Source organism: Thalassococcus sp., assembly GCF_982780845.1.
The window spans coordinates 56,946-113,477 of record NZ_CEYADA010000003.1; the positions used below are offsets into that span (position 1 = coordinate 56,946).

A 56,532-nucleotide genomic window follows, 5' to 3' on the forward strand; every position below is an offset into this window, starting at 1 on the left:
AGGATACCAGCGACCGCGTCGCCCTTCACAAATTTCGACGCACCATCCATCGCACCGTAGAAATCCGCCTCTTCGGCGACGTCTGACCGTCGCTTGCGGGCCTCATCAGGTGTCAAAATTCCGGCGTTCAAATCGGCATCGATGGCCATCTGTTTGCCGGGCATCGCATCCAGTGTGAAACGGGCAGAGACTTCGGACACACGGCCCGCGCCCTTGGTGATCACCACAAGGTTGATGATCACAAGGATCGCGAACACCACGATCCCGACGGCAAAGTTGCCCGCGATAACAAAGTTACCGAAAGCCTCAATCACCTTGCCCGCAGCAGCAGACCCGGTGTGCCCTTCGGTCAGAACGATCCGCGTCGATGCCACGTTCAGGGCAAGTCGCAAGGTCGTTGCGATCAGCAACACACTGGGAAAACTGGAAAAATCCAATGGCCGAAAAGAATGCATCGCCACCATCAGGACCAGCAGCGACAGCATGATGTTGAAGACAAAGAACATGTCCAACAGCGCCACCGGCAGGGGTAGAACCATCATGGCCACAATCGCCAAAAGCCCCAGCGGAAGCAGTGCTCCGCCGAACTTTTCGCCGCGTGTCATACCCTCTGCGGCAATCATTGCGTGTACCTCGGCCAAATTTGCCAAACCATAAGGCCCATCTCCTTGGGGCAATCAGTCGAGGTAGGTTTGCAAAAACTATGCCAGTCGCAGGCGTATCAGCCTCGCGCGCGCAGGGCGTGCGGGCATCTCACGTGGCACGATCTTTGCCCCTCTTGGTCGTGAAACCGAAATCCCGCGAACGAGGACCAGATCTTGCCCTTTCCACGCTTCCGCAAAACAACCGCCCTAACCTTCTGCGGGGCCGCCTTGATGGTTCAGGCCTGCACCACCACTCAGGCCGTCAAAGCCCTGCCGCCAGAACCGGACGAACGCACCGCCGCCATCGCGCAGATCAAGGACGACATTAACGCCCTGAACAGCAAGGCCCTGATGCCCGTGATCGAGGCGCCATCCGTCTTCCCTGTCCGGATCACCGGTCACGGGTTTTCACAGATTTCCGGCCAGCCCGGCGGCACGCTGAATGAAAAGCGCCTGATGGCCATTCGCGCGGCGCGGCTCGAAGCCCTGCGTGACCTGACAGAACAAATCCACGGTATCCGCCTGACGTCCGAGACATCGCTACGTGATGCCACCATGACAGACGACCGCATCCGTGCCATCGTCCAAGGCGAAATTCGCGGGGCACGCACCGTGCGTATCACGCCCAAGGACGCCGACAGCTTTGAGGTGGTCTTGTCGCTGGATGCCGATACGGTGCGCTACATCCTCCGCGCAGCCAAACTCGGGGTCTGATCCATGGCCCCTGCCCGCACAGCCCAAGTCGCCCTACGCATTGCAGCTTTGGCTCTGATCGTCATCTGGGCAGGTTTCATCCGCAGTGCGGAGGCCGCTGAGACCGAAGGCGTTTGGGTAAATGCAACCGGCCATGCCTTTGTGTCAGGGGCCGCCGATAAAGACACTGCGCGCACGCGTGCGTTGGGCGATGCGCTGATATCAGCGGCGCTGGCTGGCGGATCAACCCTGCGCGGGCACAGCGCGATGCGCATGGGCCGGATCACGGCCGATCTGATGATCCTGCGTCCGGCTGGCAAAATACTGAAATACGAAATGCAAGGGGCGCGGCTGCACAAGGGGCTTTGGACAGTTAACGTGCGCGCACTTGTTGGCCCGATTCCGAAATCAGCCTGCGCTGGTCGCCGCCAGCTTGTCTTGACGGCCTATGAACCCAAGATCACCGTCCGCCCCGAAGCACCGGCTTGGACCGCTCCGCTGGCAAACGATGTGGCTCTGACGATCTTTGATGTGCTTGATGATCATTCCAGCACTACGATTGACCGGATCGCCCCCGCACAGGTCCGTCAGACATCGGCGACAGGGTCGGATATGGACTACATGTCGCTGACACGTGGCACGCACGCAGGGAAGCAGCCCGGCGATCATGGGCTGCGTACGGAAATCAAGGTTGATGTGATCCGTGGTGCGACCAGCCGCCTGATCCAGATGACAACCGAACTACACTTCAGTGAACCGAACGGGTTTCTGGGGCGCAAACAACTTGTCCGCACTGCGCGCTATCCGCAAGGCGGCGCGATCGAGGTTATCACAGGCCGAACACGCAGCGCGCTTGAACATGAACTGACTAAAAACATTCGCGCTGATCTGACCTCATTGCTGGATCAGCTGTCTTGCGTTCCACCATCCGCGCGCATCGAAAGCGATGGCAAAACGCTGAGCGTCCCCATCGGCAGCCGCCACGGCCTTAGCCGCGCGAGCCTTGCCTTTGTGGACGACCCGAACGACAGCTTTGGCCTTTTGGAAATCTCTTCGCTGAAATCCGGACGCGCCATTCTGCGGTCCATCGATCCGACGCGCAAAGCGTCCGACTTTGAAGGTCGTCAGGTCTATTTCGTCGAGGCCGGATTATGACCCGCTTTGGCACCATATTTGTTGCGACAGCCGCCCTGTTTCTATCTGCTGCCGCTGCCGCAAATCCGCAGGACGGATTGAACGGAACCGAGGTCACAGACCTTATTCTGGCGGCTTTGGACGAAGCGGGCCTGTCCGGACAACCACAGGTTTCCGAACACCGTCACTTCCCCGCCTGTGGAACCAACCCCGATGTCATGCCAAAGGGCAATGACTGGCGGACCGTAACGCTGCACTGCAACACCGAAACATCATGGCAGCGCAGCATCCGTCTGCCCGGAATGACCGTCGCGCCAGCAGACCAGCATAGCAGGGACGTGACAGGCCCGATGATCACCGCCGTGGCCCTTACTGAAAGCTTGCAACGCGGAACAGTTTTGCAGCGGCAGCATTTGGCACTGGCCGAAACAAGCGCCGCAACAAGCGACACTTTGTTCATCAAGCCGGACACACTTATTGGCCGAAAACTGCGAATTAATCTTGGTGCGGGCAACATTATTCAGCCCCGGCATCTGGAAATGAGCTGGATGATCGAAAAAGGCACACCAGTTGCAATAACATCCAGCATACCGGGACTGGCTGTCGAAATGGCCGGTTTGGCAATGGAATCAGGGCAGTATGGAGACATCATCGAGGTACAAAACAAAGGGTCCGGACGGGTCATCAAGGCCATCGTTCACGACCGAAATAAAGTACGCGTACGACCTAACATGAATTGAACTCGAGACGTTGATTGACACACCAAAAGACGTACGCGGACGGTACTAGGAGTTAAAACAATGGTTGATTCTATCAACACGTCCCTCTCAGCGCGTGCGCGGTTACAGCAGGTTAAAGCCGATGCTACAGACCGCGCGGGCATTTCCCCCGCCGGTGCGGGTGCAGGCTCGGTTTTACCGGCAGGTGACGCAGATAGCGTCACTTTGAGCCAAGCAGCCTCTTTGCAAGTGGGTGAAACCCTTGCAGCGAAAGGCCCTCCGTTCGATCTCGAACTGGTGGCCAAGATCAAAGAGGCAATCGAAGCCGGACGTTATCCGGTGGACGCGCAAGCCATCACCGATAGCCTTTTCGAGGGCTATACGGACATGATCAGCTAAGAATAAAAACGGGAAAACCAAGAGTGACCTATCTTCCTCTATTCCATCTTGCAGCAGCAAGTGGCTTCGTAATTGCAGTCGCGACCATTACATATCTCGCACTACGCGTGCGTGCATTGTCGGCCCAGCCGGTTGGCCTACGCGACGAAGACATGGAAGAGCTAAGCACTCTGATCATGAAGAAGCTTGAAGAACGCCCCGACACGGGTCTTGCCGCGACAGCGACAAAACTCGATCAGATCCGGGTCGACTTCGACTGGCTCATTGGCGAACGCCTCATTGAACAAGCGATCACGCTTGCGCAAAGTGGCCAACCGTCAAAAGAGATCAGCCGCGCCACAGGCATCAGCGCGGAGGAAGTTCAGGCGATCCGTCGGTTCCGCCGGCACTAAGGATTAGCTGACATCCGGACATGAAATGGGGCGCGTTTCTTCGGGAACGCGCTTGCACCATTCCAGAAACAAGGCGCGGCCGTTCAGCTGCGCCTTTGTTTTGTCTTCCACAGACAATTCCATTCCCAATGCGTCCCGCAGGACAGCGGCGCCCTGAACCTCGAAAGCGGCAGCCACGCTGCACCACGCAAGAGCGGCGACAGGCTTGGCGGGTTCGCGCACTTCGTTCTCGGTGCGGCACATGCCCAGAAAGGACGCAGGATGCCCCTGCTCGGCTGCCGCTTCTAGTTCTTCCAGCAGACGCTTGGCAACGGCGGCACGCTGTTTGGCGGGCAGCTGGCGGGACAGATATTTGGTCAGATCGATCGCGCGGTTCTCACCGCCGAAACGGGCACGCCAGGCCCAGAACAAGGCCTCAGTTTCATCCTGCGGCGTGCCATGCCCGAGGGCCGTCAGAACCGCTAGATTCATCTGGGCGCTTGAATCGTTGCGATGGGCCAGATCCGAAAACAACACCACCGCCGTCGCCGCATCGCCATCGCGTGCCGCCGACAGGGCCTTTTCGAATTTTGCGTTGTTGTCCATGGCCTGCGCCGCCACTAGGGATGGAACCGCAAGGGCGACCAGTAACGCGATAGATTTTTTCATTTTCCAGCCATCATCACCAGTTGCAGATACAGCAACCTGCGAAGACGTCCGCCCGGTTGCGTTTCATAGACAACGATCCGCTGGCGCTGGTTTTGCGTCGTCTCGGTCCGCACGGCGATATTATCGGGTAGAAAAACGCCATAGTCAGCCAACAACTGTTTCGGGCTGCGTGTCAGCGCGGCACGGAAATCCTTGTCAATCCAGCCTCTTGCAAGTGCTCTGCCAAGTATGTCCGGAAGGTGTTTTTCGACCTTTTTGGTGTCCTGAAGATGCACCTGCTGGCGGACCAGCTGAAAATCACCGGATCTCGGTTGCTGTGATGACGCAGCCGATTTGGCCGACGCACCCGTCAGGCGGCGTACAGCTGGAACCAATGCATTTTTCAGTTCATTTTTCATGGATCTATCAATCGGCCAGATTAGGAAAATGCCGAGTTTGCGCCTCTTCCCCAATTACAACGTCAGGCGGGACATGATGTTTAACACTCATCTTTTGATGATTGTGGCATGACGGTTGCACAGGTGACCGGAACTCAGAAAAAAGCTAGAATTCCCGTATGGTTGCCAAGATCATCAAATCCCCGAATTTTCTGGCTACCCTGCCCGCAATCGTGGTTCTGGGGGCGTTTTCCTATGGGGCTTTCACAGCGCTGTCTCTGCCAGACATGGACCCGCTGGGCACCTTTGAGGAAGAAGAAACCGAGGTCGTCGTAGAAGAGCCCCCCAAGGTTCGCCGCGAATACATCGCGATCCAGCATTCGGTCAAAGCCACCATTCCCCACCTCGGGGCCACCGTGAACATCTACATCGGCGTAGCGATCCCGGACATGGTACTGCACAAAACGGCAGACATGTTCAAAGACGATCCCACAGACTTTATCGCCCCCCTGTCGCAGATCGTGATGGATTTGTCCGAAACCGAGGCCGGAGAAAGCTGGCAAACGCTGCGTCAGGCGCTTCCAGAACCGTTCAAGGAAAGCATCAATCAGCAATTCATGGATATGGGGCTTGATCCGCCGGTGATCGAAGTGCTGATCAACAGGTTCATGATTGGCGGCTAAGCCAGTTGGCAAACCCTTTGCATGGTGTCTTTCAGTGAAGAAGGAACGTACCATGCCGCAAACACATCTCCCCTCAGACACAGCAGATATCTATGCAGCGGATCCCGCGTTTATCGGGATCGAGACTGTCTACTGCGACGACGAAGGCACGCCCGCTTATCACGAACGCCGTAGCCTTCTGGACCTGTTGATTGCTTTTGTGGGGGTCAACCGCTTTGTTGACGAAGACGCTGCCTAAGCGGTCACTGGCGTTTTTCAGAACGGCCCGTTTCGTATTTGTAGGCCGCGTATTTTACAACAAAACTAAAGCTTCCAAAAACCATCATAGCGAAGGCGATGGTGCCTGCGTCGGGCAACAATGCCGCCAGTTTCTGCGCCCCTTCCGGCTGGAAGTAAATCAGCGCGATCAGCGGAAACGCCATCATGATAAACAGGCGTATCCGCAAACAGGTGCGGCAGACACGCCCGCGTTTCATGCCTTGATGCTTTCGCGTTGGGTTTTCAGATAGACAACCTTTGCCTTGCGGTTGTTTGCGCCCACGGCGTTCTTTTCGACCAGGATCGAGCGCGCCTTTTCGACGGCCTCCAAAGCCGCCTTCAACGCAGCCAGCTTTTCAGTGCCCGCGTCATAGGACGCGCTGTTTTCCATCAGCAGCGCCATACAGGCGGACCGGATCGTCGTATCTAGCTGCGCGCACAGGGCAAGATCGGCACGTTCTGCCGCTTGCACGAGTTGGGCGGACAAGCCAAGCAGACGCTCGGCCTGCGCGACCTGATCCATGTGGTATACACAATTCTTCATTCAGACCGCTCCCCGACCTGATCGCCGATTGTCTGCCATGCAGACAGGATTTCACCGATCGCAAGTTTGGCTTGGCCCAGCTCGGCATCGCCTTCGTTGCGCCATGCCTTCAGGACATGAAAGCGAACGTATTCATAGACTTGGAACAGGTTGGTTGCCAAATCTCCGCCCTTTTCAAAATCCAGACTGGATTGAAGGATATAGATCGCTGTCAGGGACCGGTTAGCATGATCCCCGGACGTTGCGCGTTCTGCCTTTTGAAGCTGCTCCATGACACCAAGGGACCGTTCCAGTTCCCGCAAGGTTACGTGGATCACTTCATGAGGATCGTGAATCTCCGGCTCGCCAATCGCCGCCGCCTGCTTGTAGCGTGATCGAGCTAGTGCAATGTTCATATCGGCACCTCCCGTTTAGGGCTTGTCTGCTTCTGGCTTATAAAACGGCAGATTCCGGCAGAATCTTAATGCCTTGCACTATTAAGCTTATGCGGCAGCCTCGATCCGGCTGACGGACACAACCATACCGATTTCACCACCGGACAGAATTGCCACGCCAGTGACATCAGGCACCATGGACAGAACACCACGCAACGGACGCAAAAGCACCAGCTGCTGACCCAAAAGTTCGTCGACCGGGATCGCCATACGCGACGCGTTGTTGCGGACGATCACATAAAGCTGCTGGCCACTGCTGTGGACCTGCGTGCGCGCGCTGGACAATACACGGATCGGCACATAGTCGTTGTCGTCAACGACCAGCATCCGCCGGTTGCCTGCAGCCTTGATCGGAACAGTTTTGCTGCCCTGATGGATACGCTGGATCGATTCAATCGGCAGCACATAACGCACATCGCCGATCTTCACGACCATGCCTTCCAGCACGATGGTGTGCAGCGGAACTTCCAGCATCAGACGCACACCGCCGTTCGGCAGCGTCACAAAGCGCATGACACCCTTCCGGCGTGTCAGTTCGTGGCTGGCCGCCTTGAAGTCGTCGCTGAGAGCGCATTCCTTGCCGTTGTCGGTGATTTCGACACGAACGCGGTCTTCTTCGCGATCGATGGCCAAGAAGAACTTGGTTGGCGGCTCTTTCGCGCGCAGACGATCCGAGATCGCCAGCTTTAACAGGCCACGCACTTCTTCCAGTACCAACTGATCCAGCGAACATTCGCCGCCCACGTAGGAAAACTGTGCGCTAGACCCCAATTTGCGCGCCTCGGTGGACACAAAGGTCTGCATGGGGCGCAGGATCACTTCGGCAGGACGCGACCGCATGGATACGCTTTCTTCCTGCAACTGGGACAATTGCGAACTTAGCTGTGCTTCCGCTTCGTTGATGGCCTGAATTTCGGTCAGGTATTCCTCGAACACGCCACGCAGAACGCCACGGGCACGCAGCGGCAGCTCCGGCAGGCCGGCTTCGGCCATTTTGGTCTGCACTTCGTACAACAGATCCCGCGTCGATGCTTTGTGCAGCATTGCGCCGATCATCGACTGTGCCGCCGAAATCTCGCCCACCGCTTCCAGAAGCTTGAGGTTTTCCGTCATCGCGCCTGATGCGAAAATCTGCGCGTCTTCCGCAGAGGCCGCCGTTTCCGCCGCAGCGACGGGTGTTGCCTCTTCAACCACCTCCAGCGCCATCTTCAGCGTCAGTTTCTTGCCGGACGGGTCAAGGTGCGACACCGCTTCGGCAACGATGTCTTCTGTCATCGGGGCCGCGATCAGGAAGTCGAAGATCGTCTTGTCATCCACAAAAACGGTCACGTTGGTGATCATCTTTGCCTTGCCCGAACTGATCCAGTCGAGGAAGTTTTCAGCCAGTTTATCGTCTTCGTTCAGGTCGCAGGTCAGAATGAAGAAATGCAGGCCGTTGTCGATACACGACTGGGCCGACTTCACACTTTCCGGCGAAAGAACACGGTGGAACTCTTTGGGAAGTCCCAGCTTTTGTTCGATCGACCGCGCAGTCACAACGCCGCTTGCAAGGAAGCTGACGTTGGCCGCTTCTTCAAACAGCGCTTCGATCTTAGCGATATCCGGCGTGTCGCCCTGCGTCAGGGCGTCAAACACCAGTTCCATCGTATCGACGAAACCACGCGCCATCTGGATCAGAATGACGTCCGGGCTTTGCGACGACACACGTGTCCGCGCAAACAGGTCGACCAGCGCCATCGTCAACTGCGACGCCGTTTCGATTTCGTAATACGCACAAGCGTTGAACGCGCGGCGCATCAGCTGTTCGAATTCAGGGAACCATGTCGAACCAGAGCCTTTGTGACCGCTGTCCAAACCGATCCGCAGATCGCGCAACGTGTCGAAGATGTGCTCGGAACACCAGTTTTTCAGACGCTGGCTCGGCAGCATCAGATCATCTGGCAGACCACCTTTGTCCAACACGCTTTCGACCGACGCCAGTTCTTCGTAGAACTTGAGTTCGACCGAGCGGAAATCCTTCAGCTTTTTGACATCGGCAAAATTCATCGCCGCTTCGGTGACGCGAATGAATTCGTAAGGTGTTACGATCTTTACGGCTTTGTCCGACAGGTCGTTGAATTCTTGCGCCTCGACCGTCTGACCGGCCTCCATGCGGGATGTGAACTGCTGCAGGTCTTCGAAAACCTCGCTCAGGTCATTGATCAGCGATTCCAGCGTATCGTTGCTTCCCGCCGGGGCGGCATCCGCAGCTTCGGCCTCGGGTTCGGGCTCGTCCCCTCCCAAATCAGCCGCCTTCAACTTTTGAAGGCTTTCAATCAGGCCGCTCAGGTCAGCCAGGGTGCCGCCTTCGCTTTTTTTAGCCTCAAAGGCCTGAAGGGTTTCCACCCACTCGGTCAGATCAAGCTGTTCACACGCGTAACAAAGGCTGGACGCCTTCGGGAACGCGCCTTCGGGCAATTCCTCGCCGTCCGCCACATCGCGGATCAAAGACAGGTCATCGATGGTCGAAACCACCATGTCCGTAAAGATTTTCAGATAGACAGGATCATCCAGCAACCGCGTCAGGCCGCTTCCGGCCTCTTCACCGCCTGCATCCTCTGACGCCGCTTCGGTCTTTTCAGGTTCCGGCGCGGGTTCTGGTTCGGGTTCCGGCTCTGGTGCGGGTTCCGGCTCCGCAAGCTCTTCTTCGCTGCGGTCGCCGTGATCATCGTCGAAAAAGTCGTCATCATCACGATCGCCCGACGGTTCAGGCAGATCATTAAGGCTGGCCATAGCCGCGAACATCGCGTCATTCGCCGCCGGAGCAGCCGCCGGGGCTTCTGCTTCCGCTTCACTTTCGTCGTCTGCTTCAGCGACAGGTTCAGGTGTCTCTTCTGCCTTTTCCTCCGCCGGCGCATCAGATGCTGCGGCTGCGGGCGGCTCTTCGCCTTTGCAGACCGCAATCACCGCGCGCAGACGGTCCATCAGGTGTTCGGACGGTTCGGGCGCGACATCAGCACGCGACACGGCTGTTTCGTCCAGCATGCCGCGTAAGATGTCACCGGATTCAATCAGAACATCGATGATTTCTTCGGTCAGTTCCGCGCCTTCGTCACGCACCAGACCAATCAGGTCTTCCGAAAGGTGCGCACGGCTTTCAACCGTGCTCAGACCAAGTACACGCGAGTTGCCCTTGAATGTGTGCACCGCGCGAAACAACGCACCAATGTGTTCTGCCTGGTCGCCATCCCCCGCCTGAAGGGCTTCCAAGGCCATCTCCATCGCATCCAGGGCTTGCGCCCCGTCATCCGCATAGAGTTCCCAAATTTCGTCCATTTCGTCAGACATTGACGCCTCGCTTTAGTTCTTGCGGGAAGATCGGATTACGCAGCGACGAGGGATCTCATCACGCTGCGCAACTCGTCGCCGGTTTTTTCTTCTAGATCGTGCGACACCGTGCCGGACGGTTTGGCCACAACGCCGTCTGCGCCCAGTTCACGTGCCTTGGCTGCCAGCGGCGAACCGGACACGGTCACCGACGACAACATGCAGATCTTGGCGCGGGTTTTCAGCTTGGCGTGGCGCAGAAATTCGAGACCGTCCATGACCGGCATCTCGATATCAAGCAGGATCAGATCCAGATCAGGAAGATCGGATAACTTATCCAGCGCTTCTTGCCCGTTTGCTGCCTGTGCGACCATTTTGAAATCGGGCAACGAATTGAGAAAGCTGGAAATGTAGAGCCGCATCATCGCCGCGTCGTCTACGACCATTACTTTGTAAGCCATTAGGAACTCCGTAGTTTATAAGTGTCCGTTACGCGGGGAAGATGGCACCCCGCGCACAGAGTGTTTCACCGATCAAAAAGGCCCATATCCGCGGGAATCTTTGTCGACAGAGTTCGCCAGACCGTTACGCTTTGCTCCGCCAACAGATGATCCGTTCATCATCTTCTGGATCTGGGCCAGCATCTCGGGGCTCATTTGGTCGAAGTTCGGCATACCGGCCATGCCACCGCGACGAGGACGCAATTTGAACCGTTTGATCTCTTCGTTCATCTGGTTCATCGCGGACGTCATCTGCGATGCCGTTGCTGCCAGTTCGTCGGCCTGCTGGCTGGTGGCCAGGGTCGTCTTGGCAATCTCGCCGATGGCCTGAGAAATCTGGGCCACACCGCGGGATTGTTCGCTGCTGGCCTCGTCGATGGCTTCGACGATCTGTTTGACCTGCAGGATTTCGCTGTTGATCTTGGTGAAGGCTTCGCTGGTTTCATCCGCGATGCGCACACCCTGATTAACACGGTTCGATGCGTCTTCGATCAGATCCGACGTTTCACGCGCCGCTTTGGCCGACCGTCCCGCAAGGTTGCGAACCTCTTGGGCAACAACCGCGAACCCGCGACCGTGCTGACCGGCCCGCGCCGCCTCAACCGCTGCGTTCAAGGCAAGCAGGTTGGTCTGGAAGGCGATTTCGTCGATGACCTTGATGATCTTCGCAATGTCCTGAGACGATGTTTTGATGCCGTCCATCGAGACAACCATCGCCTTCATCTTTTCAGAACCGTTGGACGCCAGTTCAGCCGCGCTACCAACAAAGTGGTTGGCTTTCTGCGCCGCTTCCGCGTTTGCCTTGACCTGCGCGTCGGTTTCTTCTGCCGAAGCCGAAACTTCGTCTACCGAAGCAGAACCGATCTGCGAGTTTGTCGACAGCGACTGGGACACGTTGGACATCTGGTCAACGGTTGTGCCGACTTGATCCACCTGCTCGGCCATGGACGAGATGGTGTTGGACAGCGAGCTGAAGACGCGACCGAACGACTGCGCGATCTTGCCCCATTCGCCGTTGAACTTGGATGCGTCGAAGTCGAACGCAAGGTTGCCTTCAACGATCGCGTCGGAAATGTCGCCGATGTTCGTGTTCAGATCTTTTACGTTTTTGCGGAATTCATCGATAATGTTGTTGATGAAGACCTTCTTGCGCGGCAGACGCGGCATGTCGGCGTCAAAGTTGCCACGACCGAATTCTTCGAACACCGCCATCGCGCCTTTCTTGGTGTCGATGTGCGCCTGGACCATGTCGTTGACCATCTGGGCCGCGTCGGCGATTTCTTTGGCTTCAAACTTGGTTGGGTCGCACATGACATCGATGTCACCCTCTTCGTGGGCATCCGACATCTTCTGCATCTCGGACAACAGCAGGTTGAACTGCCCCATCTGGAAATCGACGCGTTTCTTGGCTGCGACTTCGGGCGTCGCATCATTCAGTTCGACCACAAAGGCTTCGATCTCGTTCGCGTCGTTGCGCAGGGGGACCGTGCGGAACCGCATAATGATGCCGTTCACGTTGATTTCCGAGTCTTTGTACGCACCGAGGTTTTTCAGAACCTGACGCTGGTGTTCTGCGTTTTTGTGGTAGCGATGGATCGACCCACCCACGACTTCCGAGACACGGAAGCTGGGCATCACTTCTTGCATGGTTTTCTCGGCAGCCGAGAAAACTTCGACGGTTTTGTTGTTCACATACCGGATGATGTGATCCGCATCCGCAATCAGGATACATGCATTGAGGTTGTCGTATGCCTGCGTGAACTCAGGCGAGTACCAACGATCAGCAGACGGTTTGCCCTGATCCGATTTCGGTTGTGTAGTCATATCATTATTCCTGTTTGACGCAGCCTTGGCGGCATTGGGGGAGGAAGCGACCTTAGCAACGGCTTCAACTTGCTCCGGGTTTAGTTGATTTGCGGGATTTCCCGCTCCCGCTGTCTGATCCTCCTCCCCCTTTGGCAAATCAGACTTGGGTTTTTTCCTGCTAGTGCCGCTTGTTCCGACGCGACGGGTCGGTTTCTTGGTCATGGCGGCTGCCTCATGTGAATTTTCCGTTTTTGCAGCCCCATCAGCGAATTCGTTTGTCGCGTGCGACGTTGAACGTCGGCACGGATCAGAGCGCGTTCTGGTGCAAACGCCGGTGCCCAAATGGTCCCGAAGACGCCCGCTAGATCACGCAACGCCGACACGGTTGTCCGGCCTTGGCTCTGCATCAGGCTGAAGGGAATTAGGAACAGACGCTGCATCATCGACCTCAGCTCAGATCCGGCATTTTCAGATCGGCATCAGACACAAGCGCATGCACATCCAGAAGGATCGCCAGCCGGTCTTCGATGCGGGCCAGCGCGCTGACCATGCTTTTGCCTTCGCCACCACCAAAGTTGCCGGTGCGGTCGATCTTGTCGGCGGGCACATCCAGAACTTCGCTGACGCGGTCCACGATCAGCCCGATGGGCGCATCATCCACTTCAAGCACGATAACTACGGTGCGCTCATCGTAGGGGCGCTCTTCGATACCGAAACGCAGGCGCACGTCCATCAACGGGATCACCTTGCCACGCAGGTTGATCACACCTTTGATGTAATGCGGCACATCCGGCACGCTCATGATGGTTTGCATTCCGACGATCTCGGTCACCATCCCGATGGAGACGCCATAAGATTCATCGCCGACCGCAAAGGTCAGATACATCGACTCGATCCCATCGGAGTCGACGATCGGCATTGCCGCCGCTTCTGTTTTTGCCTCGACTGCTTCTGTCTGGCTCATGGTTCAGTTCCTCTCAGCTTTGCGACAACGCAATTCCCCCTGTACGGGTGGAATGCGGTGCAGGTTTCGTGCCGACCGATCCGAGCAAGGTTTTGGAAATGTTGCTCAGTGGCACTTGCGCCTCAGAGGCGCCGTTTTCCCAGGCACGCGCAGGCATGCCGTAGACCTCGGATGTGGGTTCATCTTGTGTAAATGTACGACCGCCAGCCCTGCGAATGTTAAGAAGTCCCTCGGCTCCGTCGCGGCCCATACCCGTCAGGATAGCCGCCGAAAGGCTTGGACCGCAGGTCTCGGCAAGGGACTTGAACAGCACGTCGACCGAAGGTCGAGAGAAGCACACATGTTCGCCTTCGGTCAGGCGCACATACAAACCGCTGCGTTTTTTCTCGACGCTCATATGACGGTCGCCACCTGGTGCGATCAGGACCAGACCAGAGCGTAGCTGATCACCGTCCTCGGCTTCCTTCACTTCACATTTACAAAGCGTATTCAGACGTTTAGCGAATGCTGCGGTAAACCCTTCTGGCATGTGCTGAACAATGACGGTTGCGGGGCAATCCTCAGGGAAGACCGGCAAAAGCACTGTCAGCGCCTGCACGCCACCTGTGGATGATCCGATGGCGACGACCCAGTCATCCGCCACACCTTTGAACAACGGCGCAGGCGATGCCGCGACGGTGGCGCCACTTTTTGACACGCGGGCCATGCTGGCCGCACGCACCCTGCGCACAACGCTGCAAACATTGCCTGTTTCCGAGCGATCCCCCAAAGACAAAAGGCTTTTATCGATGACATCCACCGCGCCCGCCTCGAGCGCTTTGATCGTCATCGACGCGCCGCGTTGGGTGTGCGCCGAAATCACCAGTGTGCCCACCGGAGTTTTAGCCATGTAGTCTTTCAAAAGATCCAGACCGTTTTCACCCGGCATCTCAAGATCAAGGGTGATGACGTCGGGACGGTGCAATGACATCATGGCGCGCGCTTCGGCAGCACCTGCTGCTGCACCAACCACTTCAATGTCTTCGTCGGTGCTTAGAACGTTCGTCAAAAGCTGACGGAACATCGAGCTGTCATCGACGACCAGAACTTTGATCCGTTTTCTACGAAGGGTCATTCTGCCCTCCTGTGGATACCGGTGGCGACAGGTTCCCAGCGCGTATCAAGATCGCGAATGGACTCAGTCACCGAGGTGATCAGATAGCCGCCGGGTTCGGTGACTTCATAAATGGCCTCTAGGGTCGCCCGCTGATCATCGCGGTCGAAGTAATAGAGGATGTTCCGGCAGAACACGACCTGGAACGGATTGTTAAAGGGATAGGGCTGCGCCTTGAGGTTCATCCGGCGAAAGGTGCAACACGACTTCAAAATGTCCTTCACCGCGAACGTGTTCGGATTCAGGGCCGTGAAATACTTGTGAACCAAGCGACGCTCGGTCTTGTCTAGCTGCTTAAGTTGGTAGACGCCCTGCTCTGCTTGTTCGACCACAGGCCCGCTGATGTCGGTGCCCAGAATGTTCAACCGAGACAACGCCTCTGCGCCGAATTCCTCAGCGATCATAACGGCAACTGTATAGGCCTCATCCCCAGAAGACGCGGCTGCACTCCAGATGCGCATCTCGCGCTTTTTCTGGAGATAGGGCATGACGATCTTGCGGAACCTGTCCAGAACCTCGGGTTCACGAAAAAAATATGTGTGGTTGGTGGATGCCGCATGCATCACCGCCAATTGCACATCTTCTTTCTGCTCTTCCAAAAGCCCGTGGGCCAGATCGTTCAGATCTTTGTAGGAAAACGACTGGTTCACGCGCGCCAGTCGCTGACGCAGCACTGCACTTTTATGTTCAGGGAACGTAATTCCGCAGCGTGAACTAAGCCAATCCCGAATTGCATCATAGGCCGGCTGGTCGGTGACGATCATTTATCGCCCCCCACAGCAAGGCGTTCACAATCAAGCACGATCGCCACTTCCCCAGTTGCTAGCAATGCGCACCCCCAGCTGGCACGCACTTGTGCCAGCGCACCGGTGAGCGGTTTCATGACCACCTGCTGGCGGTCCAAGACTTCATCAACGGGCACTGCGATGTGCCCACGCGCTGTCGAAAAAACGATCGAGACCATGTCCGACAGCGGACGGATTTCTTTGCGGCAGTTCCGATAGAACGTCTCAAGTCGCCGAACAGGGATAAACTTGCCGCGCAGCTTCAGCATCTCGGTGCCATTGTCGGCCGAGATTTCAACGGACTCAGACCCTGTCGGTTTGACGATTTCGTGGATGTCTTCGACCGGCACAGTGAACAGCTGGTTGCCAAGGCGCAGAAGAATAGAGTCCAGGAACGCCAGCGATACTGGAATGTGCAAAGAAACCGAGGTGCCATTTCCGGCCTCGGAATCCACAGCAATCCGTCCACGCAGGTCTTTCATCGTGGTGTTCAACACATCCATACCGACACCGCGTCCGGACAGCGTGGTAACGGCCTCAGCCGTGGAAAAGCCGGGTTCGAAAATACATTTCCAAAGGGTTGAAGGTTCCGGCTCTTCATCAGGGCCAAAGAACCCGCGCTTGCGGGCGATTTTAAGGATTTTTTCGCGGTTCAGACCACGACCGTCATCAATGACCTGAATACGGACCTCACTGCCGACCTGTGCCGCACCCAGAATGATGGTGCCTTTTTCCGACTTTCCGGCTGCGACGCGTTCGTCTGGTGGCTCAAGTCCATGGTCGGCTGAGTTGCGCACGACGTGCAAAAGCGGGTCGTACAAACGGTCAGCGACCAGCTTGTCAATCGCAGTGTCCTCGCCTCTTAATTCAAGGTCGATCTTTTTGCCGGTCTCGCGTTCCAGTTCGCGCACCATCCGTTTCAGTCGGCGGAAAACCTCGGACACAGGTACCAGCCGCAATTCTGTGGCGGCGTCCTGCACTTCTCGGACAATCATGGACAGACGATGGGACGCGGCTTCGAAATCGACCAGATCAAGATCCTGAAGATCAGGAGAGTTGATCGTTTCGGAAACAGAGAGGGACAATTCGCTGACAAGATCCATCAAGCGCCCGATCTTGTCGGACGACACGCGCATCAGCGCGCCAGCGGCAGACTTCTCTGTCGCTTGCTCGGGTTGCACGCTCATATTGCGCGCTCGCTGATTGCGGCGCATGAGATGTCATGCTGCCGTGTGTACTTGTGGTTCATCATGCTATTGGGGTCCTCTTGGGAACCGTGCGGGTGCACAAAACGGCTCTGCAAACTGCATGCCAGCACCCGCGCCCAAAGATCAGGCAGCGTCTTCCGAGTTGCCTTCAAAGTTGAAAATACAAACGCCTTCGAAGCCCGTTGACCGGAATAGGAAGGTCTTCTTCATCGTGTCGATGAATCCTCCGTGATTTTTCTCAAAGTTCTTGAGGTCGCTTACCGACGGAAAGAACAGATTAACCGAAATGTCGCCTTCTTTGCTGATCAGAACGGTCAGCCCGGAAAGAGAGCATTCTGGGATGGCATTGCCGAGCGTTTCCGTAACAAACGGGGCAGCTATCTGAGCGGCATCCAGTGTCGGGAACTTAAGGTGATATGTTTTTGACAACATGTGTTTGCCTGTGAGTGTTTGCTTTGGACCAAACTGAAAAACGGTCACAGCGCGGAAAAGTTGAGATGAATAACTCAGGAAGCGTGAATATCTTTCGATAACAGACGCTCCGTTTGGCGCCGTTTTCCGGAATTTCGTTTCGCCCGGCACCTCAAAGACAGGCGCGTTCAGCAAAAGGCGCGTCAAAGACCTGACGATGTCGGCAAAAATCACCCCCTCGGGCGACGATTTGCCGTCATTTTAGGGTGTCGGTTTTCTATAAATGGCAATTTCACCCTCCATTTTAGTGGTTTTAGCCACTTTTTTCGCAAAATATCGATTTGGCACGATCCCTGCCTAGTAGTCTGCGTCGGTAATAAGAGAGGCAGCCATGACGCAGATTTTCGTTCTCAATCAAGACTTTGCAGCAGCTGAATCCTTGGTCGATCTTCTGACGCGACGCCGCCTGACAGTGGCTTGCGCATCGCTGGAAGAGGCCACAGAAAAAGCCGACACGTTTGTTTGTGCCGCCGAAGTCGAAACAGCCCTTGGCGGACAGAAAGAACTGATCGCGAAAGCCCGCCAGATCGGCGCGACACGCATGGTCGTTGTTACCTGCGACGCGGATCACTTCGAACGTAGCGAAGATCTGGGCGGACGCCTGCAGCGGGTTTCCCTGCCGAAGTGCGATGCAGCCCCTTTGCGCAACGCCCCCCTGATGATGCTGGCTGAACTTCTGGGCACCCCCTACGGCGGTATGATCGCTGGTGCCGAGACGACCGGCAACCTGATGGATCTTGCCCAGCGCGTCGCACAGTTTGATGTCAGCGTCTTCATCAACGGCCCGACAGGCAGCGGCAAAGAGGTTCTGGCCCGCCATCTGCACAATAGCTCGCCCCGTGCCGACAAACCGTTTGTCGCAATCAACTGCGCCGCAATCCCTGAAAACATGCTTGAAGCCATGCTGTTCGGTCACGAAAAAGGGTCGTTCACCGGCGCGAACACCGCCAACAAGGGCATCATGCGCGCAGCCGACGGCGGCACACTGTTGCTGGATGAGATTTCGGAAATGCCGCTGGGTCTTCAGGCCAAACTGCTGCGCGTTCTTCAGGAAAAATCCGTCACGCCCCTGGGCAGCCAGACAGAGGTGTCCATCAACGTCCGCGTTATCGCCACATCCAACCGCGACATGGAAGAAGAGGTTCGCAAAGGCACCTTCCGCGAAGACCTGTACTTCCGCCTGAACGTTTTCCCGCTGGAAACACAGGCGCTGTGTGACCGTCCAGATGACATTCCTGTCCTCGCACAGGCCATGCTGTCGCGTCACAGCACAGACGGCACCCCTGTTCCGATGCTGACACCCGAAGCTTGCGAATTGCTTCTGGCCCACCACTGGCCGGGCAACGTCCGCGAACTGGAAAACGTGATGCAGCGCGCGATGGTTCTTCGGAACGGTACGGAAATTGCTTCGTCAGACATCATGATTTCCGCACGGGCCTGCGACATCCCCGCCGCCCGCGCCGCCTAAGGAGAAAACGATGGCCATCAACGGTGTCAGCCAAAGCGCATCTCTTGCCGCGTTGGGAACGACCAACAGCGTCGCGAAACCTGCACACGTTGGTCAGTCTGATGCCGCAAAAGGCCCGAGCTTTTCCGAACGTATGGGCGGTGCCCTGCAAGACGTGGCCAAAGCACAGAACTCTGCATCTGAGGCAGCAAAGAACTTTGAGATGGGCAAAACCGACGATCTGGCAGCGGTCATGGTCGAACAGCAGGTGTCCTCGCTTAGCTTCCAGATGACTTTGCAGGTCCGCAATAAAGCCCTGACGGCCTATCGCGACATCATGAATATGCCCGTCTAAGCGGTTGAATAATTGGTAAAAAGGTACTGATATGAGTATGGATAGCTCTCCCAACCCGATGGTGCCCGCACAAGCAGCGGACACATCGCTTGTTGGCCGTAGCATCAGCGTCGTGTCGCGCCTGACCGGCATGGCAGATCAACCCGCACTGCGTCGCGCCCTGCCCGCAGTGGCTATGGTGATGATCGCAGCCGCCAGTCTGGCGCTGTACCTTTTGCTAACACCCTCGGATCGTGTCGCGCTTCAGCATGGCCTGCCCGAAGCTGAAAAATCCCGTGCGCTGGACGCGCTGATCGCGAACGGCTTTGACGCGAAACTTGATCCCACCACGGGCACGCTGACCGTCGGCCCTGATGAATTTTACCGTGCCCGTATGGTGCTGGCCTCTGAAGGTCTGCCACAGGGTCAGCCTGATGGTCTTTCCACAATCACAGACATGCCCATGGGCACCAGCCGTTCGGTCGAGGCCGCGCGCCTGCGTCGGATGCAGGAACTTGATCTGGCCCGTTCGATCACCGAACTGCGCCCCGTCCGCTCGGCCCGTGTGCATCTTGCCCTGCCCGAGCGTTCGGCATTCGTGCGCGACCAGCAACCGCCGCAAGCCTCTGTTGTTCTAAACCTTGTGCCCGGAATGTCGATTTCCGAGGCGCAAGTGCGTGCCATCGTCAGCCTTGTATCTGCCGCTATCCCGCAGATGCCGCGCGAAAATGTATCAGTGGTTGATCAGACAGGCCGCCTTTTGTCGAAAGACCCCGAAGATCCCTTTAACGCCCTGACGGACCGCCACATGCGCCATCAGTTGGAGATGGAGACGCTGTACCGTGAACGCATTCTGGCACTGATCACTCCGATCGTTGGTCCGGGTAACGCGGCGGTTGAAGTGACTTTGGACATCGACTTTACCCGCTCCGAGGTCACCAGCGAAGAATATGCCCCAGAACTGACCGCCGTTCGCAGCGAACAGATGAGCTCGCAAACCAGTTCGAGCCGCGAGGCAGGCGGCATCCCCGGTACAGTTGCGAACACGCCGCCGCCCGAGCCGGTTCTGGGCGATGAGGTCAATCAAGCGGACCAGACCGTTGCGAATGGCAACATGTCCAAATCCGAGACCCGCAACTACGAAGTCAGCCGCCGCGTTGAAACGATCCAGCCGGAAAGTGCCGTGATCAGACGGGTCAACGCTGCGGTTCTGCTGCGCACGCCCACGCCCGAAGATCCAGAAGCCCCCGCGACATTCCCCGCCGAAACGCTGGCCGAAATCGAACGTCTGACCAAAGGTGCCGTGGGCTTTGAAGACGGCCGCAACGACGTTGTTATCGTGTCGTCCAGCCCCTTTGTGGATGTCGAAATGGTCGAAGCCACACCTGTATGGCACGAAGCAAGCTGGCTTCCCACTGCGGGACGCATTCTGGCGCAGATCGTGATTTTCGGCATCATCACACTGGGCGTACTGCGCCCGTTGCTGAACCGTCTGCTGCCACCCGTGCAGGACAATTCGACCACGGCCATGAACATTTCCGAGTCCGTCGAAGTCGGCCCCGGTGAAACCCTGTCCACGCTGCGTGCCAAACTGGACGAGGTCGCACCTGACGCCGAAGACCTGAACGGCGCGCTCAGCTATGAGGAAAAAATCAAGCTTCTCAAAGGTCTTGCCGAAAGCGAAAGCCCGCGCATCGCCACGGCTTTCCAGAACATGATCGCCTCTGATCAGGAAGTCACCACATGAAGGCCGCCGCGATGAGTGAACTTGATATCACAACCCTGACCGGCGTTCAGAAGGCTGCGATCCTGATGATGCTGTTTGGCGAAAAGGCCGCAGCGAACGTTCTGAAATCCATGAGCCCGCATGAAGTGCAGGAACTGGGCGCGGCCATGTACACCGTGCGCGGTGTCAGCCATGAAACCGTAAACGCGGTGCTAGACGAATTCTTTGACGGGCTACGCCGCCAGACGGATGTGGGCATCGGCGCAAACGCCTACGTGCGCAACGTCCTGACCGGCGCACTTGGCGCGGATAAGGCGCAATCGGTTCTTAGCCGCATCACTCCGGCCAGCAGCGAACGCCCGATCGAAATTCTGGATTGGATGGATCCCTCTGCCATTTCCGAACTGATCATCGACGAACACCCACAGATCATGGCGCTGGTGATTGCGTCGCTGGATTACAGTCAGGGTGCCGAAGTTCTGAAAATCCTGCCCGAAGATTTCCAACCCGAAATCGTCCGCCGCATCGCCAACCTGCAAACCGTCCAGCCGGACGCGCTGCGCGAGTTGGAGGAAGTCATGCAGCGCAAGTTCAAGGCCAACACCACCCTGCGTGCATCGCAAATCGGCGGCGTAAAGGCCGCGGCGCGGATCATGAACTTTACTCGTCAGGACATGGAACAGCGCATTCTCAAGGACATCAAAAAGGACGACAAGGATCTTATGGAGGCGTTGCAGGACAACATGTTCGTCTTCGACAACCTCATCAAATCCGAAGACCGGTCGCTTCAGACGCTGCTGCGCGAAATCGATCAGGACGTTCTTATCCTTGCTCTCAAGGGTGCAGACGACGCGCTGCGCGACAAGCTGTTGGGCTGTGTGTCCAGCCGTGCCGCGCAGACCATTCTGGAAGAAATGGAAAACATGGGACCTGTGCGCCTGACCGCTGTTCAGGAAGCACAAAAGCAGGTCATTTCGGTCGCCCGCCAGATGGCGGATGCGGGAACGATCACGCTCGCCGGTCGCGGCGGGGAAAAGATGGTGTAAGGCATGACAGAGACAGCGCCAAAGACCCTTGGTCACGAAGACATCCTCAGCCTGATCCGCGAAGCAGAGGGCCGGTTCAAACCCCGTGCCCCCCTGTCGACGCAGCCCGAAGGCGAAGATACCGGCAGTTTCCGTCAACGTTCGCCCTATGCCCGCGTCGAGGAAAGTGCATTTGGCTCCGCCCCCGAGACGACAGATCGGTCTATCTTTTCCGCCATTCACGACGGGCTGGTGGCCCAATCTGCGGACACAGCCGAACACGCGCAAACCGAACCGTCAGACTTCACGCCTGCGCCGCCCGTGCCGGAAATCGACATCGAGGAATTGCGCGCATCGGCGTTCGAGGAAGGCCGCCGTCAGGCAATGGCCGAACTGCAGGAAGAGATTGCGCAAGCGCTTGAAAAAGGCCGCGAAGAGGGTCGAAGCGAAGCGGCCGCAGTTGTCGCCGAAGCCCGCGATATTTTTCTGGCCGCAACAAATGCACTGAACGACGTGGCCGAAAGCGACATGTTCGCCGGATTTGCCACGCAGTTGACTGATGCAATCCACAGCCTTGCGTCCCAACGCGCAGGTCAAGAAATCGACAAATCGCCCAAACTGTTCAGCCGCCGTATCGAAAAGCTGGCCGAAAAGGTCGCGCGTGCGTCGGAAGACCTGACCATCGCCTTCCACCCCGACGACCTATCCGCCATCGGCCCCTACCTTGAGGCAGGCTCACACCTGTCCGAGGCGCGCCTGAAGGTCGATATGAACCTGCAGCGTGGCGACGTGAAGATCGACGCGGGATCAATCGGGTTGCGGGATATTCTGGGGGACCGCAAATGAACGCGATGCTGAACAAACTCAGCCGCGTTGTTGCGGATGCCGCTGGCCCCATCCAGCCGGTTCTGACGGGCACTGTGCACCGCTATGACGGGTTGATCCTTGAATGCGCAGGCTTTCCTGCCAGCCCGGGAACCTTGTGTCATATCGACACTGAAGACGGGCGCGGTGTGCATGGCGAGGTCGTCGGGTTTTCCGATGGCCGCAACCTGCTATTTCTGGACGAACCGGGCGCGCAGATCGCCGTCGGCGCACAGGTCAAACGCGTGGGCGACGGGCATACGGCCTGTGTCGGCGAAAGCCTTCTGGGCCGTGTGATCGACGCCGAAGGCGCGCCTTTGGACGGGTTGCCGGAACCCGAATGCGAAGATCACTGGCCGCTGGCAGGCATCCCGCAAAATCCGCTGGCCCGTACACCCGTTGACAACAAACTGGACGTCGGCGTCCGCATCCTGAACGCGGCCCTGTCCATCGGCCAAGGCCAGCGCGTCGGTATCATCGCGGGTTCAGGCGTTGGTAAGTCGGTTTTGATCGAGATGATGACCCACAACACCGACGCGGATGTTGTGGTCGTTGGTCTGATCGGTGAACGTGCCCGAGAAGTGGGTGCTTTTGTCGGCAACATCATGAAGGGCGATACCGCCAGCAAAACCTGTGTCGTGGCCGTTCCTGCCGACCGATCCCCCCTTCTTCGGATGCGCGCCGCCCATCGGGCCACCGCGATTGCCGAATACTTCCGCTCTAAGGGCAAGCAGGTCATGTTGATCATGGACAGCCTGACGCGCGTGGCGCACGCCCGCCGCGAAATCGGTCTGGCCCTGGGCGAACAGCCAACCGCCAAGGGCTATCCCCCGTCGGTCGTGTCGATCATCCCCAGCCTGATCGAACGCACCGGCCCGGGTCTGCCCGGTGAAGGATCGATCACTGCGTTCTATACCGTTCTGGCGGACGGCGATGACACCACGAACGATCCCGTGGTCGACACCGCCCGCGCCATTCTGGACGGGCATCTGGTTCTGTCGCGACAGCAGGCACAGATGGGCATTTACCCCGCGATTGACGTAACCCAGTCGGTCAGTCGCGTGATGAACGATATTGTCGACGCGACCCACGAAAAGGCCGCGATCCGTCTGAAACGGCTGATTTCGCTTTATATGGAAAACCGCGACATGATGCTGATGGGCGCCTACACGCCCGGCCAAGATGCCGATCTCGACGAGGCCGTAACCCTTTGGCCGAAAATCGTCGCGCTTATCGCCCAATCCCGAAATGACAAAGCCAGCTTTGATCAAAGCCGTGCAGCTCTGCTTGACCTGATGGGAACCAAACCATGACCAGAAAAGAAAAACTGACCCGTCTTCTTGCCATGAAGGAACGCCAGTCGCTGGCCCGTCAGGCCGCTGCCTTGGCGGAACAAAAGCTACAGATGCTGCAACAACAGAGGCTTTTGGAAACGCTTCAGGTACTGGTTCAGGAAAAACGCGAAGAGATCGGCAAGGTCACGTCCGTCGGACAATTGGCGGCCTCGCATTGGATGGGTACGACGCTGGCCACACAGATGGGCACAACGGAAAGCCATCTGCGCGGCACCAGCGATCTTGTCGCGCGATCCAGCGTTCAGGTGGCGCAAACTTCGCAGCGCCAAAGGGTGCTGACTGAACGCGCCGATATGCAGAACCGCAAAGACCGCGCCGAGCGTCAGGACAAAGCCGATGCCGAGCTGTTCGACCGTCCTCGAAGATAGGTTGGCACAGTCGTTGCATCATCCCTCCGAACCAAAACGAACAGTGGAAAATAACTCCCATGACTTCGGCCAGCATTGTTGACTCACTCGGCTCTATCCTTCCCCAGCCCGGCGCGAAAGTCGCGGGCGTACTGGCGGAAGGCGAAGAGCATCCGAGATTTTCCGATGTTCTGAACCAGACATCCGCAAAATGCGGTGCCCCCTGTTCCGGCACCGTGGTCGAAGGTGAGGCAGGCAAACCGGGTCTGGACGAAACAGCCGTCACAGAGCTTCAGGCAACCACGATCCAGATCGCGGGCAAAGACACCACGATCGAGCTTCTCGCTGCGGGCGACGTGTCTGCAACGGCTTTGGCACTGGCCGCTGGCGCGCTCCAGCAAGGCACCACGACCGAGACATCGCCCCTGGCATCCCTGATCCAACAAAAGATCGGTGCAACAGGCATCGCATCCGATGCCATTGCTGTCGGAAAAGGTGTGGTGGCCGATCTCGAAGCGGTAACCTTGGCCGCCCTGCCGGAAGGCATCGAATTCAAAGATATCGCCGGAATGGTTGGACGCGCAGGTTCAGCTGACGCCAGTGACACGATCGAGGTTTCAGGCGACATCGAACTGACGGACATCGCAACGGCCGTAGACATTGAGGCCGACCTCTTGGGCACAGTTCCGACCACCGAGGCAGTTGATCCGGAAACGGCGACCACGACCGTGGCGATCGAGCCGACAAAAGTCGCCGTCAAGGCAAGCCTGTCCGGAGCAGTTGCAAACGTTGTGGCAGCCACTGTGGCAGCGGCCTCGGCGGACAAGCCCGTTACAGATGACGCCGAGAAAGAAGGCGACGCGACTCTGTCCGGCATTGTCGATCAGGTCACAGACCTTGCTGCCCGCACATCTGACGAACAGCCAACCAAAACGCAGGATATCGCTGGCCTGCAACCCGTGGCATCCGAGGTTGTCGATGCGGTAGCCCGCACTGAATTTGACACCGCCAAAACGGTATCGCCTGCCATCGCAGCCGCCGCTTCTGCCGCGAAGACAAACAGCACAACCGTGCAGCAAACCGTGATTGAAACGCAGGCCGTGACGGCAAACGTCGCCGACGTTCAGCCGGTGCAAACCCAGACGACAACCACCGCAGCATTTGCCGCGCCCGCACCACAGGAAACCGCGCAAACGCAAGTGGCCTCGGGGGCAACCGCGACGCTGCCGATGCGGGGCAGCACGTGGACGTCCCAATTGGTCGACACGATCTCGGTGCATGATTTTGGTGATGGCCAGACGCTTGATATCCAACTGACGCCGGAAACGCTCGGGCGCCTGAAAATCACGATGGAAATGCGGGATGGGCAGGCCATGGTCAGCGTGGTGACAGATAACCCCGAAGCCGCGCGCCTGTTCAACGAAAACCAGTCGCGCCTGGCTGACGTGATGGCCAAAGCCGGCCTGACGCTGGCCAGCCACGATGCGGGCACGGGCGCACAATCTGGTGGCTCTGGCGACAATTCGCAAGGCGATGGATCGGTTCTGACCGCCTCGGGCGCGGACACACAGACACAAACGGAAGAAGACGTGATCATGAAGGTCGGGGGAGAACAACCTCAGGTCAACGTAGTGGCGTAAGAGGTCGAAATGAGTGACGAGCCAGATATCGGAGGCAAGAAAAAGGGTGGCCTTGTCGGCAAGATCCTTATGTTTCTTGGCTTTTTGATTTTTGCCGGTGGCGGCTTTGCGGGTGGAATTTTCTACTCGGAACAGCGTCTGTCGCCGTCCGAAGAAGTCTTACGTTTAATCGAAAGGCACGAAGAAGCTATCGCTGCAGAAGAAGCGGCCGCCGCAGAAGAAGCGGCCGGGCCTAAAAAGGTGGTCAAGGAACAGCCGGAAGAGCCCGTCTTTGCCACCAACTATTTCGAGTTCGACGAACCTTTGACGACCAACCTAAAGGATTCACGCCGTTTCCTTCAGGTGGGCGTCGGTGTGTCGACCCAGTATGATGAAACCGTCATCGCCAATGTCGAAGCCCACTCTATGGCGCTTCAGTCGGATATGCTTGCCGTGATCAGCGGGTTTTCCGAAGCAGACGTTCAGGGCAAGGAAGGCCGGGACAAGCTGTCCAAGGCGCTTATGGATGCGATCAATGCGCGGCTGACCGAACTTGAAGGCTTCGGCGGCATCGAAGACGTGTTCTTCCCCAGTTTCGTGTTGCAGTAGGAGCGGACTATGGGCTCGCAACCGAAGCCTCATAAACTTTCCACGAACGAAGTTGCGGCCCTTGTTGACGGCCTCAAGAACTTTGATCTGGACGCGTTCGGCGCAGAAGCAGGCCCCGATGTAAAACCCTATGTATTCGGCAGTGATGACCTGTCGCTTTTGGGGGACTACTACGGGCTTCGCATGATCAACGAACGGTTCTGCCGTCTGGCCCGTTCGGTTTTTCTGCCCTTTTTGCGGATGCATCCGCGCATCTCCAGCTTCCCTCCCGAAGTCAAAGCCTTTGACTCGGTCTGTGACGAGTTGGACAACTTCACCAGTCTGACGATCAGCCGGATCGACGAATTGCGTGGCACGCAGATGATCGTGCTTCCACCTGAATTCGTATCGCTCCTGACAGACGCTTATTACGGGGGGCGCGTGGCCTATCTGGATTCCCGCAGACAGGAATTCACCGCCACAGAAAACCGCGTGATCGAGATTGTGACAGACGGATTGAACCGCGCTTTGGAACTGGCGTGGCGGGATCTGACGCCGCTTTCGTTCACCGTTCAGAACCGCGAAGAGAACCTTCAGTTCGCCACCTTTGTGGACGCCGAAGAAATGGTCGTGCGCTGTTCGTTTATCATTCAGCTGCCCGAAGCCGATCCGGCAAACGTCGAACTGCTGTATCCCTTACAAGCCTTGAAGCCATTGGCATCGCAACTGCGGTCGCGCATGCAATCGGATCAGGTCACCGAAGACGAAAGCTGGAAAGAACGCCTTGAACGCGCGGTCATGAGCGTGCCGCTCAGCGTAAGCGCCCGACTGGCTGAACCGACCGTGTCGCTAACCGCCCTGGAAAACGTCACCTCGGGCACAATCGTGCCGGTCGATCTGTCCCCTGCCCCCAAGCTTTACGTCGAAGGCCGTCCGTATTTTGACGCCGAAGTTGGCGATGTCGCGGGGCGTGCCGCCTTAAATTTGACGCGCAGACTGAACAAGTAAAAGCGGAGTACCGCCATGAATGAAAAAACCGATACAACAGAAAGCGGAACCGCAAGCCGGTTGGGCATGCTGTCCAGCGTCAAACTGAAGATGACGGTCGAAGTGGGCCGCACACAGATAACTATTGAGGAATTACTGAGACTTAGCGAAGGCGCCGTGGTCGAGCTTGACCGAATGGCCGGTGATCCACTGGATATTCTGGTGAACGGAACGCCCATCGCAAAAGGCGAAGTCGTGGTTGTCGGGGAACGGTTCGGCATCCGTTTCGGCGACATTATCGACCCCAAGGAACGTCTGGAAAACTTGTAATTTCCCGTCCCCACCAGCTTGGCATGAAAACTGCTCCTTTGTTGGAAAGACCAACGAAGGAAACGCCCTCGTGGAAACTCTCGACCCGACCCGCCTTGTGACCGTTACCCTGTTTTTGCTGGTGTTGCTGGTCGTCTGGTATTTCGTCCAGCGCTACCGCGGCAGTCTGACATCCAAACTGTCAGCGAACCGGCGACTGGTGATGAAAGAAGCACTAGCACTTGGCCATGACAGGCGCATCCTGCTGATCGAAGCTGACGGCAAACCTTTTGTCGTGCTGGACAGCCGGAAAGGTACATCCTCCCTGACACCGCTAGAGGCCCCCTTCAAACCGGAGGGCGCCGAATGACGCGGTTTATGCTGGTTGTCCTGTTGCTTTTGGTACCCGCCCCCCTTCTGGCGCAAAGCGGCCTGCCCGCCCTAACCCTGAACGGCGAGGATGGCGAAACGACCTATTCGCTGTCGCTTCAGATCCTTGTGCTGATGACGGCGCTGACGGTTCTGCCGTCCATCGTATTGGGCATGAGCGCCTTCACACGCATCATCATTGTTCTGTCGATCCTGCGTCAGGCGCTGGGTACGCAACAGACCCCACCCAATCAGGTACTGGTCGCCATTGCGCTGTTCCTCAGTTTCTTCGTCATGCAGCCGGTTCTGACCGATCTTTATGACAATGCGCTGACCCCCTATCTGGAAGAGGAAATGCCCGCCGATGTGGCCTTGGCGAACGGGCAGCAAATCCTGTCAACCTTCATGCTGGAAAACACGCGCAAAAACGATCTGACCATGTTCGCCGACATGCGCGGCGATGGCCCGTATGAGGATGACGCCGTCCCGCTCGGCGTCCTGCTTCCGGCTTTCATCACGTCAGAACTGAAAACCGCGTTCCAGATCGGTTTCCTGATTTTCCTGCCCTTCCTTGTCATCGACATGGTCATCGCATCGATCCTGATGGCCTTGGGTATGATGATGTTGTCGCCGATCCTTGTATCCCTGCCCTTCAAGCTCTTGCTGTTCGTTCTGGTGGACGGATGGGCGTTAACGATGGGGTCCCTTGCCAGCAGCTTTGCAGGAGGTTGATATGGATTTTGACGGCAATATTGAACACCTGCGCATCGCCTACTGGAACATCCTGATGACAGCCGGTCCTGTTCTGGCTGTCGCTCTGGCCGTCGGTCTGTTGATCGGTATCCTGCAGGCCGCGACGTCGATCAACGACGCGACGCTCAGCTTTGTACCCAAGCTGGCGATCGTGCTTTTGACGATGGGTCTAGTCGCAGGCTTCATGCTGACGACGATGTCGGATTATTTCGCCTTCGTTTTCGAAACCATAGCAACGATCCGCTAAGATGTTCCCCGAGATCACAGCAGGCACAGGCATTCCCGGCATCGAGCTGGCGGCATTGTCGGGTCTGTTGCTTCAGTTCATCTTTGCCACGCTGCGCATAGGCGCCTTCGTTGTATCCGCCCCGCTGTTCAGCGCGCGGTTCATCCCCTTGCAAGTCAGGATCATCTTCAGCGTGTTTCTGGGCATTGCCGTTATGGGTATCGTCCCCATGCCAGCGCCTGAACGGCTCAGTCAGCTGGACGCCATTACCATCGCCATAACAGAACTTGTGATCGGCCTATGCGCCGGTCTGGTTCTGCAGATCCTGTTTGCCGCGGCCACAATGGCCGGTGACTGGATTTCCAACACGGCCGGTCTGGGCTTTGCCGCACAGGTTGACCCCGCAACAGGAAGCCAGTCGCCCGTCATCAGCCAGATGTTCGGTCTGTTTTTGCTGATGATCTTCGTAACCGAAGACGGCCATCTTCTGGCACTAGAGATGCTGTTGAAAAGCTATAGCGTCGCGCCTGTAGGCGGAGCGATTGATCCTCAGTCATTGCTGACTGCCGGGATCAACGCAGTCGGCACCATGTTCGTTTTCGCCGCCCAACTGATGTTGCCGATCGTATCGGTTCTTTTGGTGGTCAACGTTGTGATCGGCGTGATCACGCGATCCGCGCCGCAGATGAACCTGTTTTCTTTCGGCTTCCCGCTCACTGTGTCCGCCACGCTGTTGCTGCTATTTGCAACGGCACCGTCGTTGGGTGGCGCACTTTACGAAAAAATCGACGCGTCACTGGATCTTCTTGGCGTCATGGTCGGAGGGCTAGGCGGTGGCTGAAGACGACTCTGAAGAAAAGACTGAAGAACCAACCCCGCGAAAAAGGGAAAAAGCCAAGGAAGACGGCCAGATCGTCACATCCAAGGAAATGTTCGTCTTTTCATCCATCGCCCTGATGACGATGATGATCGCCGGTGGACAGAATATGTTCCGAACGATTTCAGCAAGTTGGGCGCTGAACTTTAACCTATCGGCGCCCGACGGGTTCGAGATGCTGATGATGGAACGTCTGCAAGCGGCCGTGTCCTGGATTATTCTAGCAGGGATCATCGTTGGCGTTCCGCTGATGATCATCACGATCCTGACGCAGGCTGGCGTCGGCGGACTGAACTTTTCAACCAAAGCTTTGGGGTTCAAGGCCAACAAGCTTGATCCGCTGAAAGGCATGAAGCGGATGGTATCGACAAAATCCTTAGTCGAACTGTCCAAAGCCGTGCTGAAAGTTGTACTGCTGATCGGCGTCAGTTTTGTCGTGATCCTGCCCTATCTACCTGCCTTGGACCGCCTGAACATGGCCTATGTCGGTGATGGCATGGCGGTCTTCGGAAAAGTACTGACCAGCGTTCTGATGGCTCTGACGGGCGTTCTGGGTCTGATTGGTGCGATCGATCTAGCATGGAACCTCTATAGCAATAACAAAAAGCTGAAGATGTCCCGCAAAGAGCTTAAGGACGAGATGAAGGAATCCGAAGGCTCGCCCGAGGTCAAAGGCCAGATCCGGCGCAAACAGATGGAAGCATCGCGCATGGCCGCCGAACGCGCGTCTGTGGCGAATGTCGATATGGCCACAGCCATCGTGACCAACCCGCAGCACTTTGCCGTGGCACTTCAGTACAAACCCGAACTGCGCGATGCGCCAGTTATTCTGGCGATGGGCACCGATGTGATTGCCCAGCAAATCCGCGAACGCGGCAAAACGAAAAAGATCAAAACGGTTGAGTCCCCGCCCCTTGCCCGAGCCTTGTATTTCACTGGCGAAATCGGATCGGAAATCCCGCCCGACCTTTACGCCGCCGTGGCGATCCTTCTGGCGCATGTCTGGCGTCTGGAACACGGCTTGCATGAAGACACACCAGAGATCGATCTACCGCCCGAGCTGCGTCTCGACAGCTTTGGCCGCCCCGAACAAAGGAGATATCGGACATGAGACGTTCGATCAGAACAGGCCGCAGCACGGGCGAAGTGATTTCGTCCTTCGCCTTTGCTCTTGTTGGACTTTGGCTGATGTCAGGTGCGGCCAGTACGTCTGACGTGCTCATCAGGCTGTTGTTGGGGATTTGCGCCCTGGCCTGTTTTGCCGGGGCGTTCCGGTTTCAGATCGCCAGATTGGTGGACAAAGTCAGAAGCCACTTACATGACGGGGAGAATGGAAACCCCTGACGCGATCCGGTAGGCCCACAAATCGATATCTTCATCGAAATGTTCGCGCAGATCGGGGATCGCCTTGACCAGGATCGCAATCGCCTTGTCGCGCGTATCATCCGGAAGCTCGTCTTTGTACCGAACCGGCACAACGGCACGATCATCAAAGGCGACAGCGGCCAGACCACTGCTGCCTAGGCTGACGTTCCAGACTGTCCCCAGCGTGTCGAACTCAAGCTCGTCTTCTACGCCGTTGCCGGACAGGCGTACCGCATGTGTCTGCAGGAACGATTTCAGCGCGGTGGGTTTCGAGGCCACGATATCGGCACCGACACGGTTCCAACCGTCTTCGATGGTGCGATCCAGAGCCGTCCACGTGTCCTCGCCCTCGGGGCGGAAGGCGAGACGCTCTTCTTCATCAATCATGACATCCGCGATCTCGTACCGTTCGACACCCAAGGTCAGAATGGCAAAGGGCTTTGCATCGGTTGCAACGGATTGGATCATCGACGGCGTGAAACGTGGCGCTGTCGAGGGAACGTCTGTCATTCGTGTCATTATGCTGGCCTGCTGATGGTTAGGAAATGAGCATCTATCTAGGTTATGCAAACGGCGGAAAAGCCGAACGATTTAGGTGCAATCGGTTTTGATTTGAATCTTGTCTGGCACGAATGATGCATCCCCCTTTTCGCACTGGATTTTGTGCCGACGAAGGAGCCGCTCACACATGTCCCAGAACGACGAACTGCAGGAAAGCATCCGTCTTGCGGTCGAAGCCGCAGAGGCGGCGAATGACACAGCCGCTGAAATCACGCGCCTGAAGGCAGATACGCTTGTCGCGGCCGAGAAAATCAATTCCTTCGGTGGGAAAATGAAGCCCGTTCTGATCGGCACCCTGATCGGCGCTGTCGGAAGCATGGGGCTGGCCGGATTGATTTACTTCCGCACGATCAACGAAATGCGCACCACCGCCGCAACCCAGATCGAGGCATTAACCCTGTTCACTCAGTCCGTTGAACGACTGGATGGCCAACTGTCGGCGATCGGTGAAATGACGGCCGTTCTGGCCGATATGCAGACGCGTCAGACGACCGGTTTTGAAGACGTGCAAACCAGCGTGACGGGCGTTCACGAACTTATCCTGTCGATCCAGCAAGAGGCCGCAGCCGCAGCCGAAATGGCCGCCGCCGAAATGGATGCCGAACAGGAAAACCCGATGCAATCGCAAATGGCTGCGACCATTCTGGATGCCGTCGAAAAAGGCCACGAAGAAACGCAGGCCGCAATCATCGCAGGCAACTCTGATCTGCAACTCGCTCTGACACGCATGCTGGCTGATGGCTTGGCCCCCACACCGCAAAAGAAAAACGCCCGGGACACCACGACAACCGGCAGCGGAAGACCGCAAACGTCGACCGCGAGCAGCACTGCATCGAAACCGAAACCCAAGCCAAAACCCAGACCGCGCCCCACCGCCAAAGCCCCCAGCAACCCGTTCAGCTATCCCTGATCGCGATGGAAGACACCCAGGAAAACGCCGAATTCGGAACACTGGTTCTGGTCGCTGTCTGGCCCAAAGGGCGCGCCCTAGGGCTGCGTGAAGGCGACGCGCTGGAAAGTGTGAATGGCGTCCCGTTCGACGGTCAGGTTGCCACTCTGTTGCAACGGATCGGCACCCAAGGGCGCACTGTCGCGCTGACGTTTCAACGCAAGGGCCGGCGCTTTGTCGTGCTTGCCGACAGTGCTGCACTGGGCAAATGGAAAGCGGGCCCCGAATTCAAGATCAGCGGCGAATACCAGCGCCTGTACCCCGAGGTCATGGACAACTGGGAAGTCTTCAGCGACGCCGAAGGCCGCTATGAATTCCAACGCCTTAGCCGCCCGATCTTTGCGCTTATCATGCCGCCTCTCTGGCTGGCCGCGATGCGGTTGTGGGGATCATTGGGTGTCTGGTTTGCGTTGATGATCATCGCCATGCCCGCCGGAACCTTGGTCAGCGTTCTGGTCGCGATCATGTTGTCTCTGTATTTCTGGCAGGCGGGCACCGGATTGTTCCGCATGGACCGTTTGGCCAATGGCAGCGTGCCCATCGCTATTCTTGCCGCGACCAGCGAAGAGTCACTTCACGTGGCGATCAAAATCCTCGAACCCGAACTGGAATACAAATATGCCCCACGCCAAAGCGCGGGGCCAGTCGACAGGAAGGTCTGAGGGAGGTTAGGCTTGCGCCAGTTTTGCAGCGCGCTTGCGCTGGAAGGATGACGGGATCTTCAACATATCGCGGTACTTCGCGACAGTGCGACGGGCCAGATGGGTGCCTTCGTCGCTGATCATCTTGGCAATCGCATCGTCACTCAGCGGGTTCATCGGATCTTCGTCTTTGACCAGCTTCTGGATGCGATGACGTACAGCCGCCGACGATGCCGCATTTTCCGTATCCGACGCCAAGGCCGTGCTGAAGAAGCTTTTCAGACCGAATGTACCCTGCGGAGTGACGATCAGGATACCAGTTGTCACACGGCTGACGGTGCTTTCATGAACGCCGATCGCATCGGCCACATCTTTCAGCGTCATCGGCACGATATGTGCGGGGCCATCGTTCAGGAACGCAGTCTGGCGGCGCACGATTTCAGCACCCACCATCAAAGTGGTCTGGTTGCGGTGTTCCACCGCGCGGCGCAGCCAGCGGGCGACCGACAGACGTTCGCCAATATAAGTGCTGGCAGTGCGGTCATGCATGACCTTCTGCGCTTTGTCTTCGTCCACAACAACGGCGGGCAGCGTGGAACGGTTCAGGTCAACCTGCCAGCCTTCTGCGCCACGGCTGACAATCAGGTCAGGTTCGCGGTGAGTGACATCGCCGTAGATAAAATCTGTGCCCGGCTTCGGGTTCAGGCTGCGCAGCTCTTTCAGAACCGGCTTCAGCTCATCCATAGTGCAGCCGCACACACGGCAGAGACCATTCAGGTCGGCAGCGGCGAGCATCGGAAGATTATCAAGAAGAGACCGGAACAGCGGGGTCATCAGGCCTTTTTCTTCGACCTGAATAGACAGACATTCGGAAAGCGTACGGGCAAAAAGACCTGCGGGTTCAACGCGCTGGACCAGGTGCAACATCTCTTCGGCGTCTTCGATGGACAGGCCCGCGCGTTCTGCGATCAGCTCCATTTCTTCGCCCAGCCAACCGTTGGGTTCCAACGCTTCAAGGAACACTTCCGCCACCATACGGTCACGGGGATCGGTGAACATCAGATCGAACTGGGACGATACATGCCCGTACAAAGACGGCAAGTTATCAGCCGCCCGAGAGCCGATGTAATCAAAGTCATCAGATGCGGAGCCGCCTTTGGATTGCGAGGGCAAAGCCAGCGAACGACCGTAGTCCTGTTCGCCCTTCGATACACGCACATCGACAAAGGGATTTTCTTCTGCTTCGTTCTCGATAAACGCGCGCAGATCCAGATTTCCAAGCTGCAAAAGGCAGATTGCCTGCTGAAGCTGGGGTGTCATAACCAAAGACTGACTTTGGCGGATTTGCTGGGATACTTGGAAATTCATCGTACTGGCCTCCGTTGCCCCTACGAGAATTGCGCGGATATTTTAGTTTTTGACAGACTCGGGATTTGACACCGCTAACATGGAATCCGAGTCAAAAATCATGCCAAGTTAAATACCTGATAAAAAAGGAAAAGCCCGACGATTGCGCGCCGGGCCTTATTTTTGGTGTCAAAAAACCGTCAGCCGCGGAGCAGAGACAGTACGTTCTGCTGCGAAGAGTTCGCCTGTGCAAGCATTGCGGTAGCTGCCTGAGAGAGAATCTTGCCACGTGCCATGTTAGACGATTCTTTTGCGAAATCTGCGTCCATAACTCCGGAACGAGCCGCTTCGACGTTGACGGTGATGTTTGTCAGGTTCGAGATCGTACTGTCGAGACGGTTGGAAACCGCACCCAAGTCAGCACGTGTCTGGTTGATCTTCTGCAGAGCAACGTCGATGACCTTGATCGCGTTGGACGCGCCATCGGCAGTTGTCAGATCAATGTCAGAGACCTTGGACAGTGTGGATGTGTTCGAGTCTGCATCCAGGAAGTCTGTGTCTGCAGCCGCGTTCTGACCACCAACCGAGAAGGCTTTCATGGACGAGAATTCAACCTGACCGACCACTGTCGCGTCACCCGCTGTGCCGTCACCGGCCAGAGTGGCTGGCGTACCACCGTCTGCCGTGCCGTCTTTGTTCAGCGCGGTCATTGTCATGTTGGAGTCTGTCGACGCCTTATCTTCGTAGTTCGAGATGCTGATGTCGTCGCCCAGCTTGGATGTCAGAACGATCTCGCCGTTGTTGTCGCCCATTTTGGCGGTCACACCGGTTGTGCCAGCTTTGTTGTTGATCGCATCGCGCAGGCCACGCAGGTCTGTCGCGTCTGTGATCGCGACTTCACCGATGCTGACACCGTTCACATCCATCGAGATGTTGCCTGTACCAGTCAAACCGGACAGTTTCACGTTTGTTTCAGCGGAAGCTTCCACACCTGTCGAAGCCGAAACGTTGTTTACCGCTGCAGCCAGCTCGCGTGCCGACATGTTTGCAACAGCAGACACGCTTTCCGAACCTGTATGACCAGTGATCGAGATTGTTTCAGCTGCGATACCGTTGTCTGTGGCGGATGTGTTGATCTTTACCTGTGTGGACAGGTTGTGCGCGCCGATTTCGGTCGAGTGAACCGAGTCAACGTTCACTTCGATCGACTGGCCTGTATCCGCACCGATCTGGAACTGCTTGGCGTTGAAGGAACCGTCAAGGATCTTCATACCGTTGAAGGTGGTGTCTGTCGCAACACGGTTGATTTCTGTGATCAGCTGCTGACCTTCCGATGCGATGTTACCGCGGTCAGACGCTGTGTTCGTGTCGTTCGAAGACTGAACAGCAAGTTCACGCAGACGCTGAAGCATGGAGGAAACCTCCACCTGCGCGCCTTCTGTGGTGTCCAGCAGGTTCTTGCCGTCTGTCGCGTTGCGAACCGCTTGGTTCAGACCTTTGATCTGCGAGGTCATCTTTTCCGCGATCGCCATACCGGCCGCGTCGTCCTTCGCTGCATTGATGCGCTTACCAGACGACAGACGCTGCATGGTCGTGTTCATGTCTTCGTTGACGCGCATCATATTGGCCTGCGCGTTGATGGCCCCAATATTTGTATTGATAGCAGTCATTGGTCTTGCTCCTGGGTTAATCCTGCTGCGCTGCCTAGCGCTTGGATCATGCAACGGAATTGCTCAAATTTGTTTAGAAGCTCTGATAGCCGCGCCGCCAAAATAGGCGTCAAATAATTGATTTTAATTGATAATATAGTTTCACATTTTACCCACCCGAACGGGCCAAATCAGGTCTGGTACGCTTCTTGCACTCCATTTTCGACTATAAAACCTGTGGAGTCCGCGCATGGATATCGCCTCTCTTATCGGATTTATCGGCGCCATCGGCATGATCGCCGGCGCGATGATCAGTTCCGGTGGCTTGGGCCCGTACATCGACGTTCCGTCTATCCTGATCGTGTTCGGCGGCACGTTCTTTGGGGTTATGTATATGGCACCCATGAATATCTTCCTTGGCAGCTTTGGCGCGATGGCCAAGGCCTTTATGCCCAAGGCACAAAAACAGTCCGACCTGATCGAAAAGATGGTCGAACTGTCCGACGTGGCCCGCAAGAACGGCCTGATGGCATTGGAAGGACAAGACGTCCCTGACAAGTTCTTTCAGGAAGGACTGCAAATGCTGGTCGACGGCGCGGACGAGCCGAAGCTGGTCAAGCAGATGAACCTTGAAATCAAGTCGATGAAAATCCGCCACGAAGGATTTCAGACCGTCGTAAAGGCCTGGATCGATATCGCCCCCGCGATGGGCATGATCGGAACGCTGATCGGCCTGGTGGCGATGCTTGGGAACATGGCTGACCCTAAGGCGATTGGCCCTGCGATGGCGGTTGCCCTTTTGACCACGCTGTACGGTGCTTTTCTTGCCAACGTGATCTTCGGCCCGATGCTGACCAAGATGGAAGGCTACACAGCCGCCGAAGTCACCTATCGCGAGATGGTTATCGAAGGTCTGCGCAACATCGCCAAGGGTGAATCCAGCCGCAACGTTCAGGACCAAATGGTCGCCAACCTGCCACCCAAGGAAAAAGCCAAACTTCTGGCTGCCTGAGGATAAGACATGTCCAAAAAGCCGATCCCCCTACCGATCCCTGTCGAAGAGGCCGACGACGAAGAATGCCCGAAGTGCCCACCGGTGGGTGCCCCGGCATGGATGGCGACATTCGCGGACATGGCGACGCTACTTATGGCGTTCTTCGTTCTTATTCTGTCCTTTGCGGAATTTAACCAACCCAAGTTCAAGATGGTCGCCGGTTCGCTGAAAAACGCGTTCGGTGTCCAGCGCGAAGTGCCCGTGGTCGAACAGCCCAAGGGCACGACGCTGTTGGAACTGACCTTCAGCCCCTCGCCCGAGCCGTCGGTGACCAAAGAAATCACGCAGGACACGACCGAATTCGACCGCAAGGAAATCGAACAGAAAACATCGAATTCGCCAGACGAAGGCAACGGCGCCCAAGGCGACGGCGCGGATCAGGCGCTGGCGGATGCGATTGCCGATGCCTTGGCCTCGGGACAGGTACAGGTCAAAACCGAAGATGGCAAAGTGGTGATGTCTTTTGAAGGCGACACCCAAAGCCCGACAGAACTGGCCGAACAAATTCAGGATGCGGCGCAGGCGATTGAACAGGCCAAAGCCAGCGGGGCCTCGACCTCGGATGTGCAATTGGAAGGTCTGGCCGATGCGCTCCCCCAGCTGGCGCAGATGACCGGACAGGATAGCGGATCAACTGGCGGCGAAAGCGAAGGCACAGGAACGCCGGCAGATGGCGAATCCGAGCGTAAAGCCGCGATTGCCGAGGCTGAACTGCGCGTCGCCCTGCGCGAAGAGGTGTCCCAAGGTCTGGTCACCGTCGAACAGGAAGAAAACAAGGTGAAAATCACTGTCGGTGCTGGTGGTGCCTTCCGCTCGGGCAAAGCTGATCTGACTGATGAGGCCCGCGATATCATGGCCCGCCTTGCCTTTGCATCGATGGGTGAAGCCAGCGACATCGTCATCACCGGACATACAGATGACGTGCCTGTCTCAGCAGGATCCGAATTCCGTGACAACTGGGGGCTGGCCGCCGGACGCGCGTCTTCGGTTCTGCGCGAATTCTCGGACAGCGGTCTGATCGACCCGAGCCGCCTGCAGGCGATCAGCCGCGGTGAAACGATGCCCGTTGCCGACAACACATCCCCCGAAGGCCGCGAGAAAAACCGCAGGATCGAAATTGAAATCAACTACTGATCACGCCCTGCCCCTAACAGTTTTTGAAAACCACCGTTGGTTGGGCTGAGGAAGTGTAGCGCACATGGAAATCCTAAGTAAGCTGAACACAAACGGCACAGGCATCGACATCACCCAGTTGTCGAATGATCTGGCGTCGGCAGAAATCGAACCGCGCAAGATGCTTGTGTCGGACCGTATCGATGCGGCTGAGCTGTCCCTGACGGGCTATGAACGCATGCGCGGCCAACTTGAAATCCTTCAGGAAAGCATGAGCATCGCCCGCACGATGGGCACCATCAATGCCCAGTCGTCGTCCTCTGCTGTGTCCGTTGCCATGACCGACGCGACACGCGCTGTGAACATCTCGTCCGAGATCACGGTCAGCTCTCTGGCCCAGTCGCAGGTTCTAGAGTTTGCGGGTTTCACTGGCGAAGATGCCCTTGTCGGTGCGGGCACACTGACCATCGATTTTGGTGAATGGGCGGGCGAGCCGCAAAGCTTCACCGCCAATGGTGCGCGCACGGCGCAGACAATCACTGTCACGGAAACCACCACCTTGGCCGATCTGGCCACATCCCTGAACGCGCTGGACGGCGTGACAGCGCGGGTGGTGAACGTCGGTGACGGGAACTTTTCGCTTGGCGTTGTGTCGGAAACAGGCGCGGCAAACGCCTTGCGGTTCACAGTTGATCCTGCGTCAGACGCATCGCTTCAAGCCTTTGATATTGCGACAGATCCGGCGACGGCCATGATCCGCAACAGCAGTGACGCGCAGCTGACGGTGGACGGCATCAACGTCAGCCGAAGCAGCAACGAAATCAACGATCTGATCGCAGGCATGACGCTGACACTCGAGGCGGAAACCACTGGCCCTGTGACGGTCGCGGCCAACACGGATCCCGATCTGGCGCGCGATATCATGGAATCCCTGCTGGCCGACATCAACGCCAGCACGAAACTGTTGAAAGACCTGACAGCGCGTGGATTTGGCGGCAGTGAATCCGGCGAACTGGCGGGCGATCCGGTTGCAGAAGCGATCAAACGCGACGTGTCCAACATGCTGGCCAAAAGCTTTAGCGGACCGGACGGCGCGACGCTTTATCTGTCCGATTTCGGCGTGCGCACCGAGCGTGACGGGTCCCTTTCGCTGGATTCCGCAAAATTCGACAGTGTCATGAAGAACAATCCAAGCCTGTTTGAATCCGTGCTGCAAGATGGCCTTCGAAGCACGGAGCCCGGCGTGTCAATTGACGGATTGCCTGCGTCAGACGGCACGCCGGGTCGATATACGTTCGCGCGCGACCCCGATACGGGTGACGCGACACTGAATGGCAACGATGTATTCGGCCTGACAAACGAAGACGGTTCAAAAACCTATTTCGCCCTCACCGGCCCGTTGAAAGGCGCGACCTTTACAGTGCCGCAGGACGTACATTCGTTTGACCTGACATTCGCAAAAAGCCCCGTGTCCAGCATCCGCGACACGATTGATGGCTATCTTCAGTTGGGTGGGTCCATCAGTGATCGCGAAAACAGCCTGAACATGACCGTCAGCGAAGAGAACGAAGCACTAGAGGCGCTGGACGAGCGGATGGAAACGCTGGTCGATCGCTATCTTGAGCAGTTCACATATATGGAAACGATTGTCACGCAGCTGAACAGCACAGGCGAATACCTCACCAATCTGATAGATGCGTGGAATTCGGATAACAACTGACCCGAAGGGTCAGGATCGCGCCGGGTAAGTCCCGGCGCTGATCACGCAGCCAGACGGTTGATCGACAGTTTCTTCATCTTCTCGATCAGTGTCGTGCGCTTGATGCGCAGGGCGCGGGCCGCATGTGCGACGCAGCCATCGTTCAGTTCAAGCGCCATTTCGATCAGGCCCGCTTCGATCTCCAGCAGGTAACGACGCATGTTGATCGACCCCTCTGCCTCGATCGCTTCGCGAAGATCGGTCACGGCCGGTTGATCCACAATGGCACCCGCTCCACCATCGGTGCTGCCGTTCATGTCCGGTGTCAGCAGGACGGCGCGCACATGCTCGGCTGTCACGGTCTGCCCCGAGAACAGGACGGCAGCGCGTTCAAAGACGTTGCGCAGTTCACGAACGTTGCCCGGCCAGCTGTGATCCAGCAGCGCGCGCATCGCACAGGAGGAGAAAATCGGTGTCTTCGTGCCAGGGCGCTGTGCTTTCATGCGCATGTCCATGGCCGTCAGGATCAGCGGAATGTCTGCCGCCCGTTCAGCAAGCGATGGAACGGTGACAGGGAAAACATTGATGCGGAAGAACAGGTCTTCGCGGAAACGGCCCTCGGCGACTTCGTCGGTGATCCGGCGGTGCGTGGCTGTGACCAAACGGAAGTTCACGTCGATTTCGGAACGCCCGCCAATACGCTGGATTTTCTGTGTCTCAAGAAGGCGCAGCAGTTTTGCCTGAAGCGCCAATGGCATCTCGCCGATTTCATCAAGGAACAGCGTGCCACCGTCTGCCTGTTCGACGCGGCCGATGCGGCGTTCGGTTGCGCCAGTGAACGCCCCCTTTTCATGGCCGAACAGTTCGGATTCCAGAAGATCGGCAGGGATTGCAGCACAGTTAACGGCGACCAGCGGACCTTTGCGACCAGACAGCATATGCAGCGCCTGAGCGACCAGTTCCTTACCGGCACCCGTCGGGCCCTGAACCATCACAGCCGCATCGCTGGGCGCGACCAGAGAGATGACGTTTTTCATTGAAACCACAACTGGGGTTTGTCCGACGATCATGCTATCCATGCGGGGATCAGACATTGTCTGAGTGTCTTGCGATCCGGGCGTCCAATGAGTCGTCATGTTACAAACCTCCACTGTGTATACAGACGAGGTTAGAGCATTCTGACACTACAACGAACGACGCTATGGCTGTGTTAGCGCCTCTATGGATTTTGTTGGGTATCGAAAGTTTTCTTCACAAACGAAGGAACTATTTCTTCGAAAATATCTGATGTTTTCATCAATGTCCGTTCTGAAATCCGCTCCTGATCCGCTTAATTCTGTCCATCTGCAATGCAAGTTCCGGCGACAAAGGCACGTCTATCGCCGAGAGATTCGATTTTTTACCGCTCATGTCTGGCACAGAGCCTTCGCCAACCATCTGATGCGCCATCCCCAACAACGGGCTTTCCACCATGACCAGTGGCCCTCTGCGTGCGAACCTTTGATCGGTCCGCTGGCGTTGGACGGTTTTTCTGATCGCTGATCCCTGTGGCGTCACGGTGGCGGGTTCGGCCGAGGCCACCTGCCATGACGAGGTTGTCGTGCTGTCCGTGATCGTGCCGTTTTCTTCGCCGCCGGCAATTTCCACTTCCGAGCGGAATGAACCGGGATCGACCTTTTTCATGATCTTCTGGACCTTGCCCAGATAATACGCGCCGCGCTTCGGGTCCTGCGAATGATAGAACTGCGTGGCTTTGTTCCAGCTGCCTGTACGTTCGCGCAGTCGTGACATGAACAGCGCCGCATAGCGGGTGTTGGCGACCGGATCCATCATTTCCTCGATCGAGCCGAATTCCTTCCCGTGCCAGCGGTAATTGACCTGCATGCACCCGACATCGACGTTGCGCTGGCCGCTGTCGATGACCTGACGCAGCTTATCCAGCGCCTGTTCGCGTGTGTCGAAGTAATAGCCCTTGCCCGCGACGTTCAACGTCCATGGCCATGCACGGTGCCCCAGTTTGCCCTGCCCCCGCCCGCTTTCGGTACGGGCGATCGCCGGCAAAAGCTTGGACGGCACGCCGCGCGCCGCGGCGGCCTGTTCGGCCAGTGCCTCGCAGTCCGGCACCGATGCCAAGGCTTCGGCTGTCACCAAAAAGATCGCAGCAAACGCTGCGATCACCATGCGTGGGGATACGTGCAAACCAGTCATGAAGCGCTGATTGCAATCCTTGGGCCAACTTCCTAGCGAATGAAATCGAACAGCGTTTTCTGGCCGATCTTGACGAAAGTTTGATGCGCGGCATCGCGGTTGACCAACAGTTTCTGAAGGTTCGTAATGGCCTTGGCCAAGTCCAGATCTTCAAGCCCCGAGATCGCTGCATCAAGGATCTGTTCGCGGTTCAACAGCACGTCCTGATACCGCTCAATCGCCGCACCCATGGCGCCGATTTCCGTCCTACGGTTGGACATATGTTCGGCGGCACGCGACATTGCGGTGATCTGGTCCGTGGCTGTGCGCCCCTTGGAGACCAGTTTGGCATAAGTGCCATCATCATTTGGAACCGACGCCAGCACACCGTTCCGATCAGGAACAGTCGCCACGTTGGCGATACTGACATCGCCTGCGGTCTTGATGACAACAGACAACCGGTCATCCGACAACGTCGCTGTCACACCGGTTTCTGCCTGCACCGCATTGATCGCATCGCGGATCGCTTCTGGGTTATCGGCGCTGGCATCTACCTGAATATGCGCTGTGCCATTGGTGCCCGTGATGTCAAAAGACCACTGTTCAGCCTGACGCTGAAAATCGAACTGCACGGTCATGCTGTCCGGTCGCGTCTTTTCCGAGGTGATATGTGCGCCGTCGCTGGCAAAGGTGCGGATCAGATCGTCTATCATATCAAAGACGTTCCGCTTCTGGCCGTTCTGATCTTCGACCGACAGGAAAACCTCTTCTCCGGTCAGGTTGGTTTGAACAACCGCATTCTCGGACAGGCGCATCTGGATCTGGCCGCCGTCACCGCGATATTCGATGCCGTTCGGCCCGTCGATAAAGGCGTTTCCTTCTGTCAGATAGCCACCGAACAGCGGGCGGCCGCTTTCGTCGCGCGTATTTGCCAACTGGTACAGCGATTCACGCAGGCGCTCGGCCTCAAGAGACATGGCCTGACGGTCGCTCGGACTGACGGTGGCGTTGCCGCCCTGAATGGCCAATTCGTTAAAGCGCTGCATGATCTGGGTCATGCTGTCGAAGGTGCTGTCGGCGGCGGCGATACGCGCCTGTGCCCGTTCGCCGTTCCGTTTGAAGCGGTCGATCATGACCTTCTGTTCGTTGGCCACCGACAGGCGCTGCCCCCGTTCCAGATCGGCTGAGAACCGAGGATCGTTTTTGCCCGAGGACACTTGATCCTGAAGCTCCGAAATATCGCGATCGATGCGTGAAAACGCCTGCGTGTTCAGAATGTGAAAGAGTGCTGTGCCAATGGTCATGTCAGCCTCACAACGAGTTCAGAAGGGTTTGGAACATTTGCCGCGCGACCGAGATGATCTGGGCGCTGGCCTGATAGGACTGCTGGTGGCGCATCAGCTTGGCGGCCTCTTCGTCCAGATCGACGGCGCTGGCTTCGGCTTCTGCCTTCAGCGCGCTGTCCTTGACGGCCTCGGTTGAATCGCGACGGTCTTCGCCTGCCCGCACCGCACTGCCAACTGCGCCCAGCATTTCTGCATAAAGCGCTGTAAAGCCGCCGCGTCCGTCCGATCCAGCGGGGTTCTGAAGATCGGCCATCAATTCGGTGGTCCGCGCATCGCCGCTGCCTGCCCCGTTTGGCGAGATCACAAAGGTGTCGCCTGTGGCATAGCCGCTTTCCAACGTGATCGCGTAGCCACCAAGCGTCGCGGTCCCGCCTGCATCCAATGTGCGTGTGGCAATGGATGCGCCCGTTTCCTGATCGAACAGTCCGACCAGCCCCTGCTCGGCATCCAGAACGCGCAGTTCACGAACCGCAGTGCGCGGCTTTTCCGGTGGCGCGCCGATCTCACCGGACAGGCGCAAGGCGCCTTCGCCGGTCATGACGACCAACAGGTCTTCGCCCGGAAGGTTGTCCAGATCGATCCGTGTGGCACTGCCGACTGTTTGGGCCGTCAAATCCAGCACGCGGCCATCAGACGTGCTGATCGCCAGTTGATCCCCCGCCACAGCAAGCTCTGCACCGATCGTTTTAAACCCTGCGGCCTGCGCCCCTTGGCCGGGAAGAACCCTGACGTCACCCAAACGCGCATCGACAGTGATCGAAAATGCGCCCGTCACATCGTCATACTCGGTGCTACCCGGGAAATCCGCTGGCGCGCTAATGCCGCCCGCTGATGCGGTAAAGGTATAGTCCGTCCCTGCCGCATTCACGACAAAGCTGGCGGGCAGATCGGCGGCATCAAAGGGTTGGCCGCTCAGTCGAGTTTGCGGCAGCTCATCAACGCCCAAGCCAAAACGCGCAGCATCGGCGGCGTCAGGCGGAATACGCAGAGGCGCGCCATCCAGATGCCCGCCCACAGTTTCCACGACCAGTTGGTTCGCGTCGTTAAAATAGGCGTTAAGTCGATCCGGTTCAGGGCCGACCACCTCGGGGCCAGCGGCGGTCATGCGCACTGCGTAGCCTTGCGACCCCAGCATGAATTTCACCTGCGCGCCTTGCGGCGGAAGGCTGGCCAATGCGCTGCCTGTAATGCTGCTGGCGGGGGCCTCTTCGCGCATGGCGGCAGCAAGACCGGCGGCCAATGTGGTCGCGTCCACGCCTTCCAGCGAAGGATCATAGGCAAACTCGGCGCTGGTGCCGTCCGGCAGACCGATGTTCAGCCGATACCCGACAGAGCCTGCGCTGATCGCGTCGATGTCGGTCACCGCGCCGTCCAGCGCGGCTTCGAAATGGAAGCCCAGAACTTGTGTGCTTCCCGCGTCCGTAATCGTCCTGTCGAGCCGCCCGTTCACAAACGGATCGCGGATCGAATTGATCGTCAGCCCACCTTCGGACACGCCGAAATCATCCGCGCCGGACAACTGGACGGTTCCAGTGATCCGCGCTGCTGTCTGACCTGCGCCCAAAAGAACCTGTGCACCCAGTGTCTGGCCGTCTTGCCCAAGGCGGGTAATGCCCAGCGTGCCGCCAGACGCATTAAGCGCCGACAGGGTGATGTTTGCGCCGCCATCATGGATCAGAACAAACCTGCCATCGCTGGCACGTTCGGCGCGAATACCTGTGATGGGCGACTTGGAATTGATCGCCGCAGCCAGACCAGATGGGCCTTCGGCATCCAGATTAACCTCGATCCGGCTGGCGCTTGTGTTGTCACCGGAAAGATCGAACACGATCCGACCGGTTGCTGGCACGTCCAGAAGCGCTGCGGTATAGGCTGTGGCCGACAATGGCAGCGCATCGGCAAGGATTTCTGCCTGACGCGCTGCGCTGGCACCTACAGGGATCGTGATATCGTCGGTGCTGTCACCGCTGGCAAAGCCGATGGTTTCGGACGCGCGTGCAGGTGCGGCGTCAGAGCCGGACCAGGTTGCGATCTCAAGCCCCTCGCCCAGCCACAGCGTGGCCGCGCCTGCGCCGCTGGCCTGATCCTGCGTCAGGGTCGAATAGCCCGAAGCCTCGTTCAACGCGACGCGCTGATAGACCGCGCCGACGACAAAGCCGTTTTCGGGTGTCAAAAGCGCTGCAGCCTCGGACGGCGACAATGGTGGACCTGAAAGCTGGCGGCCTTCGCGGGTAAACACCGACAATTCGGCGGCCGGGGCCGGATCAACGACCGTGATCGCGTCAAAGCTGCCCGCGTCGGTGACAACCTGAACCGATGGCATGCTGCGCCCTTCCTGCACCGCAACAGCAAAGCGTCCGTCGGTGCCCGAGGCGGTCAGCCCCAGATCGGCAAAAGACAGGTCATCGCCTGACAGAACCGCACCGGATCTCAGCGCTTCTGCGGCCTCTTCAGGCGTCATTGCAGAGGGCAGCAAAAAGCTGTGCGCCTCGCCATCAATGTCTAGCGTGATCTCGGATACATTCGCACCGGACGGTAGGCTGGCTTCCAGCACGCCGTCGCGTGACAACGCCAGAAGCGAGGCCGAACCGGCCTCTGCCGGAATGGTGCCAACAACGCCAGGTGACAGAAACTCGACCGCCTGCGTGCTTTCGCCGGTCAGAACTGATGACAGGTCCTGAAACGGGCTGACAGGCGGCGTGTATTCACTGGCCGACATGCGGGCCGTTCCGGCGTTCTCCGGACTGGATGAAACCGTCAGCGCCCCCGCCGCGGCGATGTTTGCCACATCGTCCAAAAGGAACATCATGTTGCGCGCATGGCCGTTCGTGCGCGTCAACGTCACGCGATCCCCGTCGGCCACAGTGCCGCTGACCGCGATTGCCAAACCTTCCACGCCAAGGCGCGGATTACCCGACGCCAGCGTTTCGCCCTCATCCGTGTTCAGAAGCCAGACCGACGTGTTGCTGTCGTAAACCAGCTCGAGCGGACCTTCCGGCATTGCTTCGGGATCCGTAACCGTCACGCCAACCAAGGCAGAGCCACGGTTCAGCGGCGATAAGGTCGGGGCCCATCCGTCCAGCGAAAATATCTGCCCGCCCCGGTCGCCATTCAGGTCAAGACCCTGTTGGTGCAGTTCATTCATCTGCCGCACGAATTTCGTCGCCCAGCGGTTCAGATCGCCGATGGTTTCGTCAATCGCACCGATGGCGGAATTCAGCCCCTTCAAGGCACCGTCGAACGGCATCCTCACAGGAGGCGTGTCATCATCCGGCAAGGTCGGATCATAGATCGTCAGTCGACCCGTGGGATCGCGGCTGATCCAGCCGACCTCGGAATTGTTCATCAGAACCGGACCACCGGGAACTGTTCCGGCAGACACAAGGATCGAGTCGCGCGCACCGACCGCGACATGGATGTCCATGTTCGACGCCAGTTGGTTCAACAACACATCACGACGGTCCAGAAGGGCCGCACGCGCGGTTCCGGTGACCGAGGTGATATCCTTTTGCAGCTCGCCCAGCGCAATCAATTGTGTGTTCACATCGTCCACGCGCCGCTGCGCTTCGTCCTGAACACCGTCGCGGATGCGTTCAATCGCATAAGTCATTTCAGAAATGCCCGCAGCAAGGGTGCTACCGGTTTCCAGAACGACGCGGCGAAGGCCCGAGTCCGCAGGCGAGCCGGACATATTGGCAAGCGAGCCGAAGAAGTCCGCCATAAGATCGGTCACACTGCCGCCGTTGCGCGGGATCATCGTGTCTTCGACCAATTCCAGATGCGGCAGGAATGCCTCGGCCGCGGCATGGGACGCTGTGGCCATGCGGGTGCGTGCGGCGATAAGTGAATCAAAAGCGCGCCGGATGTCGGTGATTTCAACGCCCTGAGGCCCCGCATCGGTGAACAAGAGTGATGCACCAGCGCCGACAATCTCTTGTTGCGACACATCGCGGCGGCGATACCCTTCGGTATCGGCATTGGCGATGTTTTCGCCCGTGACCGTCAGCGCGGTACGGGCTGCAACGATGCCGGACTGGCCGATATTGAACAGATCGGACATCGCGGATTACCGCTCTTTTCCGACGTGGCCGGAAAACTGCCGGTAGATCGCCTCGGCCATGCCAAGCTTGGACTGGCTTGCGCCGGTCTCTGTCATGGCGCGGTCCAACAGGGATTGCGTTGTATCCATACCCGTTCCATCAAAGATGCCCTTGGCCAAGGACGCTGATCGCCCTGCCTTCATCATCTGCTGCAAGAACAATGCCTCGAACCCTTCGGAGGCGGCGCGCAGGCGCGCTTCGCTGCTGGAGCTGCCTTTCAGGGCGATGCCATCGTTTCGCGACAGCGCGACGGGAAGTTTTGAAGGAAGCTCCATAATACCCTCAGATCACGATCAGTTCGGCCCGAAGCGCGCCCGAACGGCGCAAGGCATCCAGAATAGCGACAAGATCGGCGGGGCTTGCGCCCACCGCGTTGATCGCATCCACCAGCGATGACAGCGACACGCCCGGATCAAAGACAAAGGCGCGGGCGGGGTCCTGTTCGATTTCGATTTGCGTATCGGGCGTCACAACCGGCTCACCCCCAGCGACCACAACGCCGTCTTCGCCGTTCACAACAGTGGCAGCCTGATCGACGTTGAAATCCTCATTCACACGTACCGTCAGCGACCCATGCGCGACAGCGGCAGGTGAGACACGGACATCGCCACCGATCACCACAGTGCCGGTGCGCGAGTTGACGATGACCTGCGCGGGTGGCGATGCCGGATCGACCTCGATCCCTTCGAGAATGCCCATGAAGGCCACCCGTTCTGCCGGATCAGCGGGCGCACGAACGCGCACCGACGTGCCGTCCAATGCTGCGGCGACACCGCTGCCGAAAATCGCATTGATGGAATCCACCACGTTGCCTGCCGTCGAAAAATCATTCCGGTGCAGGTTCAGGACGAAATAGTCGCTTTCCAGAAAGGGCGTTGGCACAAGGCGTTCAACCGTGCCACCACCCGGAATGCGCCCGACTGTCGGGATATTCACAACAACGGATGACCCGTCACCGCCTTCAACACCCAGACCACCGACAACCATGTTGCCCTGTGCAATGGCATAAACCTCGCCATCTGCGCCCATCAGCGGGGTCATCAGCAACGTACCGCCCTGAAGAGACTTGGCCTTGCCCACGGTGGACACGGTTACGTCAATCGTCTGACCGGGTTTGATGAAAGGCGGCAGTTCGGCTGTTACCATCACGGCAGCGGCGTTCTTGGCGTCCAGATCGTTGGCAGACACCTCAAGCCCCAAACGCGACACGATGGACTGCATCGATTGCCGCGTCAGATTGTTGTTTCCGTCACCGCTGCCCGACAGACCGACGACAATGCCATAGCCCACCAGCGGGTTTGAACGCACGCCGGCGACGGATGCCAGATCTTTCAGGCGGTCGCCGCTGGCGATGGTGGGCATGATGATCAGGGTCAATGCCAGAATTTGCAGTAAGTGACGGATCATGTGCTTACCTCAGAACGGGGAAACGGTATTCAGGCCACGACGCAGCCAGCCTTGTTTGCCAGCATCAGCCACCTGCCCCGCGCCGATGTATTCGATCTGGGCGTTGGCGATGCGGTCAGACAGCACGACGTTCTGCGCGCTGATATCGGCAGGGCGGACGATGCCGCTCAGGCGGACGTATTCGTCGCCATTGTTCAGGGTCAATTTCTTCTGCCCCAGAATTTCAAGGTTCCCACCGGGCAGCACGCGCACGACAGACACCGACAAACGACCGGTCAGAGAGTTGGACTGCGCCGCGCTGCCAGAGCCGGAAAAGGCCTGCTGCGTGCTGGACGTCATGCCAGAGCCGTCAAAGTTGGTGAAAATCGCGCCTGGCAGAGCGAGGTTATAATTATCGGTCCGCGACGTGCCCGCATTCTGAGTTTTCTTGGCCGAAAAGCTTTCGGTGAACTGTACGGTCAGCAGATCGCCAATCGCTTTGGCGCGGCGGTCCGTGGCAAACAGGCCCTGACCCGAGGTCGAATAAATCCCACCCGACGGCAAGCTGTATTCTGTTTCGATGGCTTCGACCGGAAAGACCGGTTCAAAGTTTTCCGAACGGGCATTTTCGACCTGTGTCGAACAGCCTGCGACGGCCAGTGCGGCGAGAGCCGCTGTAAACTTAAAGAACTTCATCAAGAGCGACCCTTATAGTTTGTTAGAGAGGTACCGCATCATTTCGTCCGAGGCCGAAATCGCACGGGAGTTCACTTCGTAAGCGCGCTGCGCTTCGATCATGTCGACCAGTTCCTGGACGACATTGACGTTGGAGGTTTCCAGAAAGCCCTGAACCAGCTTGCCGGCCCCATCCGCCAAAGGCGCGGCCACGATGGGCGCGCCGCTTGCGTTGGTTTCGACGACAAAGGTTTCCCCGATGGGATCCAAGCCACGCGGGTTCACAAAGTTTGCCAGCGTCAGCTGCCCCACCTCTTGCGGTTCAACCGCGCCGGGCTGGGTGACGCTGACGATACCGTCTGCGGAAACTGTGACAGACAAGGCATCAGCAGGAAGCTGGATTTCAGGCTGGATGACATACCCGCTTGCGGTGGTCAGCACGCCTTCGGAGTTCTGCGAAAACGCACCATTGCGGGTGTAGCCGATCCGGCCATCCGGCATCAGCACCTGAAAGAAGCCCTTTCCATCGATGGCCACGTCAAGCGCGTTTCCGGTGCTGGCCAGCGACCCTTGGGTATAAAGCTTTTCGGTGTTGACCATGCGCACGCCCGTACCCACGGCGGTGGGCGATGCCTGTTCGGTTGCCTCAGATGTCTGGGAACCAGCAGGACGCCACACCTGATAAAGAAGGGATTCAAAGTTCGCGCGGTCGCGTTTGAAGCCAGTGGTGTTGACGTTTGCAAGGTTGTTGGAAATGACCTGAATACGCGCCTGTTGGGCGTTCAATCCGGTCTTTGCAACATGCATGGCGTTCGATGACATCGCATCCCCTCCTGGGAAAATTCCGTTTCATCGATTTCTGCAACGCATATGCCAATGCGCCTAACCCTTACGGATGAATGGTTTTAATCCAAAGGGATAGGTGGCGCAGTTTATTCAGGCGGCCGCATCAAAGTGGCACTGCCTTCGTCCAGTTCTTTGGCGGACATAACCATGCGCAAGCCGATCTCGAAGTTGCGCTGGATTTCGATTGAGGTCAGCAATTCCTCGACCGGATTGACGTTGCTGCCTTCAAGCGTGAACTGGATCACCTCGGCCCCTTGGTTGGGGTTGGGAACACCACCATCGACCTGCCGGATTTCCCCGTCCAGACCTTTGCGAAGCTGCACATCGGCATCTGGAACAACAGTTCCCAGAACGCCCGCAACCACGGTTTCACCCGGCGCGCCGCCCTGAGGTTCTATGTGGATTTCGCCCAGTTCGGTGATCCGGATCGACTGATACGGCGGAACGACAATGGGCTGTAGCCCGGCGTCCAGCATTGTATCCCCTGCGCCGTTGATCAGCGTGCCATCTGGCTGGCGGCGCAAATCGCCACGACGTGACAAAGCCACCTCGCCGTTCTGCGGCTGGATAAAGAAGTACCCCTGATCACCGATCGCCACATCAAGCTCTTCGCCTGTGCGGTCCATGAACCCAGCCTGTTCAGCAAAAGCCCCGCCTTCCCCTTCCATCTGAAAGGCGCGAGTCTGAAGACCGTTCATGACATCCAGAAACTTGGTGTTGGTGTTATCCGTCAGATCACGACGGAATCCCGGCACGTTCTGGTTGGCAAGGTTCTGCGCCTGATTGACCTGCGTGTCACGCATGACACGCAAGGCATTCAGGGCAGTATGGATCATTCTATCCATGGATTACGGCGTCCTTTAGGTCCGCATGTTCATGATCGTCTGCGACAGCGACTGGTTGGTTTCCAGCGCTTTGGCCGACGCTTGGAAATTCCGCTGAGCCGTGATCAGGTTCACCAGTTCCTTGGTCAGATCGACGTTCGCGTATTCCAGTGCGCCCGAGCGGATCGAGCCGAACCCGTTGACCGCCGGAACACCCAGTTGCGCGGCGCCCGAGCTTCGGGTCGCGCCGTATGTCGCACTGCCGAGGTTTTCCAAGCCGCCAAGGTTGTTGAAGTTGGCAAGCGCCACGCGACCGATCGCCTTGGATTCACGGCCACCATAAGCCGCCCAAATCAGACCTGCGTCATCGACCTGTAGGCCGCTGAGCGCTTCGCGGGTTTCGCCGTCTTGGGAAAAAGACTTCACCGCAAACTCGGCGTCTTCGATGCGCGAGTCCTGTAAATCTACGGCAATGCTACGTCCCGCGACATCAAACGAAATCTGCCCAGCGCCATCGACCAGATAACCGTCACCGTCAAAGGTTATTGTAGCATCACCTGCAAAGGTTTCCGTGCCATCGCGACCATCAATTGTCAGGCGCACTTCAAAGGTGGTGGTTTCATCGTCCACATCCGGCAGATCGCGCAGGATGTAGTACATATTCGCACTTTGCGGCTGGCCATCGGCATCAAAGATGTTGATCGAGTTGCTATAGGCAAACGTTTCGGGGTTCGCGCTGTCAAAATCCGCGGCAGGAACAACCGCTTGCGTGCCGGAAATGGATTCACCAGACGGGAATTGGACAGCTGTCGTGATATTCTCGGTGGCTTTTGGCGTGCCGTCGAACATCTCGACTTTGACCGGCTGCGTGACAACCATCGACAGGACATCGCCGCCATCCGAGGCCGGATAGGCATTCAAGTAGTAGCCTTCCGCATTGACGATATAGCCGTTCTCATTCAGGCCGAACGCCCCTGCCCGTGTGTATGCGATTTCGCCGCCTGTCGGTTCGGTCTGCATCTGGAACATGCCAGCACCCTGAATGGCCAGATCAAGCTGGTTGCCAGTCGCACCCACTGTGCCTTGCTGGAAGCTGCGCGCCACACGGGTCACTTGAGTACCCGAGCCCACTGTCGTTTGCGGGTTGGAATACGGAGAGTTCGGATAGAAATCGGCGAACTCGGCGCGACTGCTGTGGAAACCTACTGTGCCCACGTTGGCGATGTTGTTCGACGTCGTCGAAATATCGGTCTGGGCGGCATTCAGGCCGGATAAAGCTGTTATAAACGTCATTTTTGCACCTTCATGTTCTTAGCTCTGGTGGCAAAAGGTCAACGCAACGCGCTGATCTCTAGGCTGTTGCGAAGACCGTAGTCCTCGATGTTGAGGGTAAAATCGGTGCCTTCTGGCGGCACCTCGACACCGATCACGCGTGCGTACACCATCGGTGCGATCGCAGCGCTTTGACCATTCCCACCCACATCGACCGACACGCGGATCGCCCCGTTGGCGTCACGGATGTTGGCCGGTACATCAGACCAGCTGAAATCAAGCCGCCCCGCAGGCTGCGGCCCCATTTCCTGCTGGTGAAGCAAGACGCCGGATTGCGCGTCCGTATACCGAATAGAGACCGACGACACCGATCCGACCAGATCGACCACGCCGTTGATCGCGCCCGCACTGTCCGCGCGGGCAAGCGTGCCCGGCACCAACACCTGGCGACCGATCATCGATGACGCGTTCAGGACGCGGCTGGAGCCCAACTGCGCGGACATCGACTCAAGTGTCTGGTTAATTGTGTCCAAACCATTCACCGTCGAGAACTGCGCCATCTGCGCCAGAAACTCGCCGTTTTCCATCGGAGCGAAGGGATCCTGGTTTTTCATTTGCGTGGTCATCAGCGTCAGGAAATCCTGCTGCCCCAGTTCCTGCGAACCGGTCACGTTCTCGGGCTGAAGCGATGTCTGCGTCCGCAAACCCGAGATCTGAGATGAAATGCCATCAATAGAGGTCATGTCGTTCCTTCCCTATCACTGGCCCATATTCACAGTTCGTGCCATCAGCGCCCGCATCGTCGAAATAACTTCGACGGTGTTCTGATATTGGCGGGACGCTTCCATCATCTCGACCATCTCTTCTTCGGTGTTGACGACGGCCTGATAGACGAACCCGTCGGCGTCGGCTTCGGGGTGTTCGGGCTGGTAAAGGCGCTCTGGCGCACGATCGAGCTGAACGATGCGTTCGACCCCGACGGATGACAGGCCCGAGTCTTTGGTGTTCTCGGCGTAGATCGTTTTGAACACGGGGCGCATGGCCCGATAGGCCCCCTCTTCGGTGCTGCTGACCGAATTCGCGTTGGCAAGGTTCGACGCGACCGTATTCAGGCGGGTCAACTGTGACGTCATAGCCCGCTGCGCGACGTCAAAGACGTTTTTGACTGTCATTGTTACTCTCCTTTGATCGCGCGGGTCAGACCGCTGATCTTACGGTTCAGAAGCTGAAGGCTCGTCTGATAGCGCAGCGAGTTTTCCGAAAACTCGGTCTGCTCGACGGCAAGTTCGACCGTGTTGCCATCCATCGACGGGTTCAAAGGCTGGCGATATCCCAAGCCAGTGCCCGCGGCTGCGCTGGTCGGAATGTGCCGGTCGTGCGTTGTCCGCAACTCGGCCTCTCCCACCGCCTGCTTCATCGCCTGCGAAAAATCGAAATCACGCGCCTTGAAACCGGGCGTCGCCGCGTTGGCGATATTCGACGCCAGAACCGCGTTCCGCTTTTCCCGCAGCATAAGGGCATTTGCATGTGTCGCCAGATGATCGCGTACACCAACCATTTGGACCTTCCTTTGCATCGCTTTTCTGTCAGCGCCGCAGCGCAATCTGGCCCGATATTTGCAAGTCCGATGCCAACTTAGAAAGACAAACACCGGAGCGCTCCGATGACGCAGGAAAAACCAGAGATTAAGCCCCCCAGCAAAACGGCTCTGCCCCGTCAATTGCGGCGCATTTTCCAGAAGCACAAACAAAGCAGTCTGGTGGATATCGCCAACGCGGGCGCCGAGGTCTGGCACGACGAACGCGACGACGGCAAACGCCAGCTTGCGATGCAACTCCGTCTGCGCGCGCTACGGGACGGCCTTACCGCGATGGAAAAGGGCAAGCTGGTGAAAGAACCAGAGATCATCGAAGCCGTGGTGATCGAGGAAACCCCGCCCGAACCGGAACCCGCGCCGCCCCCGCCTCCTCCGAAACCCAAGCCGCAACCGAAGACAACGGCTTTGGAGGACAACGCCATGATGGCGCTTTTCGATCAGATGGGAGGGGAAGATGAACCCGAAGCCGCACCTGCAGCGGCACCTGCCGAAGCGCCCAAGGATCCAAACGCCATCATCAGCGCGGAAGAAGCCTTGGCCCGCATCGAAGCCCAAGAACGCGCAGAGGCCGAAGCTGCCAAAGCCGCTGCAGGTCTGGACGATCTGGCAGCATCGATGGACGCTCTGAATGCGCCTGAAGAGAGTGCGGAAGACGATGATAGTGGAGACGACCTTGCCGCGTTGATGGACAGCATGTCGGGTGATGCCCCGGCTGAGAAACCTGCCGAACCTGCGGCAGGTCTCGACGACCTCGCGGCCACGATGGACGCCCTGAACGCGCCTGAAGAGAGTGCAGAAGACGACGACCGTGGAGATGACCTAGCCGCGTTGATGGACAGCATGTCGGGTGATGCCCCGGCCGAGGAACCTGCCGAACCTGCGGCAGGTCTCGATGACCTCGCGGCCACTATGGACGCCCTGAACGCGTCTGAAGAGAATGCCGAAGACGATAACAGTGGAGATGACCTAGCCGCGTTGATGGACAGCATGTCGGGTGATGCTCCGGCTGAGAAACCTGCCGAACCTGCGGCAGGTCTTGACGACCTCGCAGCAACTATGGACGCTTTAAACGCCCCTGAAGAGAGTTCCGAAGGTGACGACAGTGGCGATGACCTTGCGGCGTTGATGGACAGCATATCGGGTGATGCCCCGGCTGAGAAACCTGCCGAACCTGCGGCTGGCCTCGATGACCTCTCAGCCACGATGGACGCTCTGAACGCACCTGATGAAAGTGCGGAAGACGATGACAGTGGAGACGACCTTGCCGCGTTGATGAGCAGCATGTCGGGTGACGCCCCGGCTGATAAACCTGCCGAACCTGCGGCTGGTTTCGACGACCTCGCGACCACAATGGATGCTCTGAACACACCCGAAGAAAGCCTCGAAATAGACAACACAGTAGAGGGCGACGCCTCGATCCAGTCCGGCGCGGCTGGCGATGCGGTCGCTGACGAAATGGACGCAATGCTCGAAGACACTTCTGTCGAAGTGCCTGATGAAAACTCCCTGACGGAAGAAAACGAAGTCCCGCCATCGACGGACACCGCTGACACTACGCCCACCGGCGACATCGCGGAAGATAATGGTGACGACATCGTTTTGGAGCAACTACAGGGATTGGTCTCTGAAGATGCCGAGGCACTGGCGGAACTTCCTCAGGAAGGCTCCGCCGCAGGGGACATGACCGAGGAACCTGCACTTGATGAGTTGGCCAGCGCTCCTTTGTCGGATGACGCCATTTCGACAGTCACGGAGGAAACTGTTCCTGCGGAGGCTGAGGGCGTTGAAGCCCTGATGCCCGATGAGCCCGATTTGGATGCTCTGTTGGACGTTGCGGACGATGTGGAGGTCAGTACCGAACAGGAAACCACCGCTGATATCGAGGACACGTCTGAAGCAGAAGTCTTTGCGGATACGGCTCCTGATGCGATGGGAGACGCGGGAACTTTCGACTTAAGCGACGCGCGTTCAGTTGAG

The 56,532-nt window shown here is 57.8% G+C and carries 59 protein-coding genes (1 of these 59 cut by a window edge); 29 read left to right on the top strand and 30 right to left on the bottom strand.

Annotated features, from left to right (window positions below; genetic code table 11):
• Positions 1-623: the beginning of a flagellar biosynthesis protein FlhA gene (flhA, locus tag AC4FIA_RS04345; RefSeq protein ID WP_490364865.1), read on the bottom strand. The gene continues 1,516 nt to the left of window position 1, outside the view; only the first 623 of its 2,139 coding nucleotides appear in the window; it begins with the start codon at positions 621-623; its stop codon lies off the left edge, out of view.
• Between the two features lie 195 nt (positions 624-818).
• On the opposite strand from flhA, the gene AC4FIA_RS04350 reads away from it, so the two are divergent.
• The 5 genes from AC4FIA_RS04350 to AC4FIA_RS04370 are packed head-to-tail and all read left to right on the top strand — an operon-like array spanning position 819 to position 3,981.
• Positions 819-1,358 (top strand): LPP20 family lipoprotein, encoded by a 540-nt coding sequence (locus tag AC4FIA_RS04350; protein WP_490364866.1) that lies wholly within the window; start codon positions 819-821, stop codon positions 1,356-1,358.
• A gap of 3 nt (positions 1,359-1,361) precedes the next feature.
• Positions 1,362-2,492, top strand: coding sequence for a hypothetical protein (locus AC4FIA_RS04355; protein WP_490364867.1), 1,131 nt, complete (start codon positions 1,362-1,364; stop codon positions 2,490-2,492).
• Positions 2,489-3,211 (top strand): flagellar basal body P-ring formation chaperone FlgA, encoded by a 723-nt coding sequence (gene flgA, locus AC4FIA_RS04360; protein WP_490364868.1) that lies wholly within the window; start codon positions 2,489-2,491, stop codon positions 3,209-3,211. The genes AC4FIA_RS04355 and flgA overlap by 4 nt, the downstream gene beginning before the upstream one ends.
• Positions 3,212-3,271: 60 nt before the next feature.
• Positions 3,272-3,589, top strand: coding sequence for a flagellar biosynthesis anti-sigma factor FlgM (gene flgM / locus AC4FIA_RS04365; RefSeq protein WP_103908476.1), 318 nt, complete (start codon positions 3,272-3,274; stop codon positions 3,587-3,589).
• Between the two features lie 23 nt (positions 3,590-3,612).
• Positions 3,613-3,981: a hypothetical protein gene (locus AC4FIA_RS04370; protein WP_103908477.1), complete on the top strand. Its 369-nt coding sequence runs from the start codon at positions 3,613-3,615 to the stop codon at positions 3,979-3,981.
• 3 nt (positions 3,982-3,984) lie between these two features.
• On the opposite strand, the gene AC4FIA_RS04375 is transcribed toward AC4FIA_RS04370, so the two are convergent.
• On the bottom strand, positions 3,985-4,629 hold the full coding sequence (locus AC4FIA_RS04375) for a hypothetical protein (protein ID WP_490364869.1): 645 nt from the start codon (positions 4,627-4,629) through the stop codon (positions 3,985-3,987).
• A complete protein-coding gene (locus tag AC4FIA_RS04380; RefSeq protein ID WP_103908479.1) occupies positions 4,626-5,027 on the bottom strand; it encodes a hypothetical protein in 402 nt (133 codons plus the stop codon). Before AC4FIA_RS04380 ends, AC4FIA_RS04375 begins: the two co-directional genes overlap by 4 nt.
• A gap of 158 nt (positions 5,028-5,185) precedes the next feature.
• On the opposite strand from AC4FIA_RS04380, the gene AC4FIA_RS04385 reads away from it, so the two are divergent.
• Both AC4FIA_RS04385 and AC4FIA_RS04390 read left to right on the top strand, forming a co-directional pair.
• On the top strand, positions 5,186-5,689 hold the full coding sequence (locus AC4FIA_RS04385; protein ID WP_490364870.1) for a hypothetical protein: 504 nt from the start codon (positions 5,186-5,188) through the stop codon (positions 5,687-5,689).
• Positions 5,690-5,741: 52 nt separating this feature from the next.
• On the top strand, positions 5,742-5,927 hold the full coding sequence (locus tag AC4FIA_RS04390; RefSeq protein ID WP_490364871.1) for a hypothetical protein: 186 nt from the start codon (positions 5,742-5,744) through the stop codon (positions 5,925-5,927).
• A gap of 4 nt (positions 5,928-5,931) precedes the next feature.
• Here AC4FIA_RS04390 and AC4FIA_RS04395 read toward each other — a convergent pair whose 3' ends face one another.
• The 11 genes from AC4FIA_RS04395 to AC4FIA_RS04445 form a co-directional block, all read right to left on the bottom strand.
• On the bottom strand, positions 5,932-6,165 hold the full coding sequence (locus AC4FIA_RS04395; protein ID WP_488049714.1) for a hypothetical protein: 234 nt from the start codon (positions 6,163-6,165) through the stop codon (positions 5,932-5,934).
• Positions 6,162-6,491 carry a hypothetical protein gene (locus tag AC4FIA_RS04400; protein WP_146064491.1) on the bottom strand — a complete coding sequence of 110 codons (330 nt, stop codon included), beginning with the start codon at positions 6,489-6,491 and terminating at the stop codon, positions 6,162-6,164. The genes AC4FIA_RS04395 and AC4FIA_RS04400 overlap by 4 nt, the downstream gene beginning before the upstream one ends.
• The gene (locus tag AC4FIA_RS04405) at positions 6,488-6,886 is read right to left on the bottom strand and encodes a flagellar export chaperone FliS (protein ID WP_490364872.1); all 399 of its coding nucleotides are present in this window, start codon (positions 6,884-6,886) and stop codon (positions 6,488-6,490) included. The genes AC4FIA_RS04400 and AC4FIA_RS04405 overlap by 4 nt, the downstream gene beginning before the upstream one ends.
• Before the next feature lie 87 nt (positions 6,887-6,973).
• Complete coding sequence (locus tag AC4FIA_RS04410; RefSeq protein WP_490364873.1) at positions 6,974-10,252, bottom strand: Hpt domain-containing protein; 3,279 nt, start codon at positions 10,250-10,252, stop codon at positions 6,974-6,976.
• 35 nt (positions 10,253-10,287) lie between these two features.
• Positions 10,288-10,692: a response regulator gene (locus tag AC4FIA_RS04415; RefSeq protein WP_287476154.1), complete on the bottom strand. Its 405-nt coding sequence runs from the start codon at positions 10,690-10,692 to the stop codon at positions 10,288-10,290.
• 72 nt (positions 10,693-10,764) lie between these two features.
• On the bottom strand, positions 10,765-12,555 hold the full coding sequence (locus AC4FIA_RS04420; RefSeq protein ID WP_490364874.1) for a methyl-accepting chemotaxis protein: 1,791 nt from the start codon (positions 12,553-12,555) through the stop codon (positions 10,765-10,767).
• Positions 12,556-12,985: 430 nt separating this feature from the next.
• Positions 12,986-13,501 carry a chemotaxis protein CheW gene (locus tag AC4FIA_RS04425; protein WP_103908489.1) on the bottom strand — a complete coding sequence of 172 codons (516 nt, stop codon included), beginning with the start codon at positions 13,499-13,501 and terminating at the stop codon, positions 12,986-12,988.
• Between the two features lie 13 nt (positions 13,502-13,514).
• Entirely contained in the window at positions 13,515-14,615 is a 1,101-nt protein-coding gene (gene cheB, locus AC4FIA_RS04430) for a chemotaxis-specific protein-glutamate methyltransferase CheB (protein ID WP_490364875.1), read from the bottom strand.
• Complete coding sequence (locus AC4FIA_RS04435; RefSeq protein ID WP_490364876.1) at positions 14,612-15,418, bottom strand: CheR family methyltransferase; 807 nt, start codon at positions 15,416-15,418, stop codon at positions 14,612-14,614. The genes cheB and AC4FIA_RS04435 overlap by 4 nt, the downstream gene beginning before the upstream one ends.
• A complete protein-coding gene (locus AC4FIA_RS04440; protein WP_103908492.1) occupies positions 15,415-16,626 on the bottom strand; it encodes a chemotaxis protein CheA in 1,212 nt (403 codons plus the stop codon). The genes AC4FIA_RS04435 and AC4FIA_RS04440 overlap by 4 nt, the downstream gene beginning before the upstream one ends.
• 144 nt (positions 16,627-16,770) lie before the next feature.
• Entirely contained in the window at positions 16,771-17,292 is a 522-nt protein-coding gene (locus AC4FIA_RS04445) for a hypothetical protein (protein WP_490364877.1), read from the bottom strand.
• A 157-nt stretch (positions 17,293-17,449) separates the two neighbouring features.
• Between AC4FIA_RS04445 and AC4FIA_RS04450 the strand changes: the two genes are divergently transcribed.
• The 16 genes from AC4FIA_RS04450 to AC4FIA_RS04525 all read left to right on the top strand — a co-directional run bounded on the left by AC4FIA_RS04450 (position 17,450) and on the right by AC4FIA_RS04525 (position 31,055).
• Positions 17,450-18,586 (top strand): sigma-54 interaction domain-containing protein, encoded by a 1,137-nt coding sequence (locus AC4FIA_RS04450; RefSeq protein ID WP_103908494.1) that lies wholly within the window; start codon positions 17,450-17,452, stop codon positions 18,584-18,586.
• A gap of 10 nt (positions 18,587-18,596) precedes the next feature.
• Positions 18,597-18,920: a flagellar hook-basal body complex protein FliE gene (gene fliE, locus AC4FIA_RS04455; RefSeq protein ID WP_103908495.1), complete on the top strand. Its 324-nt coding sequence runs from the start codon at positions 18,597-18,599 to the stop codon at positions 18,918-18,920.
• Between the two features lie 37 nt (positions 18,921-18,957).
• Positions 18,958-20,646 (top strand): flagellar basal-body MS-ring/collar protein FliF, encoded by a 1,689-nt coding sequence (gene fliF / locus AC4FIA_RS04460; protein WP_287476142.1) that lies wholly within the window; start codon positions 18,958-18,960, stop codon positions 20,644-20,646.
• Positions 20,643-21,671, top strand: a complete 1,029-nt coding sequence (gene fliG, locus AC4FIA_RS04465) for a flagellar motor switch protein FliG (protein ID WP_490364878.1) — start codon at positions 20,643-20,645, stop codon at positions 21,669-21,671. The genes fliF and fliG overlap by 4 nt, the downstream gene beginning before the upstream one ends.
• A gap of 3 nt (positions 21,672-21,674) precedes the next feature.
• Positions 21,675-22,496, top strand: coding sequence for a FliH/SctL family protein (locus AC4FIA_RS04470; RefSeq protein ID WP_490364879.1), 822 nt, complete (start codon positions 21,675-21,677; stop codon positions 22,494-22,496).
• Positions 22,493-23,827 (top strand): FliI/YscN family ATPase, encoded by a 1,335-nt coding sequence (locus AC4FIA_RS04475; protein WP_490364880.1) that lies wholly within the window; start codon positions 22,493-22,495, stop codon positions 23,825-23,827. Before AC4FIA_RS04470 ends, AC4FIA_RS04475 begins: the two co-directional genes overlap by 4 nt.
• Entirely contained in the window at positions 23,824-24,237 is a 414-nt protein-coding gene (locus tag AC4FIA_RS04480) for a hypothetical protein (RefSeq protein WP_490364881.1), read from the top strand. Before AC4FIA_RS04475 ends, AC4FIA_RS04480 begins: the two co-directional genes overlap by 4 nt.
• A 59-nt stretch (positions 24,238-24,296) precedes the next feature.
• Complete coding sequence (locus AC4FIA_RS04485) at positions 24,297-25,856, top strand: flagellar hook-length control protein FliK (RefSeq protein WP_490364882.1); 1,560 nt, start codon at positions 24,297-24,299, stop codon at positions 25,854-25,856.
• Between the two features lie 9 nt (positions 25,857-25,865).
• Positions 25,866-26,444, top strand: coding sequence for a flagellar basal body-associated FliL family protein (locus AC4FIA_RS04490; protein WP_287476133.1), 579 nt, complete (start codon positions 25,866-25,868; stop codon positions 26,442-26,444).
• Positions 26,445-26,453: 9 nt separating this feature from the next.
• Positions 26,454-27,431 (top strand): flagellar motor switch protein FliM, encoded by a 978-nt coding sequence (gene fliM, locus AC4FIA_RS04495; RefSeq protein WP_287476131.1) that lies wholly within the window; start codon positions 26,454-26,456, stop codon positions 27,429-27,431.
• Positions 27,432-27,446: 15 nt separating this feature from the next.
• A complete protein-coding gene (gene fliN / locus AC4FIA_RS04500) occupies positions 27,447-27,740 on the top strand; it encodes a flagellar motor switch protein FliN (protein ID WP_103908504.1) in 294 nt (97 codons plus the stop codon).
• Between the two features lie 70 nt (positions 27,741-27,810).
• A complete protein-coding gene (locus AC4FIA_RS04505) occupies positions 27,811-28,089 on the top strand; it encodes a flagellar biosynthetic protein FliO (RefSeq protein WP_490364883.1) in 279 nt (92 codons plus the stop codon).
• Positions 28,086-28,820, top strand: coding sequence for a flagellar type III secretion system pore protein FliP (fliP, locus tag AC4FIA_RS04510; protein ID WP_490364884.1), 735 nt, complete (start codon positions 28,086-28,088; stop codon positions 28,818-28,820). Before AC4FIA_RS04505 ends, fliP begins: the two co-directional genes overlap by 4 nt.
• A gap of 1 nt (position 28,821) precedes the next feature.
• The gene (gene fliQ, locus AC4FIA_RS04515; protein ID WP_103908507.1) at positions 28,822-29,088 is read left to right on the top strand and encodes a flagellar biosynthesis protein FliQ; all 267 of its coding nucleotides are present in this window, start codon (positions 28,822-28,824) and stop codon (positions 29,086-29,088) included.
• A gap of 1 nt (position 29,089) precedes the next feature.
• The gene (gene fliR, locus AC4FIA_RS04520) at positions 29,090-29,908 is read left to right on the top strand and encodes a flagellar biosynthetic protein FliR (protein WP_490364885.1); all 819 of its coding nucleotides are present in this window, start codon (positions 29,090-29,092) and stop codon (positions 29,906-29,908) included.
• On the top strand, positions 29,901-31,055 hold the full coding sequence (locus AC4FIA_RS04525) for an EscU/YscU/HrcU family type III secretion system export apparatus switch protein (RefSeq protein ID WP_490364886.1): 1,155 nt from the start codon (positions 29,901-29,903) through the stop codon (positions 31,053-31,055). Before fliR ends, AC4FIA_RS04525 begins: the two co-directional genes overlap by 8 nt.
• A gap of 203 nt (positions 31,056-31,258) precedes the next feature.
• Here AC4FIA_RS04525 and AC4FIA_RS04530 read toward each other — a convergent pair whose 3' ends face one another.
• Positions 31,259-31,828 (bottom strand): hypothetical protein, encoded by a 570-nt coding sequence (locus AC4FIA_RS04530; protein ID WP_490364887.1) that lies wholly within the window; start codon positions 31,826-31,828, stop codon positions 31,259-31,261.
• Positions 31,829-31,997: 169 nt separating this feature from the next.
• Between AC4FIA_RS04530 and AC4FIA_RS04535 the strand changes: the two genes are divergently transcribed.
• Together AC4FIA_RS04535 and AC4FIA_RS04540 are read left to right on the top strand one after the other, a co-directional pair.
• Positions 31,998-32,780 carry a hypothetical protein gene (locus tag AC4FIA_RS04535; protein ID WP_490364888.1) on the top strand — a complete coding sequence of 261 codons (783 nt, stop codon included), beginning with the start codon at positions 31,998-32,000 and terminating at the stop codon, positions 32,778-32,780.
• A 5-nt stretch (positions 32,781-32,785) separates the two neighbouring features.
• Positions 32,786-33,481 (top strand): hypothetical protein, encoded by a 696-nt coding sequence (locus AC4FIA_RS04540; protein ID WP_490364889.1) that lies wholly within the window; start codon positions 32,786-32,788, stop codon positions 33,479-33,481.
• 6 nt (positions 33,482-33,487) lie between these two features.
• On the opposite strand, the gene rpoN is transcribed toward AC4FIA_RS04540, so the two are convergent.
• Positions 33,488-34,828: an RNA polymerase factor sigma-54 gene (gene rpoN / locus AC4FIA_RS04545; RefSeq protein WP_490364890.1), complete on the bottom strand. Its 1,341-nt coding sequence runs from the start codon at positions 34,826-34,828 to the stop codon at positions 33,488-33,490.
• A gap of 179 nt (positions 34,829-35,007) precedes the next feature.
• A complete protein-coding gene (locus AC4FIA_RS04550) occupies positions 35,008-36,477 on the bottom strand; it encodes a flagellin N-terminal helical domain-containing protein (protein ID WP_490364891.1) in 1,470 nt (489 codons plus the stop codon).
• A gap of 229 nt (positions 36,478-36,706) precedes the next feature.
• On the opposite strand from AC4FIA_RS04550, the gene AC4FIA_RS04555 reads away from it, so the two are divergent.
• The 3 genes from AC4FIA_RS04555 to fliD all read left to right on the top strand — a co-directional run bounded on the left by AC4FIA_RS04555 (position 36,707) and on the right by fliD (position 40,343).
• Positions 36,707-37,468, top strand: a complete 762-nt coding sequence (locus AC4FIA_RS04555) for a motility protein A (RefSeq protein WP_103908516.1) — start codon at positions 36,707-36,709, stop codon at positions 37,466-37,468.
• A 9-nt stretch (positions 37,469-37,477) separates the two neighbouring features.
• Complete coding sequence (locus AC4FIA_RS04560; RefSeq protein ID WP_490364892.1) at positions 37,478-38,644, top strand: flagellar motor protein MotB; 1,167 nt, start codon at positions 37,478-37,480, stop codon at positions 38,642-38,644.
• 64 nt (positions 38,645-38,708) lie between these two features.
• Complete coding sequence (fliD, locus tag AC4FIA_RS04565; RefSeq protein ID WP_490364893.1) at positions 38,709-40,343, top strand: flagellar filament capping protein FliD; 1,635 nt, start codon at positions 38,709-38,711, stop codon at positions 40,341-40,343.
• Positions 40,344-40,384: 41 nt separating this feature from the next.
• On the opposite strand, the gene AC4FIA_RS04570 is transcribed toward fliD, so the two are convergent.
• The 13 genes from AC4FIA_RS04570 to flgB all read right to left on the bottom strand — a co-directional run bounded on the left by AC4FIA_RS04570 (position 40,385) and on the right by flgB (position 54,516).
• Positions 40,385-41,458 carry a sigma-54 interaction domain-containing protein gene (locus AC4FIA_RS04570; RefSeq protein WP_490364894.1) on the bottom strand — a complete coding sequence of 358 codons (1,074 nt, stop codon included), beginning with the start codon at positions 41,456-41,458 and terminating at the stop codon, positions 40,385-40,387.
• 160 nt (positions 41,459-41,618) lie between these two features.
• A complete protein-coding gene (locus AC4FIA_RS04575; protein ID WP_490364895.1) occupies positions 41,619-42,530 on the bottom strand; it encodes a transglycosylase SLT domain-containing protein in 912 nt (303 codons plus the stop codon).
• Between the two features lie 32 nt (positions 42,531-42,562).
• Positions 42,563-43,813: a flagellar hook-associated protein FlgL gene (gene flgL / locus AC4FIA_RS04580; RefSeq protein ID WP_490364896.1), complete on the bottom strand. Its 1,251-nt coding sequence runs from the start codon at positions 43,811-43,813 to the stop codon at positions 42,563-42,565.
• 7 nt (positions 43,814-43,820) lie between these two features.
• Positions 43,821-47,915, bottom strand: a complete 4,095-nt coding sequence (locus tag AC4FIA_RS04585) for a flagellar hook-associated protein FlgK (RefSeq protein ID WP_490364897.1) — start codon at positions 47,913-47,915, stop codon at positions 43,821-43,823.
• Between the two features lie 6 nt (positions 47,916-47,921).
• Positions 47,922-48,230: a rod-binding protein gene (locus AC4FIA_RS04590; protein WP_490364898.1), complete on the bottom strand. Its 309-nt coding sequence runs from the start codon at positions 48,228-48,230 to the stop codon at positions 47,922-47,924.
• Between the two features lie 7 nt (positions 48,231-48,237).
• Complete coding sequence (locus tag AC4FIA_RS04595) at positions 48,238-49,317, bottom strand: flagellar basal body P-ring protein FlgI (RefSeq protein WP_234994675.1); 1,080 nt, start codon at positions 49,315-49,317, stop codon at positions 48,238-48,240.
• Positions 49,318-49,371: 54 nt separating this feature from the next.
• Positions 49,372-50,040 (bottom strand): flagellar basal body L-ring protein FlgH, encoded by a 669-nt coding sequence (locus AC4FIA_RS04600; RefSeq protein ID WP_407702999.1) that lies wholly within the window; start codon positions 50,038-50,040, stop codon positions 49,372-49,374.
• A gap of 9 nt (positions 50,041-50,049) precedes the next feature.
• Entirely contained in the window at positions 50,050-50,838 is a 789-nt protein-coding gene (gene flgG, locus AC4FIA_RS04605; RefSeq protein ID WP_103908526.1) for a flagellar basal-body rod protein FlgG, read from the bottom strand.
• A 110-nt stretch (positions 50,839-50,948) separates the two neighbouring features.
• The gene (locus AC4FIA_RS04610) at positions 50,949-51,707 is read right to left on the bottom strand and encodes a flagellar basal body rod C-terminal domain-containing protein (protein WP_287476112.1); all 759 of its coding nucleotides are present in this window, start codon (positions 51,705-51,707) and stop codon (positions 50,949-50,951) included.
• 15 nt (positions 51,708-51,722) lie between these two features.
• Positions 51,723-52,979, bottom strand: coding sequence for a flagellar hook protein FlgE (locus AC4FIA_RS04615; protein WP_103908528.1), 1,257 nt, complete (start codon positions 52,977-52,979; stop codon positions 51,723-51,725).
• Between the two features lie 38 nt (positions 52,980-53,017).
• A complete protein-coding gene (locus AC4FIA_RS04620) occupies positions 53,018-53,701 on the bottom strand; it encodes a flagellar hook assembly protein FlgD (protein ID WP_103908529.1) in 684 nt (227 codons plus the stop codon).
• 15 nt (positions 53,702-53,716) lie between these two features.
• Positions 53,717-54,130: a flagellar basal body rod protein FlgC gene (gene flgC / locus AC4FIA_RS04625; RefSeq protein WP_490364899.1), complete on the bottom strand. Its 414-nt coding sequence runs from the start codon at positions 54,128-54,130 to the stop codon at positions 53,717-53,719.
• Positions 54,131-54,132: 2 nt separating this feature from the next.
• Positions 54,133-54,516, bottom strand: a complete 384-nt coding sequence (gene flgB / locus AC4FIA_RS04630) for a flagellar basal body rod protein FlgB (protein ID WP_103908531.1) — start codon at positions 54,514-54,516, stop codon at positions 54,133-54,135.
• Positions 54,517-54,621: 105 nt separating this feature from the next.
• On the opposite strand from flgB, the gene AC4FIA_RS04635 reads away from it, so the two are divergent.
• Positions 54,622-56,532: midas domain-containing protein (locus AC4FIA_RS04635; protein ID WP_490364900.1), on the top strand; the 1,911-nt coding region annotated here is incomplete at its 3' end.

Bases quoted from the DNA above. Each gene is read 5' to 3' on its own strand.
- AC4FIA_RS04355 (WP_490364867.1), top strand. From the start codon at position 1,362: ATGGCCCCTGCCCGCACAGCCCAAGTCGCCCTACGCATTGCAGCTTTG.
- flgA (WP_490364868.1), top strand. From the start codon at position 2,489: ATGACCCGCTTTGGCACCATATTTGTTGCGACAGCCGCCCTGTTTCTA.
- flgM (WP_103908476.1), top strand. From the start codon at position 3,272: ATGGTTGATTCTATCAACACGTCCCTCTCAGCGCGTGCGCGGTTACAG.
- AC4FIA_RS04375 (WP_490364869.1), bottom strand. From the start codon at position 4,629: ATGAAAAAATCTATCGCGTTACTGGTCGCCCTTGCGGTTCCATCCCTA.
- AC4FIA_RS04380 (WP_103908479.1), bottom strand. From the start codon at position 5,027: ATGAAAAATGAACTGAAAAATGCATTGGTTCCAGCTGTACGCCGCCTG.
- AC4FIA_RS04385 (WP_490364870.1), top strand. From the start codon at position 5,186: ATGGTTGCCAAGATCATCAAATCCCCGAATTTTCTGGCTACCCTGCCC.
- AC4FIA_RS04390 (WP_490364871.1), top strand. From the start codon at position 5,742: ATGCCGCAAACACATCTCCCCTCAGACACAGCAGATATCTATGCAGCG.
- AC4FIA_RS04395 (WP_488049714.1), bottom strand. From the start codon at position 6,165: ATGAAACGCGGGCGTGTCTGCCGCACCTGTTTGCGGATACGCCTGTTT.
- AC4FIA_RS04400 (WP_146064491.1), bottom strand. From the start codon at position 6,491: ATGAAGAATTGTGTATACCACATGGATCAGGTCGCGCAGGCCGAGCGT.
- AC4FIA_RS04405 (WP_490364872.1), bottom strand. From the start codon at position 6,886: ATGAACATTGCACTAGCTCGATCACGCTACAAGCAGGCGGCGGCGATT.
- AC4FIA_RS04410 (WP_490364873.1), bottom strand. From the start codon at position 10,252: ATGTCTGACGAAATGGACGAAATTTGGGAACTCTATGCGGATGACGGG.
- AC4FIA_RS04415 (WP_287476154.1), bottom strand. From the start codon at position 10,692: ATGGCTTACAAAGTAATGGTCGTAGACGACGCGGCGATGATGCGGCTC.
- AC4FIA_RS04420 (WP_490364874.1), bottom strand. From the start codon at position 12,555: ATGACTACACAACCGAAATCGGATCAGGGCAAACCGTCTGCTGATCGT.
- AC4FIA_RS04425 (WP_103908489.1), bottom strand. From the start codon at position 13,501: ATGAGCCAGACAGAAGCAGTCGAGGCAAAAACAGAAGCGGCGGCAATG.
- cheB (WP_490364875.1), bottom strand. From the start codon at position 14,615: ATGACCCTTCGTAGAAAACGGATCAAAGTTCTGGTCGTCGATGACAGC.
- AC4FIA_RS04435 (WP_490364876.1), bottom strand. From the start codon at position 15,418: ATGATCGTCACCGACCAGCCGGCCTATGATGCAATTCGGGATTGGCTT.
- AC4FIA_RS04440 (WP_103908492.1), bottom strand. From the start codon at position 16,626: ATGAGCGTGCAACCCGAGCAAGCGACAGAGAAGTCTGCCGCTGGCGCG.
- AC4FIA_RS04450 (WP_103908494.1), top strand. From the start codon at position 17,450: ATGACGCAGATTTTCGTTCTCAATCAAGACTTTGCAGCAGCTGAATCC.
- fliE (WP_103908495.1), top strand. From the start codon at position 18,597: ATGGCCATCAACGGTGTCAGCCAAAGCGCATCTCTTGCCGCGTTGGGA.
- fliF (WP_287476142.1), top strand. From the start codon at position 18,958: ATGGATAGCTCTCCCAACCCGATGGTGCCCGCACAAGCAGCGGACACA.
- fliG (WP_490364878.1), top strand. From the start codon at position 20,643: ATGAAGGCCGCCGCGATGAGTGAACTTGATATCACAACCCTGACCGGC.
- AC4FIA_RS04470 (WP_490364879.1), top strand. From the start codon at position 21,675: ATGACAGAGACAGCGCCAAAGACCCTTGGTCACGAAGACATCCTCAGC.
- AC4FIA_RS04475 (WP_490364880.1), top strand. From the start codon at position 22,493: ATGAACGCGATGCTGAACAAACTCAGCCGCGTTGTTGCGGATGCCGCT.
- AC4FIA_RS04480 (WP_490364881.1), top strand. From the start codon at position 23,824: ATGACCAGAAAAGAAAAACTGACCCGTCTTCTTGCCATGAAGGAACGC.
- AC4FIA_RS04485 (WP_490364882.1), top strand. From the start codon at position 24,297: ATGACTTCGGCCAGCATTGTTGACTCACTCGGCTCTATCCTTCCCCAG.
- AC4FIA_RS04490 (WP_287476133.1), top strand. From the start codon at position 25,866: ATGAGTGACGAGCCAGATATCGGAGGCAAGAAAAAGGGTGGCCTTGTC.
- fliM (WP_287476131.1), top strand. From the start codon at position 26,454: ATGGGCTCGCAACCGAAGCCTCATAAACTTTCCACGAACGAAGTTGCG.
- fliN (WP_103908504.1), top strand. From the start codon at position 27,447: ATGAATGAAAAAACCGATACAACAGAAAGCGGAACCGCAAGCCGGTTG.
- fliP (WP_490364884.1), top strand. From the start codon at position 28,086: ATGACGCGGTTTATGCTGGTTGTCCTGTTGCTTTTGGTACCCGCCCCC.
- fliQ (WP_103908507.1), top strand. From the start codon at position 28,822: ATGGATTTTGACGGCAATATTGAACACCTGCGCATCGCCTACTGGAAC.
- fliR (WP_490364885.1), top strand. From the start codon at position 29,090: ATGTTCCCCGAGATCACAGCAGGCACAGGCATTCCCGGCATCGAGCTG.
- AC4FIA_RS04530 (WP_490364887.1), bottom strand. From the start codon at position 31,828: ATGACACGAATGACAGACGTTCCCTCGACAGCGCCACGTTTCACGCCG.
- AC4FIA_RS04535 (WP_490364888.1), top strand. From the start codon at position 31,998: ATGTCCCAGAACGACGAACTGCAGGAAAGCATCCGTCTTGCGGTCGAA.
- AC4FIA_RS04540 (WP_490364889.1), top strand. From the start codon at position 32,786: ATGGAAGACACCCAGGAAAACGCCGAATTCGGAACACTGGTTCTGGTC.
- rpoN (WP_490364890.1), bottom strand. From the start codon at position 34,828: ATGAATTTCCAAGTATCCCAGCAAATCCGCCAAAGTCAGTCTTTGGTT.
- AC4FIA_RS04550 (WP_490364891.1), bottom strand. From the start codon at position 36,477: ATGACTGCTATCAATACAAATATTGGGGCCATCAACGCGCAGGCCAAT.
- AC4FIA_RS04555 (WP_103908516.1), top strand. From the start codon at position 36,707: ATGGATATCGCCTCTCTTATCGGATTTATCGGCGCCATCGGCATGATC.
- AC4FIA_RS04560 (WP_490364892.1), top strand. From the start codon at position 37,478: ATGTCCAAAAAGCCGATCCCCCTACCGATCCCTGTCGAAGAGGCCGAC.
- fliD (WP_490364893.1), top strand. From the start codon at position 38,709: ATGGAAATCCTAAGTAAGCTGAACACAAACGGCACAGGCATCGACATC.
- AC4FIA_RS04570 (WP_490364894.1), bottom strand. From the start codon at position 41,458: ATGACGACTCATTGGACGCCCGGATCGCAAGACACTCAGACAATGTCT.
- AC4FIA_RS04575 (WP_490364895.1), bottom strand. From the start codon at position 42,530: ATGACTGGTTTGCACGTATCCCCACGCATGGTGATCGCAGCGTTTGCT.
- flgL (WP_490364896.1), bottom strand. From the start codon at position 43,813: ATGACCATTGGCACAGCACTCTTTCACATTCTGAACACGCAGGCGTTT.
- AC4FIA_RS04585 (WP_490364897.1), bottom strand. From the start codon at position 47,915: ATGTCCGATCTGTTCAATATCGGCCAGTCCGGCATCGTTGCAGCCCGT.
- AC4FIA_RS04590 (WP_490364898.1), bottom strand. From the start codon at position 48,230: ATGGAGCTTCCTTCAAAACTTCCCGTCGCGCTGTCGCGAAACGATGGC.
- AC4FIA_RS04595 (WP_234994675.1), bottom strand. From the start codon at position 49,317: ATGCCCACCATCGCCAGCGGCGACCGCCTGAAAGATCTGGCATCCGTC.
- flgG (WP_103908526.1), bottom strand. From the start codon at position 50,838: ATGTCATCGAACGCCATGCATGTTGCAAAGACCGGATTGAACGCCCAA.
- AC4FIA_RS04610 (WP_287476112.1), bottom strand. From the start codon at position 51,707: ATGGATAGAATGATCCATACTGCCCTGAATGCCTTGCGTGTCATGCGT.
- AC4FIA_RS04615 (WP_103908528.1), bottom strand. From the start codon at position 52,979: ATGACGTTTATAACAGCTTTATCCGGCCTGAATGCCGCCCAGACCGAT.
- AC4FIA_RS04620 (WP_103908529.1), bottom strand. From the start codon at position 53,701: ATGACCTCTATTGATGGCATTTCATCTCAGATCTCGGGTTTGCGGACG.
- flgC (WP_490364899.1), bottom strand. From the start codon at position 54,130: ATGACAGTCAAAAACGTCTTTGACGTCGCGCAGCGGGCTATGACGTCA.
- flgB (WP_103908531.1), bottom strand. From the start codon at position 54,516: ATGGTTGGTGTACGCGATCATCTGGCGACACATGCAAATGCCCTTATG.